Genomic DNA, 54185 nt, shown 5'->3' on the forward strand with positions numbered 1-54185 from the left:
CCCGATCCCTTCCCGAACTCGGACGTGAAACCAGTCTGCGCCGATGGTACTGTGGCTCAAGCCCCGGAAGAGTAGGGCGTCGCCAGGCATTACAGCTCGCGCTTCAATACCCATCCACAATATTTGCGGCCTCCGCAGCGATCTCTAGTGTCGCGGGATGGAGCAGCCCGGTAGCTCGTCAGGCTCATAACCTGAAGGTCGTAGGTTCAAATCCTACTCCCGCAACCAGAGGCCGCAATCTTCTTCGCAGTTGGATCGCCATTCCGGTCAAACCCTCGAAACCATTAATTTCGGTCGAGGTTGGACATGGCCCATTTTCATTGCTGCAAGCTATTCTCAAACCCATTCCATTGACGCTGGCTTGCCGCAGATAGCGTGTACGGCCGGCTACTTGCGTGCTTCTTCAAGCCCGTAACGCTATCATCGAAATCTGTCGGCCATAATGGGGTTCTCCGCGGTGGCATGCACGGCGATAGCTGTAAAAGCGTTCTGGCTGCCCATATGTATCCTCGTCCAGCAGCTCGACCTGGCCGACCCCCGCACCCGCCAGCCGGGCAGCGACATAGGCGGCGATGTCGAACTGACAATGCCCCTCGCGGCCAGCCGAGAAAAAGCGATCATTTTCCATATCTGCTGCCACGAAGCGTTCGGCGAAATCCAGCGTCACCTCATAGGACGAACGGCCGATGCATGGCCCTATCGCGCATGTGATCCGGTCACGCGCTGCACCCAGCGCCTCCATCGCATCGATCGTCCGATCCGTGACACCGCCCAGGGCGCCCTTCCAGCCCGCATGCGCCGCACCAACGATCCCTGCCGAGGCATCGGCAAACAGCACGGGAACGCAATCGGCGGTGAGAATCCCCAATATCAGGCCGGGTTGATCCGTCACCATCGCATCGGCCGACGGGCGTTCGTCAATGGCAAAGGGCGTGGTGACTGTGACCACATCGGGTGAGTGGACCTGGTGGACCGTTACCAGCGCACCCCCGGGCAGCAGGGCGTCGCGCGCAAGATCCCGGTTGCGCAGAACCGCGTCACGTTCGTCTTCCGAGCCAAGTCCGACATTCAGGCCAGCATGAACCCCGGTCGAAACGCCGCCGCGCCGCCCGGCGAAGCCATGCAGCGTATCGCTCAAACTCGCTGCTCGCAGCAATTCTACCACAATTCACTCCTTTGGGGTCATCAGGGGGAGGCGGGAGCGCTTTTGGACCATGTCCCGAATGCGCAACATACTTGCGCGCCGCAGATTAGGCGATAGTCTCCACTCCATCACAAAAGGAGAGCGGCCGCAACGGCCGTCTGGGCAAAAGACTTCAAAGATAAAGGGCTCCACAATGATTTTCGGGCGCATAAAGCCATTGGATGCCATATTGGCCACGGCTGAGAAGAAAGCTCTCGTCCGTACGCTGGGGCCGGTTCAACTGACGCTATTGGGTGTCGGCGCGGTTATCGGCACCGGTATTTTCGTTCTGACCGCCGCCGCCGCGCAAAAGGCCGGGCCAGGCATGATGTGGAGCTTCGTGATCGCGGGCGCTGTTTGTGCCTTCGCCGCGCTCTGCTATTCCGAAATCGCCTCAATGGTTCCCGTGTCGGGCTCGGCCTACACTTATACCTATGCCGTCGTCGGCGAATTGCTCGCCTGGATGGTGGGCTGGGCGCTCATCCTCGAATATGCGGTCGCCGCCAGCGCCGTTTCGGTGGGGTGGTCCGGCTATTTCATGGGGCTGCTCAAAAGCATCACGGGACTCGAATTGCCGCAGGCGCTCTCGGCGGGGCCGGTCTGGACGATGAATGGCCTGATCCCACATGCTGACTTCACCCACGGCGTGATCAACATTCCCGCCATAGTCGTCGCGCTGGCAGTCACGGCCCTGCTGATAATCGGCACCACCGAAAGCGCGCGCGTCAATGCCGTGCTCGTCGCCATCAAGGTGTCCGCGCTTACCGCCTTCATCATTCTGACGCTTCCCGTGCTCGACACCGGCAATTTCTCGCCCTTCGCACCCAATGGCTGGTTCGGTCCCGCTGGAACCAGCGGCATGGGCATAGTCGGCGCCGCAGCGTCCATCTTCTTCGCCTATGTGGGCTTCGACGCGGTGTCGACCGCGGCGGAGGAAACCAAGAACCCGCAACGCAACGTGCCCATCGGCCTGATCGGCAGCCTTGCGATCTGCACCATCTTCTATCTGCTCGTGGCTGCCGGCGCGATCGGCGCAATCGGGGCGCAGCCCGTGCTCGGCCCGGATGGATCGGTCGTCGCGCCCGGATCGCAGGGCTTTGCCGCCACCTGCGCCATGGCGGCCCATGCCAAGGATCTGGTCTGCTCCAACGAAGCGCTCGCCCATGTGCTGCGCGAGATCAACTGGACGGTGGTCGGCAATGCCCTGGGCCTTGCGGCCAATCTGGCATTGCCCTCAGTCATTCTGATGATGATGTTCGGTCAGACCCGCATCTTCTTCGTGATGGCGCGCGACGGTCTGCTGCCGGAAAAGCTTGCCAGCATCCATCCCCGGTTCAAGACGCCCCATATCGTCACCATGGTGACGGGCATCTTCGTCGCGATCGGCGCCGCGCTACTGCCGGTGGGTCAGCTGGCCGACATCTCCAACTCCGGCACGCTGTTCGCCTTTTTCATGGTGTGTCTCGCCGTGCTGGTGTTGCGCGTGAAGGAACCGGGCCGCGCTCGCCCCTTCCGCACGCCTTTGGTGTGGGTGATCGCGCCGACTGCGGCATTTGGCTGCGTCTTCCTGTTCTTCAACCTGCCGATCGATGCCCAGCTTGTCCTGCCGATCTGGGGCGGGATCGGCCTCGTGCTCTATTTCATCTATGGTTATCGCAAGAGCCACGTGGGGCGCGGCCTGGTTGAAACGCATGAGCAGGATAGCGGCATCCCGCCTCAACCCGTGCCGCCGCTGCCGGGCGCGCATACGCCGGGCGGCCGGGACGCCTGATCGATCAAAGGGGGCGGATCACACCGCCCCCTTTTTCAATGCAGCGGCTCGAATTCCGGATCGCGCAGACCGCCATGATGGGGGCGCGTGAACAACTTCCCTCGCTCCGCCCAGGCGACGATCAGGAAGGAGATAGAGCCGAACACCGCCAGCCCCAAGGTCAGCGGCAATGTCGTCCCGTTGAAGGCCTGGCCGATCAGGCTGCCCAGCGTGCTGGACACGGCGGTGGTCAGAAATGCCTGGAAGGAGGAGGCGACGCCGGCGCCTTTTGCGAAGGGTTCCATCGAGATCGCGCTGAAATTCGATGCGGTGAAGGCGACGGTCATCATCGTTGCTGACTGCAGGACCATGAAGCTGACGATGGTTTCGAATCCGGCCAGGATCACGGTCAGGTGTACGACATTGATGGACACCAGGCATAGCAGCGCTGTCTGGCTCAGCCGCCGCGCGCCGAAGCGCGAGACAAGGCGGCTGTTGAGCAGGCTGCCGATGCCCATGCTGCCGGCGATGGCCGCGAAGGCGAAGGGAAAAATCTTCTGCGCGGCGAATATGTCGAAGAATATCTGCTGCACCGACAGGATGAAACCGATCAGGCCGCTCATCACGACGCCGCTCGCCAACATGTAGCCGATTGACGCCCGCGTGCGGACGATCGTGCCGACCGTGCGGAAAATGGAGCCGGCGCTCATCCGCAGGCGATTTTCCGGCAGCAGCGTTTCGGGCAGCCGCATTCCCATCCACAGCAGGATCAGCGTCGCCAGGATCGCTAGCGCCCAGAAAATCCAGCGCCAGTGCGCAATCCAGAGGATAGCCTGGCCGAAAGTGGGCGCCATGACCGGGATCAGCATGAACACGGCGAAGATCAGCGACATCACGCGGGCCATCGCATCCCCCCTGAACCGATCACGGACGATGCCGACGGTGATAACCCGGCTGGCCCCGGCGAAAAAGCCGGCGGAGGCCCGTCCGACGAGCATGGCGGCAAAGCTGTGCGCGCCCGCGCAGGCGATCGAGGAAAGGATGAACAGCGCCATCGCGCTGCCGAGTACCCGCTTTCGCCCAAAACGGTCAGACAGCACGCCGAACAGCAGCGACCCAACCCCCAGGCCCATGAAATAGACGCTGATGATCAATTGGCGGTCGTTGGGGTGAGGGACCGAAAGATCTCGACCGATATCGGGCAAGGCCGGCAGCATGGGATCGATCGACAGCGCGTTCATCGCCATCAGGCAGGCGCAGAGCATCACGAATTCGCGAAACGCGATGTCCTTCTTCGGTTGCATCCGGCTGATGTCATGATGGTCTGTCATGCCGGTGGCTATGGGGACAATCCATTGACCGCGCCACCCTTTTCACGTCGCGGACGGACGCGGGATCGGTTCAACGGAGCCATCATCACATGGTATCCGGCGCGTTAACCATTTTTTATCCGCTGCCGGTGCAGCCTGCTGCTCGTCAAGAACCACAAGTCGAAATCCATGAGGGGGATTCGGTTATGGCCAATGGACTGAAGAGTGCGCAGTTTCTGATGCAAAGCCGGTTTGCCGGGGCAGAAGGCCAAACTGCGGAGGCCTGTTTCGATCTGGGCGTCGCCTATAGCTGCGGCACGGGCGGCATGCCGGTGGATCTGATCGAGGCGCATAAATGGTTCAATCTCGCTGCGCTCAAGGGCAGCGAGGAAGGGCAGGCGATGCGCGCCGAAGTGGCCGAGGAAATGTCGGCGCGCGAAATCGCCGAAGCGCAGCGGCAGGCGCGGGCGCTGATTGCCACGACGCAATTGCGCGCGGCCTGAAATCGGGGACGCGGCGGTCCGCCAGGCTCCTTGCAGCCAGGCTGATCTTTGTCGTCAGTCCGGCCGCGCCTCGCCCTTCCGAAAGGGTGTCCTTTCGGTCAGCCAGATCCGGTCGCGCTGCACGCCCTGCCGTTCCGCCTCCAGAAACTCGGCAACGGCCCTGCGGAAGCTGGCATTGGGAATGAAATGCGCTGAAAATGTCGGCTCCGGGGTGTAGCCGCGCGCCAGCTTGTGTCCGCCCTGCGCGCCTGCCTCCACCCGTTTCAGGCCGCGGGCGATGGCGATGTCGATCGCCTGATAATAGCATAGTTCGAAATGCAGATTGGGCACGTCTTCCGAACAGCCCCAATAGCGACCGTAGAGCGTATCCGCGCCGATCAGGTTGAGCGCACCGGCGATCGGTCGCCCTTGTCGCAGCGCCAGCACCAGCAATACCCGGTCGGCCATGCTCTCGCCCAGCATGGAGAAAAATGCCCGGGTCAGGTAGGGCCGCCCCCATTTGCGTGCTCCCGTGTCCTGGTAAAAGGTCCAGAACATGTCCCAATGCGCCTCCGTCAGCGCCGCTCCGGTCAGGTGGAGGATATCCAGCCCCTCGACCGCCCTTTCTCTTTCCTTGCGGATATTCTTGCGCTTGGCACTCGACAGATCGGCCAGGAAGTCGGTGAAATCGCCATAGCCGCGATTGGTCCAGTGGAACTGGCTATCCTCCCGGATCAGCCAGCCCGCCGCCTCGAACAGCGGCACCTGTTCGGGCGCTATGAAGGTCGCATGGGCGGAGGACAGTTGATTCTGCTGCACCACCGCCTCGATCCCGGCGATCAGCGCCGGCGCGAGGGCCCCATCACGCAGCAGCAGCCGGGGCCCCGGCACTGGCGAAAAGGGAGCCGCGATCTGAATCTTCGGATAATATTGCCCGCCGGCCCTTTCCCAGGCATCGGCCCAGCCGTGGTCGAACACATATTCGCCCTGGCTATGGCTCTTGCCATAAAGCGGCGCGGCAGCGGCGATCTGCCCGTCCGGACCATCGATCACCAGCGGCAGCGGTTGCCAGCCGCTGTTTCCGCCGACGCTGCCCGATCGTTCGAGCGCGGTCAGGAAATCCCAGCTCATGAAGGGATTTGCGTCGCCCGCGCAGGCGTTCCACTCGTCGCGCGGCAATTCCGCCACGCCCTGCGCCAGCCGGGCCACGCATTCAGTCATGGGACCGCTCGAAGATGATCTGGTCCGCATGCAGCGCGGCGCGGGCACGTTCCTCCTCTCCGCGCACCGTCCATGTCAGCACGGGAAGGCCCCTTCGGCGGGCATCATGGGCAGAAGAGGAAGGCAGGTCGCGGATATCACAGGCGATAAAATCGGGTTTCGCCACCCAAAGTGCAAGGGCCCGCCCGATTCTGCCGCGCCAACCGCGCCTGCCCTGGTCCGTGGTCACCAGGCCCCGCGCGACCAGGGGCCGGCGGCGCCTGAACCAGCCAATGGCGAGGGGGTTGAATGACATGACCGCCGCCAATGTCTTCGGTCGTCGCGCCAGATCGTCGGCAACCGCCGCGCAGATCGGGCCGACATGGCGCCCGTCCACCTTGATCTCGATGAGCAGGGGAATTTCGGTTCCGCAGAGGTCGAGCAGCGCGCGGAGGCGGGGAACGCCGCCGCCGTCGGGCAGCATCAGGCGATCTATCGACCCGGCATCATGGTCCGACACCGCGCCGCCTTCGCCCGTCATCCGTTCAAGGGACGAGTCGTGAAAGACGATGGCGACGCCGTCGCGGCTGAGGCGCACGTCGCATTCTATGCCGAAACCGCCGGCGATGGCGGCCGCGAAGGCCGCCATGCCGTTTTCGCTGATCCGACCGCCATGCAGCCCGCGATGGGCAAAGGGGCGCTCGGTCAGGAAGGGATAGGCGTCAGGCCGGGCGGACAAGGACGATCGCGTCGATCTCGACCACCGCGCCCAGCGGCAGCACCGGCACGCCGACGGCGCTGCGGGCGTGTTTGCCCGCTTCGCCGAATATCTCGACCATCAGTTCGGATGCCCCATTGGCGACCTTGGGCTGGTCGGTGAATTCGGGCGTGCTGCTGATGAAGGCGCCCAGCTTCACGATCCGTTCGACCCGGTCCAGGCTGCCGAGCGCCGCCTTCATCTGGGCGATCAGGTTGAGCCCGCAGGCGCGCGCCGCCTTGACGCCATAGTCGAGGTCGCGGTCCTCGCCCAGCCGGCCCGTCATCAACTGGCCCTCGGACAGCGATATCTGCCCGGAAATATGCAGCAGGCCGTTGGCTTCCACCGCCGCGACATAGGCGGCGACGGGTGCGGCGGCAGCGGGCAGGGCGATGCCCAATTCACTCAGCCGGGTTTCGATGCTCATGAGGATGCTCCCTGGACGGACGGAATATTCTGATATGACGGTGCTGCCGGCGCGGGCCCCTCGGCCAGCCGGGCGGCGATCCACGTTTCGGCGACGGCCCAGTCGTCAATTCGGGCATGCGCCATGGGCGCGACGGGGACGTTGGCGGCGATCTGCGGCTCCCCCACCATGTGCAGGCGCCAGACGCCGGGCGCATGATCGGCGACCGAGGCATGATGCTCCGCCAGATCGTCGATGAACAGGGCGACGCTGGGTTCGCGCTCCGCAAGGATGGCGGCCAGCGACTTCCCCTTGCCTCCCTGATTCCAGCGCACCGGAAGATCAAGGCCATGTGCCGCGAGCTGTTCGACGCGCTGGAGGTGATGCCGCTCCGTGATGTTGGTCAGGACCATGATGTCCGCAATCCGGCCGAGCCGCCCTATGGCTTCCACCGCCCCGGCAATGGGCGTCTGGCGGTGCATCTGCGTCTCGAAAAAGCCCAGCAGCAGTTCCCAGACCAGCGCGCGCTCCACCGGCTGGCCGCTGTCCTTGTGCCGCAGCGCCTCGCTGAAGCCGCGGTCATGCATGTCGAAATGGATATCATGCTGCTCGTCCAGCCACTCGCGAAAGGGGACGACCATGTGCAGCAGCACCTCGTCGCAGTCGGTGATGATCAACGGCCGGGTCATGCGGCAAGATGCTCCTTTGCTGCTATCAGCGCCCCCGGGCTGCTGTCGATGCTCTCTGCGCAGGCGATCAGATCCGGCTCATGGTCCGACAGGAAGCCCAGCACAGCGCCCAATATCGCCGGATCGGCCACGCCCGCCCTCAGCGTGTCGGCATCCAGCCCCGTCAGCGCCAGCAGCCGGTCGGCGCGCCGATCATCCGCCAGAGTCCAGGCCAGCGCCATCAGCGCCAGTACGGATGGCTCTCGCGTATCGCTTGGACTATGCTGCTTGCCATGGTTAATGTCGGGACGCATGATTGATCTCAACGAAGGGCGGGTTTAGGGGACGCGCTTCCATTATATTGGCGGATTTCTCCAAACGCGGGTGACTGGTGGCAAAGCGCGTGCTCGTTGTCGAGGACAACGAACTCAATCTCAAACTTTTTTGCGACCTGTTGCGCGCGCACGGGCATGAAGTGCTGCCGTTGCGGGACGGGCGCGACCTGTTGCCCCAGGCGCGGGAGTTCCATCCCGACCTCGTGATCACCGATATCCATCTGCCGCATGTCAGCGGCCTGGACCTCATCATCTCGCTGAAGCAGGACGCGCAATTATCGTCGGTGCCGGTCATGGCGGTCACCGCCTATGCCGGCCATGGTGATGAGGAGCGGATCCGGGAAGCGGGGGCGCAGGCCTATGTGTCGAAGCCGATCTCGGTGCTGCGCTTTGTGGAGCAGGTGAACGCATTGCTCTGACGCGCGCAAGGGCGGCTTGCGGATGGGGCCGATGCGCCGCCTCTACCCCCGCGTCAATATCTTCCGCGCCCGGGGCGCCAGGCGTTCCGCCGCGGCCGCGTGAATCCCCGGCGCCGCGCACAGCAAGCCGAAAGCAGTGGGTTGCGGCCGGTTGAAGGAAAAGGGATTGCCGAGCGCATCGGTGACGACAGCGCCGGACTCTTCCGCGATCAGCGCGGCAGCGGCCACGTCCCATTCATTGCCCCAACGCACCGTGGCGACCAGGTCGGCCTCGTCCGCCGCGACCATCGCCATGCGCAAAGCGATGCTGTTGGGCTTTTCGACGGTGACGAGATCGCGGTCATGGCGGGGAAGCTGGTCCGCCGGAACCCGCGAACCGGGCAGGACGGCGCGTGGCCCGGCGCGCAGGGACCGACCGTTCCGGGTCGCCCCCGCACCCGCCTGCGCGATCCACAATTCATTCCGGGCGGGCGCCGCGAGAATGCCGAAGCGCACGGCGCCATGTTCCACCAGCGCCACCGAAACCGCCCAGCCGGGCCGCCCGCGCAGATAGTCGCGCGTGCCGTCGATCGGATCGACTACCCACACGCGCGGCAGGTTCAGCCGGTGCACGGTGTCGGCCGTCTCCTCCGACAGCCAACCCGCCGCGGGATCGATGGCGTAGAGCCGTTCGCGCAGCATGGCGTCCAGTTCGATGTCAGCCTCGCACACCGGATGGCCGGGCACCTTTTCCCACTGGCGCACGCGGGTTTCCCCGCCCGCCCAGAGCGTCAGGGCCCGGTCGGCCGCGTCCGAAACGGCGGCCACGGCATCGCGCAAGGGAATGTCAGCCGCCTGCAACGGTCATCCCGTCGATACGAATGGTCGGCACGTTCATGCCATAGCGGAAGGTAAGGTCATTGGCCGGCACCAGTGCCCGGAACATGTCCTTCAGATTGCTGGCGATGGTGATTTCCGACACCGCCTGCCCAACGGCGCCATTTTCGATCAGGAAGCCCGCTGCCCCCCGGCTGTAGTCGCCCGTGACGCCATTGACCCCCATGCCGATCAGTTCGGTGACATAAAGGCCGCGTTTCACGTCCGCCATCAGTTCGCCGGGCGACAGCTTGCCCGGCTCCATATGCACATTGGTGACGCCCGCGCCCGGCGCGCCGCTGCCGCCCCGGCTGGCATGGCCCGTCGGTTGCAGGCCCAGTTGCCGTGCCGAGGCGCTGTCCAGCAGCCAGCCGGTCAGCACGCCCTTGTCGATCAGCGCCCGCCGCTCGACGGCAAGTCCCTCGCCGTCAAAGGGTCGCGAGCGCAAGCCGCGCGGCCGCAGCGGGTCGTCGATGATCGTCACGCCCGAATCGAACAGCGCTTCGCCCAGCGATTCCAGCAGGAAGCTCGATCGCCGCGCAATGGCGGGGCCCACCATTCCGCCGATCAGATGCCCCATCAGGCTGGACCCGATCCGGGGATCGAAGATCACGGGCATCACGCCGCTGCCGGTCTTCACCGGATGGAGCCGCGCCACTGCGCGATGCCCGGCGCGGTTGCCAACCGCCTCCGCATCGTCCAGATCCTCGATATGGCGGACGCTGTGGCTGGCATGGTCGCGCTGCATGTCGGCGCCGGAGCCGGCCAGCACGCTTGCCCAGGTCGAATGGCTGGTCCCCGCATAGGCCCCTGCAAAGCCATGGCTGGTGGCGAGCGCCATCTGGCTCCGCCCGGTCGCCGCGCCGCCGCCCTCGCTATTGGTGACGCCGGGCACGGCGCGTGCCGCCTCCTCCGCGATCAGGGCGCGTTCCCTGAGGTCCGCCGGTTCGGGTTCGACCGGATCGGTCAGGTCCAGCGCGGGCAGTTTCTTCCTGAGCAGCCGGTCTTCCGGGGCAAGGCCGGCATAGGGATCTTCCGGCGCCTGCCCCGCCATGGCGATGCACCGGTCGACCAGCGTGGCCAGCGTCGCGGGATTCATGTCCGACGCCGAAATGCTGGCGGAGCGGCGCCCGATGAAGACGCGCAGGCCGATCTCCTCGCCCTCCGACCGTTCCACATCCTCCAGCGCGCCCAGCCGTACCGACACGTTGGTCGACGCGTTGCAGGCATAGATGGCGTCGGCCGCATCCGCGCCCGCCCGGCGCGCTGCAGTCACCAGATCCTGCGCGCGGGACTGGGCTTCTTCTAGGCTGAGCATGGGATCGATCGTTTCCTGTAAGGGGACATGCAGGGCGAAGGGGCGGCCTTACGCGCTTGGGCCACGGTCGGCAACCTGCCCTTCCGATCCCCTCTCATCCAGCCAATGGCGCAACAGATGCCAGGCAATGGCCATCGGCGGCGGGGCGAGAAAGGGCGCACCGTCCTCCCCGGCCATTGCGGCGCGGACGCCCACCTCGTCGCACCAGAAGGCGTGTTCGATCTCATTTTCGTCGATCTTCAGAGCGTCGTCATCGGCCTGCGCCATGCAGGCGACCATCAGGGAAGAGGGGAAGGGCCAGGGCTGGCTGGCGACATAGCGCACGGAGCGGGTGACCACGCCCGCTTCCTCCCGGATTTCGCGAACCACGGCTTCCTCCAGCGTCTCGCCCGGCTCCACGAAGCCGGCCAGTGCGGAATAGCGCCCCGCAGGCCAGCCATGCTGCCGTCCGAGCAGCACGCGCCCGCGATGTTCGGCCAGCATGATGACCACCGGATCGACGCGGGGGAAATGTTCCGCCCGGCAGGATTCGCATTGCCGTGCCCAGCCCGCCTTGGCAGGTGCCGTGCGCTGTCCGCAGACCGAGCAGAAACGATGCCGCGCATGCCAGGCCAGCAGGCTGCGCGCGGCACCGTAGAGGGCGACCTCATGCCCCGGCACCTCATCCGCCAAGGCCCGGCTGCGCGGCGTGGCGAACAGGGTGTCCGGCGCATCTGCCAGCAGTTCGGCGAAGATCGGCTGTTGCCACTCATCCACGCCGAGCAGCGCATGATGTTCGATCAGGCCGTCGGTGGGCAGCGGTTCCATCACCAGATGGCCATCCACCACCACCGGTTCCAATCCGTCCAGCACGACGCGGCGCGCCTGCGCAGATGCAAAGGCTTCCGCCAGCAGGACAGGGTTGCTGCGGACATGGTCGACCCGGTCCAGTCGTCCGCCGCCAAAGGCGATGAGCCGCGATCCGGGGGCGTCAGAGCCGTGCATCTTTCCCTTTCTCCTTCATCGCCGTCTGGGCCGCCTGGGCCGCGCGGGCGAACAGCGTCGGCAGGCCCGCCTTCGCGATCCGGGCCACTGGCCACCATTCGCCCTCTCCGGGCGGCGTCACATCCTGCCCCACATGGGCATGATGCACCGTCAATGCGAGGGAGAAATGCGTAAAAACATGAGCGACTGGTTCCGCCACCTGGCGCCAGGCACCGGCGACCGGCGGCGTCGGATCGGGCGCGTCGTTCCATTCGGAGGAGGGCAGCGCGCGCATGCCGCCCAGCATCCCCTTTTCGGGCCGCCGCACCAGCCAGACATGCCCGTCGGGCCGTTCGATCCACCAGCCATGACCGCGGCGGTGCGGCTTGGCCTTCTTCGCCGCCTTGACCGGGAAAGCGGCAGGGTCTGCGGTACGGAAAGCCGCGCAATCCGCCCGCAACGGGCAAATGCCGCAGGCGGGATTGCGCGCCGTGCAGATAGTCGCGCCCAGATCCATCATCGCCTGCGCGAAATCCCCGGCGCGCAGGTCCGGCGTGATCGCGTCGGTCGCCGCGCGAATCCCGGGGCGTGCCGCCGGCAAAGGCGTCGATATGGCGAAGAGGCGCGAAACCACGCGTTCGACATTGGCGTCGACCACCACGGCCCGCCGCCCGAAGGCGATGGCGGCCACCGCCGCCGCCGTATAGGCGCCGACGCCCGGCAGGGCGCGGAGCCCCTCCTCCGTGTCGGGAAACACGCCGTCATGTTCGTCCGCGACCGCCCGTGCGCAGGCCAGCAGGTTGCGGGCGCGGGCATAATAGCCCAGCCCTGCCCAGGCGGCCATGACCTCGGCATCCTGTTCCGCCGCCAGCGCCGCGACATCGGGCCAGCGTTCGGTGAACCTGGCGAAATAGGGCGCGACCGCCGCGACAGTGGTCTGCTGCAACATCACCTCCGACAGCCAGACCCGATAGGGATTGGCGGCATTGGCCCCCGGCGGCGCGCGCCAGGGCAGGCGCCGCGCATGGACGTCATAATGGGCGAGCAGATCGGATGCTATTTTCTGGATGTTGCCCTCGACGCGCATGGCGCCCCTATGCCATTAAGAGAGCCATGACGGAACGCCCCCCGACACCCAAAATGAAAAGCCGCAAGTCGGATGCGGAAGACCGGCCGCGCGTCGGCGCGCCCCGCCGGATCGCCGACCTGATGCCCGCCATCGGCGCCGCCGCCTTCCGCAAGTTCGGCTTCGTGCAATCGAGCATCGTCACCCGCTGGGCGGAGATCGTGGGCCCGCATTATGCGACGATCAGCGAACCCGAATCGATCCGCTTTCCGGCGGGCAAGAAGGCGGGCGGCACATTGCAGCTCACCGTCATGAGCGGCCATGCGCCCATGATCCAGCATGTGCTGCCCGACATCATGGAGCGGGTGAACCGCTTCTTCGGCTATGCCGCCGTCGCCAAGATCGCGATGAAGCAAGGCATGGTCCAGCCCAGGGAACCGGAACGCCGCCCCCCGCCAGCCAATCTCAAGCCCATTCCGGTCGAGCTGGGGGATTCCCTGCGCGACATTGGCGACCCCGAATTGCGCGCCGTGCTGGAATCCCTGGCGCAGGGGCTTGCCAACAGCAGCGGTTTGCCCAAGATCAGTTGATCGGAAAATTACTCCATCACCACCTTCAGCCGCGACAGGGGCGGCGCATCACTGGACCATCGCATGATGAAATTCCGCCTGGCCTTCCTCGCCCTGCTCGCCATCCCGGCAAGCGCATCTCTGTCCGCATGGGCCGCTCCCGCCGCCAACTGGCTGACCCGGATAGCCTTGTCCCCCATGGGTGGCCATGTGCTCGGCAATCCTGCCGCGCCGACCAAGCTGGTCGAATATGTGAGCTACACCTGCTCCCACTGCGCGCATTTCGTGGGCGAAGCCAGCGAACCGCTGCGCGCCAATTATGTGAAGGGCGGCACACTCAGCGTCGAGGTGCGCAATGCGGTGCGCGACAAATATGACCTGGCCGCCGCGCTGCTTGCCCGCTGCGGCGGGCCGAAGCAATTTTTCGGCAATCATGAGGCGCTGTTCGCCAATCAGGAAGCCTGGATGGAGAAGATCCAGTCCTATGAGACGGACGCCGCCAAGCCGACGGATCAGAAGGCGGCCCTGCGCGACATCGGGCAGAAGACCGGCCTCTACGCGCTGATGGGCAAGCGCGGATTCAAGCCCGCGCAGCTTGACGCATGCATCAACGATCCCGCGTCGATGAAGCAGGTGCTCGCCATGACCGACGAAGCCTGGAACAAGCTGCAGATCGGCGGGACGCCCGCGTTCACGCTGAACGGCACGCTGGTCCATGGATCGGACTGGACGCGGTTGCAGGCTGCATTGCCCTGATCTAAACCACTGCACGACAACGCCCGACAACGGAGCCAAGAACAACGTGAAAGCCCTTTCCGGACTTGCCCTGATCGCCCTTAGCCTCACCGTCGCCGCCTGCGGCAAGAAGGATGAGGGCAGCGTCACCTCCGCCGAACCGATCGCCGCGGTCGCCGCGCCTGCCGGCACGAAATGGTCGGAAACCATCGCCGCCAGCCCCGACGGCTATTTCGTCATGGGCAATCCCAATGCGAAGGTGAAGCTGGTCGAATATGGTTCCTACACCTGCTCGCACTGCCGCGACTTCGCCGCCGAATCGTCCGAGGAGATCAGGCAGATCGTCGACAGCGGGAAGATGAGCTTCGAATTCCGCAATTATGTGCGCGACCCGATCGACATTTCGACGGCGCTGCTGGCCCGTTGCGGTGGCAAGGACATTTTCTATCCGCTCTCCGAACAGTTTTTCGCCAATCAGAGCGCGATGTTCGAAAAGGCGCAGGCGCTGGGCGATGAAAAATACAAGGCGCTGATGAGCGCGCCCCCGGCGCAGCGCTTCGGCCAACTGGCCTCCGCCGTCGGCCTGGTCGATTTCGCCAAGCAGCGCGGCATATCCGAAGATCAGGCGAAGCAGTGCCTGGCCGACACGGCTGCGGCCGAAAAACTGGCCAAGACGGTCGAGACCGCCAATCAGCAATATAAGATCGAAGGCACGCCGACCTTCATCCTGAACGGCGTGATGGTGGAAAATACCGCCGCCTGGCCGGCGCTGCGCACGAAGCTCAAGGAAGCGGGGATCTGATTGGACCAGGGGGGGCTGACATCGTCGGGCCGGCTTTCCGCCGATGGCGGCGCCGCCCGGCCCTGCCCTGACGTCGCGCAATGCAGATAAAGCGCCTCAAGCTCTCCGGCTTCAAGAGCTTCGTCGATCCGACCGAATTGCGCATCGAACCGGGCCTGACCGGCATTGTCGGGCCCAATGGCTGCGGCAAGTCCAACCTGCTGGAGGCGATCCGCTGGGTCATGGGCGAATCCAGCGCCAAGTCGATGCGCGGCGGCGGCATGGAGGATGTGATCTTCGCGGGCACCTCCACCCGTCCGCAGCGTGATTTCGCGGAAGTCTCGCTGCTCACCGTCCAGGAACAGGGCGAACTGTTCAACGCGGTGGAAGTGGCCGCCGACGGCGAACTGGAAGTGACCCGCCGGATCGAGCGGGGCGCCGGCAGTGCTTACCGCGCCAATGGCCGCGACGTCCGGGCCAAGGACGTGTCGCTGATCTTCGCGGATGCCGCCACGGGTCCGCACAGTCCCGCGCTGGTCAGCCAGGGCCGCATCGCCGCCGTCATCGCGGCCCGCCCCCAGGAGCGCCGCGCCATGCTGGAGGAAGCGGCGGGCATTTCCGGCCTGCACGTCCGCCGCAAGGATGCGGAGCAGAAGCTGCGGGCCGCCGAAGCCAATCTGATGCGGCTGGACGAAATCCTTTCCGACATGGACGCCCGCGCCAGCAGCCTGCGACGCCAGGCGAAGGCGGCGGAGCGCTATATCCGCCTCTCCGAACAGATCCGCATCGCCGAGGGACGCACGATCTTCGCCCGCTGGCGCGAGGCCGCCGCCAGCGCAGACGCCGCCCGTGCCGAGGCCAAACAGGCCGAAAGCGCCGTCGCCGCCGCGCAGGAGGCGCAGCAGGCCGCCGCCGTCCACGCCCATGCTGCCGTGGAGGCGCTTGCGCAGAAACGCGCCGCCGCCCAGGTCGCGCGCGATGCGGCGAGCGAAGCGGGACACAGGCTCGCCGCCCTGCGCACCGAACGGGACGGCGTGGTACGGCGTCTCCATGACCTTGCCCAGCAGGCCGCCCGGCTGGAGGAGGACCGCGAACGCGAAGGCACGCTCGCCAATGACGCGGCGGAGGCGATTGCCCGCCTCACCGATGAACTGGCGGCGCTCAAGGCGCGCATCACCGAGACCGAGGCGATGCGCCCCGATTTCGCCGGACGGATCGCCCGTGCCGAGGACGCCGCCCGCGACGCCGAACTCGATCTGGCCAAGGCCATGGCGAAGCAGGCGGGCGAGCAGGCCGAACTGCGCGTGGCTGACGCTGCGCTTGCCGCTGCGCGCGCCCGCCTGGACCGGGCGTCCCGTGAAACGCAACGCCTTGAATCGGAAGTCGCGGCCTTGCCCGACGCCGCGCCGCTGGAAGAAAAGCGGGCCGAAGCGATCGCCGCTCAGCAGCAGGCCAGCGCCGACCGCGATGCCGCCGAAGCCGCAATCCGCTCCGCCGAAGCCGACCGCGCCGAAGCAGCGGAGGCGCGTGCCGGCGCCGAGGCCGCCTTGTCCTCCGCCCGCGCGGCCCTCGCCGCGCTCGACAGCGAAGCCGCCGCGCTCCAGCGAGCCGTGGACAGCGGCACCGGCAGCCGCAGCCGCGCGCTGGATCGGCTCAAGGCCGCCCCCGGCTATGAACGCGCGCTCGCCGCTGCGCTGGGCGACGATCTGGAAGCGCCCATCGCTGCTGAGGGCAAACGCCGTTGGGCAGGCGCGACGCCGCTCGACAGCGATCCAGGCCTGCCCGCGGGGTGCACGGCGCTCTCCGCCCATGTCACGGCGCCGGCCGAACTGGAGCGCCGTCTCGCCCAGGTCGCGGTCGCGGACAGCGACGAAGGCCAGGCGCTCGCGGTTGGCCAGCGCCTCGTCACCAGGGATGGTCAGCTTCGCCGCTGGGACGGCTATGTCGCCGTGGAAGGCGGAGCCGCCGCCGCCGAACGGCTGATCCGCCTCAACCGTCTCGAAGCCATTGCCGCCGCCCGGCCCGCCGTCGAAGCCGATGTCGATGCTGCCCGCGCGGCGCAGGATGGAGCATTGGCGCGTGAAGGCGAGGCTGGCCGGACGCTGGCGTCCGGCCGTACCCAGCTTGCGAATGCGGATCAGCGCCTGCGTACCGCGCTGCGCGCCGCCGATGAGGCCGCCACCGCGCTCGAACGGCTGAGCGGCCGGCGCGAAGCGATGGAGGAGCGGTTGAACGAAGCCCGCGCCGACCTGCTCGGCGCGCAGGGCGAGCATGACAAGGCGCAGGCCAGCCGGGTCGCCATGCCCGATGGCGGGGAAACCCGCGCGCAGGTCGCCACGCTGCAACAGGCGAGCGAAAAGGCCCGGATCGCGGTCAGCCAGCTTCAGGCCGATCAGGCGCTGGCGGACCGCGCGCTGGCCAGCGACCGGGAGCGCATGGCCGCCGCCGATGCAGAGGCCAAGGGTTGGCGCGCCCGCGCCGGTGAAGCGGCCAAGCGCATCGCGGCGATGGTCGAACGCGGCGAGGCCATAGCGAAGGAACGCGCCGAAATCGCCGGCCAGCCTGACAGTCTGGCGGCGACCATCGCCGCACTCAGCGAACAGGGCGACACGCTGATGCAAGCGGCGGAGGCCGCGCGGCGCGAGGAAAGCGAAGCCGAAGCCGCGCTGCGCATGGCCGAACAGCGCGCGTCGCAGGCTGGCGAAACGCTCGCCAATGCCCGCGAAGCCCGCGCCACCGCCACCGCCCGCGCCGAGGCGGCGGATGAGAAGCGTGTCGAAACCAACCGCCTTTCCGGCGAGCGATTCGAATGCCCGCCGCCCGTCCTGCCCGAAAAACTGGGCTTCGCCAGCGCAGAGGTCCGCATCGCCCAGAGCGAACAGGGCGAGCATGACCGGCTCGTCACGGAGCGTGAGCGGATCGGCCCGGTCAACCTGGTCGCGGCGCAGGAACTGGAGGAACTGGAAGCCACCCAGGCCAGCAGCCGCGCCGAAAGCGAGGAACTGACCCAGGCGATCAACCGACTGCGCGGCTCGATCGGCAGCCTGAACCGGGAGGGGCGCCAGCGCCTGCTCGCCGCGTTCGAGGCGGTGGACGGCCATTTCCGCCGTCTTTTCACGACGCTGTTCAATGGGGGCCAGGCGCATCTGGAACTGATCGACAGCGACGATCCGCTTGAGGCAGGGCTGGAGATCATGGCCCAGCCGCCGGGCAAGAAGCTGGCCGCCCTGACCCTGCTCTCCGGCGGTGAACAGGCGTTGACGGCCGTCGCCCTGATCTTCGGATTGTTCCTGACCAACCCCGCGCCGATCTGCGTGCTGGACGAGGTCGACGCGCCGCTGGATGACGCCAATGTCGAGCGCTTCTGCGACCTGCTTGACGCGATGGTGGCGCAGACCGAAACGCGATACCTGATCGTCAGCCATAATGCGGTGACCATGGCCCGCATGCACCGGCTGTTCGGCGTGACCATGGTGGAACGCGGGGTGAGCCGCCTCGTGTCGGTGAACCTCGGCAGTGCGGAAGCGCTGCTCGCGGCGGAATGACTGTGTTTCGGGCCCGGAACGGATTTCGATCTGATTGAATCAGATCGCCGCTCTGGTTTCCTTGTTTTCCGCGATTTCTTAACCAGCGATCGGTTCCGATCGCTTGGAAATCGCTCTAATCCCGCTCCATCCACCCGCGCATCCGCCGGAACAATCCGCGCTCCGCCACGGGTTCCATCATCTCTCCCGGACCTTCCGGATCGAGTATCTCATTGTCCGCCAGCCATGCCTGCACGTCGTTCAGGTCAGGCGTCACATAGTGTCTCAGCGTTCGCCCCGGCTTGTCGCGCAGCTGCTCGACGGCGGCTACCAGCCCGCGCTCGGCGATCACCGCCGCCACACGCGCGATGGGCAGGTCGAGATGCTCGGCGATGAGATCGTCGCGAATCGCCCGTATCACATCCTCCCGCCCTGCATTGGCGGGCAGCGCGGCATCGATCGTCACGTCGCATTCGGTGTCCAGCCGCATGGACCGGTTGTTCATGTTGGACGATCCGACCCGCAGAACCCGGTCATCGACGATCAATATCTTGGCATGCACATAGATCGGCTCCCCCCGCGCGGTAAACGGATGGTAGAGCCGTAACCGGCCGTGGCGGTCCCGCGCCTTCAGCGCCTCGAACAGCCGGGCGCGGCCCGTGTCCATGGCCTGCTGTTCCAACCAGCCGTCGGCCTGTTCCGGATTGATGATGATGATCTGCGGTCCGTCCTCCTCGGCCAGCCGGGCTGCGATCGCCTCGGCAATGCGGCGGGAGGCGAAATATTGGCTCTCCGCATAGATATAGCGCTTCGCCGACGCGATCTGGTTCACATAAAGCCGCTCGATCTCGATCAGCGGCTCCTGATCCTCCATCTCCGGCGCGGAGCGGGATATGGCGACATCCACATCCTCGAACTGCACCGGCAATGCATCGGGCCAGCAATCCTGCTGACCCTCCACCGGCAGCAGTTCCTCCCCGCCTGCATCCTTCCACCGCGCCCGCGCATGCTGGCCCAGCGCCGCCGCGACGGGCCCCTGCAGGGCCGTCGTCGCATCGTGCCAGGGGCCATAGGGCGACCCGTCCGGATGCCGCCGCCCCGGTTCCTCATCGCGGTGATGCCGGGTGTCCCAGCGATCGCCGGTCATGTCGATGCCACCGCAAAAGGCAAAGCAATCGTCGATCACCACGATCTTCTGATGGTGGGACGCGGCGGTCGGATGATGGCTGTCCAGCTTCACCGTGATGCGTGAATTGGCCATCCAGCGGACGGTCGTGAACAGGTTGGACGGCCGCACCATGGACTTCATCGCGCCCACGTCCCAGCGCAGCAGGAAGATTTCCAGCTCCGGCGTCCGTTCCACCAGCCAGCTTATGAAATCCCCGATCACCGTTGGCGCGCCGTCGCCCGCCTCATCTTCGCGGATCAGCGTGATGGCGGCGTCAAAATCCCAGCCGATCAGCATGATCCGCTTCTTCGCCTTCATCATCGCGGCGCGGGCATGCCGGAAATAGGCGTCCGCATCGACGATCATGCTGGCCTTCAGCGCCCGCTCGATCCGCCAGCAATCCTCCCCCTCGCGCGGACCATTCATGCGCTGCCCACCACCAGGCAGCCCAGGAACATCAGCAGTCCCGCAAAGCGATTGGAACGGAATTTGGCCAGCGGATCGATGCCGTCCTCCTTCAGCGTCGCCACCTGCCAGCCCAGATGCACCGCCATGGGCAGCAACGCCGCCAGCGCCAGGCCCTGCGGCCTTGCCTGCCAGATGGCGCTGGCCCAAAGGCCCAGCGCCATCGCATAGCAGAACGCCACGCCGCCGCGCACATGCCTGCCCATGGACAGGGCGCTCGATCCGATGCCGATCAGCGCGTCATCCTCCCGATCCTGCAACGCATAGATGGTGTCATAGCCGACCACCCAGAAGATGCACCCTCCATAGAGCAGCAATCCCGTCAAATCGAGGCTTCCCGCCACCTCGCTCCACCCGACCAGCGCCGCCCAGGAAAAGACCAGCCCCAGCCATATTTGCGGCCAGCCGGTGATCCGCTTCATGAACGGATAGGCCGCGACCAGCGCCAGCGAGCCCAGGGCCACGACCTGGGCGTAGAGATGGAGCTGGAGCAGCACCACCAGTCCGACCAGGCAGAGGGACAGCAACCATATCCATGCGGTCTTGAGGGATATCGCCCCGCTCGCCAGCGGGCGGGACGCCGTGCGCGCTACCTGCCGGTCGAGGTCGCGGTCGACAATGTCGTTGAACACGCACCCCGCCCCGCGCATGGCGATGCTGCCCAGCAGCAGCCAGAGGATCAGCGGCCACTGCGCCCGCGCACCCCCCGCCAGCGCAACGGCCCAGGCGCCAGGCCAGAACAGCAGCCACCAGCCGATCGGCCGATCAAATCGCGCCAGCAGGGCCAGGGCGCGGGGGATATTCGGCAAGCGCGCGACCAGCCCGCGCGCCTCGCTATCGGGAACTATCGTCTGTTGGGCCATGATAGGTTTTTGGGACTCCGTTCGGGCCGAGCTTGTCGAAACCCTCCACTTCCCTAAAGAGAAGCATGCCCCTTCGACAAGCTCAGGGCGAACGGAAGAGACAAAATGACCGCGACCCCCGCCTGGCCGCCGCAAAGCGCGCCGCGCCTCCACGTCGAAACGCAGCTGGGCGAGGGTGTGGCCGTGCCTGTCGACGGCAACCCGGCCCATTATCTGATCAGCGTCATGCGGGTGAAACCGGACGACATCGTCCTGCTGTTCGACGGCAGGTCGGGCGAATGGGCGGCCAGGGCGCGCGACATCCGCAAGCGCGACCTGGTGCTGGAGGTGGTCAGCCAGACCAGACCGCCGGAGGATGTCCCCGATTTCTGGCTCTGCTGCGCGCCGATCAGGAAGGGGCGCATCGACCTGGTCGCAGAAAAGGCCTGCGAACTGGGGGTGGCCCGCCTGCAGCCCGTGCTCACCCGGCGCGCCGTGGTGGACCGGCTCAATTTCGATCGCCTGCATGCCCATCTGGTCGAAGCGGCCGAACAATGCGGCCGCACGGCCCTTCCCGAACTTGAGCCTATGGTGAAGCTCGACGCGTTGTTGCGGGATTGGCCGGAGGACCGCTGGCTTTTCTTTGCCGATGAGACCGGCGGGGAGGCGCTGGCCGCCACGCTCAGGGCGCATCCGGGCGCCGCCGCTTTCCTGATCGGTCCTGAAGGCGGCTTCGACCCCGCCGAGCGCGAAGCGATCCGCGCCCATCCCCGATCAGTCGCCGTCTCGCTCGGCCCCCGCATCCTGCGCGCGGAAACCGCCGCCATCGCCGCGACCACGGCCTGGATGACGATGAACGGCGATTGGGCTTAGCTTCCTGGCGCGTCATGCTTCCGCGGCCCGGCTGGCACCGCAGCATCTCGTGCCGAGCGCTCAAATATGGTTTTCTTCCGCAACCCGATTGAAGCCGCCATCAACGCAGCTTATCTGAGCGCCGAAGGTTGCGCCTTTGACGCAACCGGGGGAAAGATTAAGGCGGGGCATGAGCACCAGAACCGACTCAGGGGAAAATGATCCCATCATTGAAAGCCGCGAACAGTTGATCGCGGCCTTCGCCAAGGGCGCCAAGCCGAAGGATCGCTGGCGCATCGGCACCGAGCATGAGAAATTCGTCTATGCGAGGCGGGATTATCACGCCCCCAGCTACGACGAGCGGGGCGGCATTCACACGCTGCTGATCGGCCTTACCCGCTATGGCTGGAACCCGGTGTTCGAGGGGGAGAATATCATCGCCCTTTCCGGCGCCGACGGCACCATCAGCCTGGAACCGGCCGGCCAGCTCGAACTGTCGGGCGCGCCGCTGGAAAATCTCCACCAGACCTGCGCGGAAACCAGCCGACATCTGGAACAGGTGAAATATGTGGGCGACATGTTGGGCCTGGGTTTCCTGGGCCTTGGCATGTGGCCGGACAAGAGCCGCGAAGAACTGCCCATCATGCCCAAGGGCCGCTACGACATCATGCTGCGTCACATGCCGCGCGTGGGCAGCATGGGCCTGGACATGATGCTGCGCACCTGCACCATCCAGACCAACCTCGACTATGGCAGCGAGGCGGACATGGTGAAGAAGTTCCGCGTCTCCCTTGCGCTGCAGCCGCTGGCGACGGCGCTCTTCGCCAATTCGCCTTTCACGGAAGGCAAGCCCAACGGCTTCCTGTCCTATCGCAGCCATATCTGGTCGGACACCGACCCCGGCCGCACGGGCATGCTGCCCTTCGTGTTCGAGGACGGCTTCGGTTATGAGCGCTATGCCGACTATGCGCTCGATGTGCCGATGTATTTCGTCTATCGCGACGGCCGCTATATCGACGCGGCGGGCCAGAGCTTCCGCGATTTCCTGAAGGGCGAACTGCCCGCCCTGCCCGGCGAAAAGCCGACGGAGAAGGACTGGGAGGATCATCTGTCCACCGCCTTCCCGGAAGTGCGGATGAAGAGCTTCCTGGAAATGCGCGGCGCGGATGGCGGGCCTTGGAACCGCATCTGCGCGCTGCCGGCGCTGTGGGTCGGGCTGCTCTATGACGAAGGCGCGCTGGACGCGGCCTGGGATCTGGTCAAGGGCTGGAGCATGGAGGAACGGCAGGTCCTGCGCGATTCCGTGCCCAAACTGGCCTTGGACGCGCCCATTGCGGGCAACCGCAAGCTGCGCGACATTGCCGCCGAAGCGCTGGACATCGCCCGCGCCGGCCTTTCCGCCCGCGCCCGGCTCAATGCGTCGGGCGACAATGAAAGCGGCTTCCTCGCCCCGCTGGACGAGATCGTGGCGTCGGGCCAGACCCACGCCGAACGGCTGCTCGCCCGCTATCATGGCGAGTGGAAGGGCGACCTCACCCGGATCTACGCTGAGGAAAGCTTCTGACGCTTCCTTCCTTCTCCCTGCGGGAGAAGGAAGGGCTGCCCCTCCGACAGGGCCGGTCAGCTATTGTGGATGAGGTGGTCGGCCCTCATTCGGCGGGCTGGGCCAGCCCCATGGGCTTGCGCCCCACGATCCACGCGAAAAGGCGTGGCACGGCGCCGTTGCGCTCCATCCAGTCGCTATAGGCGCGATATTCCGGATCGGCGCCCAGATGCGCCTCCTCGGTCTTCGCCCGCCAATAATAGACCGCATTGGTCACGCCCAGCAGGGCACAATTGCGCACCACATCGGTCAGGTTGCCCGACAGGCTGAGGAAAGGCAGGGCGGAAAACCACCAGAAGAGGTTCTTCGCCAGATAGGCCGGATGGCGCGTCCAGCGATAGGGTCCGTGCGTCAGGATCCCGCGATGCGTCAGGTTGGAGAAGCGCAGTCCGAAGGCCACCGTCGCCCAGGCATAGATGGCGGTCAGCAGGACCAGCCACCCGCCCAACAGCCATTGCAGGGCCTCATGCCCGCGCGTCCAGACATCCCATTCGGCTCCGCCGGCGTGATAATCGAGCGGACCGCCATTGCCCATCAGCACAAAGGGCGGATAGCAGATCAGCGCCGCAACCCACCCTGCCAGCAGCGGATTGGCCGTCCGGATATGCGAATCCAGCGGCTTCATCGTCAGCATATAGCCCACCGTCGCCATGCAGACGTCAATCATGAACATGATGGCGATCAGGAAGCTCGCCAGGGCCACGGGATGGCTGAACGCATCCGCTGTCCGCCATTCGACCACGCTGGCGAAATTGCCCGGCACGATCGACAGCATGAAGGCGAGGAAAAAGCCCTTCACCGCCCAGGCGCGGGCATGATGGGCAACCTCCGCCCGGTCCGGCACGCCCGCGGCTCCGCCGATCACCCATTGGCCAAAGGCAAAGCTTGCGTCCCTCGGTTCGACTGTCCGCCGGTCCAGCCAGATCACATAGGGCACTGACGCCCCCAGCAGCCAGGGCGCCGCGCTCATCAGCAGGTTCATGGACATGCGATAATCGCCCGCCCAATACCAGCGCGCAATGCAATAGAATGATGCGATGACGAGCCAGGTCGCCCATAAACCGGCGATCTTGACGATGCTGACGTCCATCACCGCGCGCCAGGGCCGGGCGGGTGCGATCCAGTCGATCCCTGTCGATGCCCGGCGGTGGACCTTGTCGACCAGCAGCGACCACAGCACCATGGGAAGGCCGCATGCGACTACCGCGGCGAAGCCCGCATTCGGCCCATTCATCCCGTAATGGCGCGCCACCAATGTCCAGAGGCAGAGGCCGACCAGCCCGGCAATGCCCACGCCATGGCTGACGGCGGATTTCGGACAGGGATCGGCATTGTCGCTCATGCCGTGGCCCTAGCGAAAATAGGTAAACAACCCCCGAAGGCCGACCGGGCGAAGGGGGATTCGGCCGCCCCGATCAGCTCCCGCCCAACACATTGATGGTGAACGCCAATATGCCCAGGTTGAAGAGGAAGGCGGCCAGGCAATGGAACAGCGCCGTTTGCCTTATGCTTCCGCTTTTCACGGCGACGTCGGAAGTCTGGAATGTCATTCCCAATGTGAAGGCGAAATAGAGGAAATCCCAGTAGCTTGGTTCCTGCGTGTCCGGAAAATCAAGTCCGCCGCTGTCCCGACCCTTTCCATCGCCCAGGTAGAAGATATGCGCATAATGCATCGCATAGACGAGGTTGGAGAAGAGCCAGGCCAGCGCCAGCGTCGCCAGCACCAGCGCAATCGCCCCCGCACTTGGCCCGCCATGCTGGCTGACCGCGACGCCGACGGCGACCAGGATCACCATCGACACGATTCCGGTCAGCAACAGCATCAATTGCCGATTGACGTCATTGTCCGCCGCTTTGCGCCGCATCGCGTCGGGATCGGCGTCCAGCAGCGGCCAGACCGACAGGATGAAGGCCAGCGCCGCCAGGTCAAAGCCCGCCATCACCGCCTCATGCCAGGGCAGCAGGAGGCCAAAGGGCGCCATGCTGGCCAGCAGGGCCAGGAACATGCCATAACGCCACGGGAAAATCTGCGGTCGGCTCATGCCGTGCATCAAAGGCGTAATCCCCGCCGCGCACAAGATGCTTTTGATACCGCATTTTACGCGCTGCCGACCGCAAAGGGTCAAGTTGACAATGCGCTAGATCACGGCCGCCACCAAACCCAGCGCCTGGGCCTCATTCGCTTCGAGATACCAGTTTTCCGGCGCGCGCTTCAGCAGTTCTTCCATCGAAACCTGTGATCCCAGGATCAGGTTCGCGAAACCTTCATTCTGGATCGCGATCGACGCCTCGATCTCATGCAATGTCGCCTTGAGCGACGCGATGCAGGTCGACAGCGGCCCTTCCAGATGGATGTCCCGCGTGATGATGCGCTCGTGGATCATCACGCGCGTTCCCCGCGCGAGATAGCGATTTTCCGCCGCGAAGAAGCCCATGAAGGTGGCGCCCGCCGAATAGACCGCCGTCTTGCCCAGGAACACCAGTCGCCGGTCCGGGTAGAGATCGGAATGGAAGCGGACATCCTCCCCCATCATCCGTGCAATCTCGGGATCGCCGCCCAGGGTGGCGATCTCCACCACGACCAATCCCTGTTGCGGCGCGGACGACAGGCAGTTGCGGAAATGCAGGTACATGCCATGATCGACATAGCCTGACAGCATGATCGCGGGATATTCGAAATCCTTGGGGCCCAGCAACGGTGCCTGTATCGACATTAAAAACGGCTCCTTCTTCTGCCCTCGCCGGCTGCTCTACGCGCAGGCCGGCAAATGGTGCCCTGTTCCCCTCGGTTTTTAGCTGGCGCCCCGCTGGAGACGTCCCTAAAGAACAGATCATGACCAAAGGGCGGGGCGCATGATCGCTAAACTGAAAGGACGGCTGGACAGCACGGGCCTGGACCATGCCATCATCGACGTGGGCGGGGTCGGCTATCTGGTTGGCGCCTCGTCCCGTACGCTCTCCGCGCTGGGGCCTGTGGGCGAAGCGGTGACGATCCATACCGAAATGCTGGTGTCGGACGATGCCATCCGCCTGGTCGGTTTCGCCCGAGCCGAGGAACGCGACTGGTTCCGCCTGCTGACCGGCGTGCAGGGCGTGGGATCCCGCGTGGCGCTGGCCATATTGTCGGCCCTGGAACCGGCGGAGCTGCACCGCGCAGTGGCCACGGGCGACAAGGCGATGGTTGCACGCGCCAATGGCGTCGGCCCCAAGCTTGCCCAGCGCATCGTCAATGAGTTGAAGGACAAGATCGGCGCCGTACCCGCACCAGCCGGCGCGGCCGGTGGCGGCTTTGCGGCCCTGCCCACCGGCGGCCACGGCGCCGACGCGATTTCGGCGTTGCAGAATCTGGGTTTCAAACCCGCCGAAGCCAGCAGCGCCGTCGCCGCTGCCGAGGAGGAATTGGGTGAGGACGCGTCGCTGGATGCGCTGGTCCGCCTGGCGCTCCGGAAAGCGGCGAAATGAGCGAGGACCGCCTGATCTCCTCCACGCGCCGTGTCGAGGATGCGGATGCCGCGCTGCGCCCCAAGTCCTTGGGTGAATTCATCGGGCAGCAGGCGGCACGGGAAAATCTGCGCATCTTCATCGAAGCCGCCAGGGGACGGGGCGAAGCGCTGGACCATGTGCTCTTCTTCGGTCCCCCCGGCCTTGGCAAGACGACGCTGGCGCAGATCGTCGCCCGCGAGATGGGTGTGGGTTTCCGCGCGACATCAGGCCCGGTCATCGCCAAGTCAGGCGATCTCGCCGCGCTGCTCACCAATCTGGATGAGGGCGACGTCCTCTTCGTCGATGAGATTCACCGGCTCAACCCCGCGGTCGAGGAAGTGCTCTACCCCGCGATGGAGGACCGGGCGCTCGACCTGATGATCGGCGAGGGGCCGTCCGCCCGATCGGTGCGGATCGACCTGCCGCCCTTCACCCTGGTCGGTGCGACCACGCGGCAGGGCCTGTTGACGACACCCCTGCGCGACCGCTTCGGCATTCCGGTGCGGCTGCAATTCTATACAGTGGACGAACTGGAGCTGGTGGTGCGCCGCGCCGCGCGGCTGCTGGACCTGGCCATAACCCCGGACGGTGCGGTGGAGATCGCCCGGCGCTCGCGGGGCACGCCGCGCATCGCGGGGCGACTGCTGCGGCGGGTGCGCGACTTCGCGAATGTGGCGGCGGCGGCGGCCGTGGACGCCAAGGTGGCCGACGCCGCGCTGACGCGGCTGGAGGTCGACTATCTCGGTCTCGACCTGATGGACCGCCGTTACCTGACCATGATCGCGGACATTTATCGCGGCGGCCCGGTGGGGGTCGAAACGCTGGCGGCCGGTCTTTCCGAAGCGCGCGACACGATCGAGGAAGTGATCGAACCCTATCTCATCCAGCTTGGCCTGATTGCCCGTACGGCGCGGGGTCGCTGCCTCAATGGTCCGGGCTGGAAGCATCTGGGCCTCAATCCCCCCTCCCATCTTCAGGATGGGCTGTTCGATTGAAATCGGCCGACGGCCGGACCGACCGGCCGCCGATCGCCAAATGATCCATACGCATATTCGCGGGAGGGCAGGCCATTCATCGCGGCGGCCCGTGGTCGGCTCCCCATCGATCGGCAATGTCACCGCCCGGTCATGCCGCTTTCACCGATCCGTCTCCTTTTTGCAGCCAGGCCGTCATTTGCCTCTGTCATGCCCCGGTCGCCACCGGCGCGGCCTCCAGCCGACAGCCCGGATTATGCACAGGGGTATTCATCCATGTCTCATCTGACCGACGAGGCGCGCGCGGCCTTTCGCGATGCGCAGCCAAAGATCACCGCGGGCGAAGATAGCCTGGAATCGATCGTCGCCGCCAATCCGGCGCGCCGCACCGTGCTGAAGAACGGCCTGCTGGGCCTTTCCATGCTGCCGATGCTGGGCGCGCTGACGGCATGCGGCGACGACGAAGCCTCCGGCTCGCCCGCCCCCCTTCCCACGCCGACCCCGGCGCCCAGCTATGCCATCGCCTTCGCGTCGGTCGCGATCAACAGCAACGACACGGTCACCGTTCCTGCCGGCTACACTGTCGATGTGTTGCTGAAGGCGGGCGATTCGGTGGAGCCTGGCACCCCCTATGCCCCCGGCAGCATCCCCGGCAGCGCGAGCCAGACCAATTTGTGGGCGGGCGGCAATCATGACGGCATGGAGTTTTTCGACCTGTCGGGCGTCGATCCCAACAGCGGCGGCCTGCTGGCGATCAACCATGAACTGCCGGATTACAATATCCTCTTCGCCAGCGGCACCTATAACGCCGCGACCGCCACCGCGGACCAGAAGGCGCTCGCCCTGTCGGCCGTCGGCGTTTCGGTGGTGGAAATCGCCAAGGGCACGGACGGCAAGTTCGCCGTCAAGGCGGGATCGCGCTTCAACAAGCGTTATAGCGGCAACACCGATTATCGCGTTGGCGGACCGGCTGCGGGCCTGCTGTCCTCGACCATTCGCGGTACGCTCAACAACTGTTCCTCGGGCCGCACGCCCTGGGGCACCTATCTGACCTGCGAAGAGACGACCAATAATTATCTGGATCCCACGCAGCCCAGCAACAATTACGGCTGGGTCGTGGAGATCGATCCCTATCAGGAACTGGCCACGCCGACCAAGCGCACCGCCATGGGCCGATTCTCCCATGAGAATACCGCCTATCTGAATGACGCCAACAATCGCGTCGCCTTCTATATGGGCGACGATTCGACGCCGGGCTGCATCTACAAGTTCGTGCCCGATCGCGCCTACAGCACCAGCAATCGCGCATTGAACGTCGACCTGCTCGATTACGGCACGCTCTATGTGGCGCGCTTCAATGCGGACGGCACGGGGGAGTGGCGAGCGCTGGTGCAGGGCCAGAACGGCCTGGTCGCTAACGCCACCGATCCCGGCAACGTCAGCCAGTCGACCACGCCGCCCACCCCCACCACCGTCAGCTTCAACAGCACGGCCGATGTGCTCATCAACGCCCAGTCGGCCGCCCGCGTCGCCGGCGGTACGCTGATGGACCGGCCGGAATGGATCACGGTCGCGCCGAATCATCAGGCGATCTTCGTCACGCTGACCAACAACAGCGGTCGCCGCGTCACCGACAATCCCAATCCGCGCGTGACCAACCTGCACGGCCACATCCTGAAGTTCCGCGAAAATGGCGATTCACCGCTCGCAACCGGCTTCACCTGGGAAATTTTCCTGCTGGCGGGCAATCCCAACCTTGCCGAAGCGAATCTGAAGGGGAACATCAACGGCGATTATTTCTCCAGTCCCGATGGCCTTCGCATCGATCCGCAGGGCCGCCTTTGGGTTCAGACCGACCACAACCTCACGGGCAATGCCGGTACGTTGAACGGCACGGCGGTGAACATGACGCAGGCCTTTGGCAACAATTCGATGTACCATGTCGACCAGACCAGCAAGGCGTCCAAGCGCTTCCTGGTCGGTCCCACGGGCTGCGAGATCACCGGCATCGCCTATACGCCGGACCTTCGGAACTTCTTCATCAATATCCAGCATCCCACGGGCAACTGGCCGGTGTCGGGGCAGCCGCCGCGTTCCTCGACGATCGTGGTGCGCCGTACGGACGGTCAGCCGGTCGGAAACTGAACATTGGCGCCGGCCCGGCCCTGTTCGCCGGCAAGGGACGGCTTCCTGCGCTCGGGCGCCAGAAAGTCGTCCTTGCCGACCCCTCCCGGCCCTGCGGAGGATGGCAAGCCGACCTCGCCTTGAGCACGGCTGGGAAACAAGGAAAGGCCCGTTCCCTTGGGAACGGGCCTCTTCGTTCGGGCTATATACGCCGCGAATCCGAATGGCGTCAGGCGGCGTCAGCCACCTGCGCGATCACTTGATCTTGGCTTCCTTGAACTCGACATGCTTGCGCACGACGGGGTCATATTTCCGGAAGCTCAGCTTCTCGGTCTTGGTGCGCGGATTCTTCTTGGTCACGTAGAAGAATCCGGTGTCAGCCGAGCTGACGAGGCGAATCTTGACGGTTGCTGGCTTGGCCATGGCCTTAGTCCCTGGTCGTGAATATCGTGAAAAAGAAGAGCGGCCCCAAATCTCTTGCGAGCAAGGGACCGCCCCGTTTCAGCGGTGCCCCATGAGGCAGATTCGGATCGGTGTCAAGGCTCGTGGCCGAAATGCGGCGGCCATGCTACACTTTACGCGGCCTTAACCGGCTCGGGTCTATCGGTGGAGTCGGAGTTACAGGACGGGGGAGTCTTCTCCATGCGACATGATCCGATGCTGGCCATTCTTGCCGATCTGCTGCGGCGGGTGGACGCGCTCGCGGGCGAACGGGGGCATATCTCCTTGGCGCGCCTGCGGGACGAGATTGACCGGATACGCCATATTGCCCGCGCCTTCCACCTCGACAATGTCGAAGGCCTGGCCGGCACATTGCAGTCGGCGCTGTCGCTGCAGGGCGCGGGGCCTGTCGTCATGTCCTATCTCGACCTGATGCGCGACGCGATCGCGGCTGAAATGCCCGATGCGGAGGTGATAGCGATGCCTGTCGCCGCCAGGCCGGCGGCGGGGCCTGGCACGCGGCTGACCGTCTGACCGGCTGAATGGATGCATTGCTGATCGCGCTGCTCGGCTGTCTGTTGGCCGAAACCGGCGACAAGGGGCAGTTGCTGGCCCTGGCCCTGGCCGAACGGTTCCAGCGCGATGGAGCGGTGATCGCGGGGATCGTGGCGGCGGCTTTCGCCAATGCGGCGATCGGCGCTGCGGCGGGCGCCTTTATCGCGCCGATGCTGGGGACGGACGGGCGGTTGCTGTTCCTGGCGCTGGCCCTGATCTTCCTGGCGGTCGGGATGTTCTGGCCGACGAAGCGGCCTGACCCCCTGGCGAACTGGCGGCTTGGGCCCTTTCTCACCAGCGCGCTTGGTCTCTTCATCCTCGGCTTCGGGGACGGCGCGCAATTCCTGATCCTGGGAATCGCCGTGCGCACCGCCGATCCGGTGCTTGCCGCAACGGGCGGGGCGATCGGCATCATCGCCGCGACTGTTCCCGTCCTCCTGCTGCGCGGCGCGGCGTTCGACGTGCTGCCGCTTCGCGCCATTCGGCTTGGCGGCGCCGTGCTGGTGCTGCTCGCGGGGATGGCGGCGGCGGTGTCGGCTCTGCACCTCGCCTGATCGACGGAATGCATCAGACTGAACGGCTTTTTTGGCGGAGTTCCCTGTTTTGTCATGGCACCATATCGGGCACAGATCATTATATGTCCGAAACCAAGTCCCTTAGCAGGAGCCAAGCATGACAGCCCCCGATCTCAAGACTCCGACAGATTTGCGCAGCAATGCCACGAAAACGGTCGCAGAGGCGCTGAACGGCGTGCTCGCGGACAGCTATGCGCTGTATTTCAAGACCAAGAATTTCCACTGGCACGTGTCCGGTCCCCATTTCCGCGACTATCACCTGATGTTCGACGAGCAGGCGACGCAGATCCTGGCCACCACCGATCTGATCGCCGAACGCGTGCGCAAGACCGGGAACACGACGCTGCGTTCCATCGGCGACATTTCGCGTCACCAGTCCCTTGCCGACAATGACGCCGATTATGTCAGCCCCGGCGACATGCTGAACGAGCTGCGGGAGGACAATCTGAAGCTGGTGGAGGCCCTGCGCGCCGCCAAGGCCGCAGCCACGGAAGCGGGCGACAATGCGACGGAAGGCATTATCGACGATTGGACGGACGAGGCGGAGGAACGCGCCTGGTTCCTGTTCGAGGCCGGCCGCAACGCCTGATGGAACAAAGCCCTCCAGCCGCGACTGGAGGGCTTTTTCGTTGGGATCAATCCTCGATGATCGGCTCTATCGCCAGAATGGTGAGCGCAGCCGTCCTTCCACCGAAATCCACGCTCTCGCCATCCTCCGCATCCATCATCGCGCGGGCGAGCGGCGCGGAAAAGGCGATGCGCCCTTCGGCGGGATCCGCCTCATCATCGCCGACGATGCAGATCTGCCTTTCCTTGCCGTTCAAGCTGTAGGTCACGCGGCTGCCAAAGGCGACCGCCTCCCCGTCCGGGATCGGCCGCACCTCCGCGGTGGCAAGCCGGGTCCGCCAGTATCGCAACTCGCGCTTCAGTTTCTTGGCCTCGTCTTCGGCCATGCCATCCATTTCCACCGCCTCCAGCGCTTCCACCTTCTCCCGCGTCAGCCGCAGGCCGCGCGCCGTCACCCAATTGGGACCGGGCGGCAGCGGAAGTTCGAAAGTGGGCTCCAGATGCTCCTCGTCACTCTCGCGACGAAAGGCGACACTCATTGCACTCTCCTGTCAAAACGCCTGTCCGCGCCATGACGAGGTCGAAACCGGCGCTCTTCTTTTCAAGGGGAAGGTCCGGGTTGCGACAGCGCCAAAGCCCGGACAAGCAGGGCTTCTAATCGTCGAACAGCGCCGCGAGCTGTTCCACCATGGTGCCGCCAAGCTGTTCGGCATCCATGATGGTCACTGCGCGGCGATAATAGCGGGTCACGTCATGGCCGATGCCGATCGCCACGAGCTGAACGGGCGAGCGGTTCTCGATCCATTCGATCACCTGCCGCAAATGGCGTTCCAGATAGGTGCCGCTGTTCACCGACAGGGTGGAATCATCGACAGGCGCGCCGTCGGAGATCACCATCAATATGCGGCGTTCCTCGTTCCGCGCCAGCAGCCGGCCATGCGCCCAGAGCAGCGCCTCGCCGTCGATATTCTCCTTGAGCAACCCCTCCCGCATCATCAGGCCGAGATTCTTGCGCGCCCGGCGCCAGGGTTCGTCCGCCTTCTTGTAGATGATGTGGCGCAGGTCGTTCAAACGCCCCGGCATCGGGGGACGCCCGGCCGCCAGCCAGTCCTCCCGGCTCTGCCCGCCCTTCCAGGCGCGGGTGGTGAAGCCCAGTATCTCCGTCTTCACGCCGCAGCGTTCCAGCGTGCGCGCCATGATATCGGCGCTGATCGCGGCGATGGAAATCGGCCGGCCGCGCATGGACCCGGAATTGTCGATCAGCAGCGTGACGACGGTATCGCGGAACTCGATATCCCGCTCGATCTTGTAGGACAGCGATCGTGTCGGATCGATCACGATCCGCGCCAGCCGCGCCGCGTCGAGCAGCCCCTCTTCCTGGTCGAAGTCCCAGCTCCGCGACTGCTGCGCCATCAGCCGCCGCTGCAGCCGATTGGCCAGTTTCGTCACCGCGCCCTGCAGGCTGACGAGCTGCTGGTCCAGGAAGCCGCGCAGGCGCAGCAATTCATCTTCGTCACACAGGTCGGTGGCGGTCACCACCTCGTCATGCAGCAGTGTATAAGCCTTGTAGTCGAAGCCCGGGGGCAGGTCGCCCATCGGCCGGTTCGGGCGAACAGGCATCATGCCATCCTCGCCCATATCCTCCGCGCCATCCTCGCTGCCGGGATCGAACTGATCGCTATATTCGGTTTCGCCGTTCTGGCTTTCCCCGCCCTGATCCTCGGCGCGCGTCTCGGCAAAGGCGTCGCTGTCGCCGGCCTCGTCCTCGCCGCTGTCGCTCTCGTCCTGTTGCTGCTCCTCGTCCTCGCCCTCATCCGGCGTCTCGGAATCATCAGTCTCGGGCGGCATGTCTTCGTCGACAAGCGCGAGATGCTCCAGCATGGCGGCGGTCAGCTTCTGGAAGGCGCGCTGGTCGTCAATGGCCATGGCCAAAGCGTCGAGATCGGCGCCCGCCTTTTCCTCGATCCACTGGTCGATCATCGCCAGGCCCGCCTGCACGTCCCTGGGCGCGGCCTGCCCGGTCAGCCGCTCGCGGACCTTGAGCGCCAGCGCCGTCGACAGGGGTACTTCCTCGGACGAACGCGCCCGCCGGATCGGGTCGGATTTCAGGCGCAGGTCCAGCGCATGGTTCAGGTTCGCCCGAACCCCTTCCATCGCCCGCGAACCGATCGCCTCGACCCGCGCCTGCTCCACCGCATCATAGACGGCCCGCGCGGTCGCGTCGGCGGGCGCGGCCGCGTTGTGGATCCGGGCATTGTGATGCCGCAGCCGCAGCGCATTGGCGTCGGCAAAGCCCCGCGCCAGCGCCACCTGATCAGCGGGAAGGTTGCGTCCAGGCGTCGGCACCTTGATCGCCTTGCCCGCCATATGCGGCGTGTCGGCGGTGAAGCTGACCTCCACCTCCGCGTCACGCGCAATCGATCGCGCTGCGCCGGACAGCACATCCTTGAAGGCGTCGAGGAGCGAACGGTCGGTCATGTGTCCGGCAGCATCCCGCCCGACGCAGGGTGAAGGCAACCGTTCAGGCAGCGACGCCCTTCATCCCGCGGGGCACGGAGCGCGTTCGTACAGGCGGCGCCGGTCATGGCCGCTCGCCCTCTCCGACATAGGGCACCGCGATGGTCTCGATCTCAGTCTCCACCTCGCTCATCAGCTTGTGCAAAGGGCATTTCGCGGCCACGGCGATCAGCCTGTCATGCTGGTCGGCGGTGAGCGGACCGGACAGGGCGATGCGTGTGGTCAGCCTGTAGACGCCCTCCCGTTCCCGGCTTGCGTCGCGCACCACGCCGACGTGGATGTCCTCCACCGGAATGCCGTTGCGTTGCGCATACCAGAGCATGGTCATCGCCTTGCAGGCGCCCAGCGCCGAATCATACAGGTCATGCGGGTCGGGTCCGGCGTCATGGCCGTCGGGCGCCGACATGTCCGCGATCAGCTCATGGCCGCGGATGCTGATCCGGTGGGCGGTGCCGCCCGATGGATCGATCCGTTCGACGACGATCATGGCTCGTTCCTCCCTGCGCGCTCAGGCCGCCCGGTGGGCGACGCTTTCGGGCAGGTCCTTGCCGAAGACGCGCTGATAATATTCGGCCACCAGCGGCCGCTCCGCCTCATCGCATTTGTTGAGGAAGGACAGGCGGAAGGCGAAGCCGATATTCTTGAAGATCAGGGCGTTCTGCGCCCAGCTTATCACGGTGCGCGGCGACATGACGGTCGAGATGTCGCCGTTGATGAAGCCCTGGCGGGTCAGCTCCGCCACCTTGATCATGTTCTCGACTTCCTTGCGGCCGCCCTCATGGTCATATTCGCCGGACTTGGCCAGCACCACCTGCGCCTCGGTCGCGGCGGGCAGGTAGTTGAGCGCCACGACCAGGTTCCAACGGTCCATCTGGCCCTGGTTGATCTGCTGCGTGCCGTGATAAAGGCCGGTCGTGTCGCCCAGGCCCACGGTATTGGCGGTCGCGAACAGGCGGAACCAGGGATTGGGCCGGATGACGCGATTCTGGTCGAGCAGCGTCATCTTGCCGTCGGTTTCCAGCACGCGCTGGATCACGAACATCACGTCCGGACGGCCGGCGTCATATTCGTCGAACACCAGCGCGACCGGCCGTTGCAGGGCCCAGGGGAGCAGCCCTTCGCGAAATTCGGTGACTTGCTGCCCTTCCTTCAGGACGATGGCGTCGCGCCCGACCAGGTCGATGCGGCTGATATGCGCGTCCAGATTGATGCGGATGCACGGCCAGCGCAGCCGCGCCGCGACCTGCTCGATATGGCTGGACTTGCCGGTGCCGTGATAGCCCTGCACCATCACGCGACGGTTATAGGCAAAGCCGGCCAGGATCGCGAGCGTGGTATCCGGATCGAACACATAGGCGGGGTCGAGATCGGGCACCCGCTCATCGGCTTCCGAAAAGGCGGGTATCTTCATGTCGACATCGATGCCGAACACTTCGCGCGCATCCACTTCGCGGTCGGGCGATGCCAACAGCGTTTCGGCGCGGGTATCGGGTTGGACGTTCGGGATGTCGGTCATCTTCTAATCTCTTTGAACGGTCTGGTCGGCACTGCCCTAGCCATAGGGGACGGGCATGTCGATAGAGTGGGGCTTTAGCAGGCCGGGATCAAGCAGCCCATTCGGCCAAATTGGCCCCCTGCCCGACCAGCGCCGGCGGGGGGAGGGGACGATGGGCTGTGCGACGCGGCTCAGGCAAAGGCTTCCGCCTTGCGCAGGAGCTGATAGGCCTCGATCACCCCCTGCAGCGATGCCTCATGGCTGCGGTCGCCGCCATTATGGTCGGGATGAAAGCGCCGCAGCAATTCGGTATAGCGCTGCCGCAGCGCCCTGCGGTCGGCATCGATGGGCAGCCCCATCACCTCCAGCGCCTTGCGGTCGTCCCGCGACAGGAACTTGCCGTCCTGCCGCATCTGGCTGTCGGCCCGGGCCTTCGCCACCCGCTCCCTGAACTTGGCGCCGATGGCGTCCAGCGGATCCTGGAAGTCCGACCATCGGGGCGGCGGGCTGGCAGCGTTGGAGGAAAAGGCCCGGGTTTCCCTTTCCCATCCCGCATAGGGGCGCTGGGCGGCGGCGATCTCCTCCGGGCTCATGCCGGTGAAGAAATTATAGCCCTGGTTGAATTCCCGCACATGGTCGAGGCACAGCCAGCGCCAGCGCGGGCCTTCCTCGTGCGACCCGCCTCCCTCCACGGGGGGCGCGCGAAATTCCCCCGGTTCCTCGCAACCGGGCGCCGCGCAGGGGCGGTCGCTTTCCACGCGGCCGTGGAAGCGGTTGAAACGTCGGGTCGAGAAGGAATCGCCAGCCAAGATTGTCCTGATGCAACGGGGAGCAAAGGGCCTATATAGGGGCGATGACCGAGATTCTGAAAGACCCCTCCACGCCGCAAGGACCAGTGGCCACCGAAATCGAAGCCCGGCTGCAGGCCGCCCTCAATCCCGAACGGCTCGCCGTGATCGACGACAGCGAGAAGCATCGCGGGCATGCCGGGCATGATGGATCGGGGGAGAGCCACTTCACCGTGGAGATCGTTTCCGACCGCTTCACTGGCCAGAACCGCGTGGCTCGCCAGCGGCTGGTCAATGCCGCGCTGGCCGATCTGCTGCGCGAAAAGGTTCATGCCCTGGCGATCAAGGCGCGCGCGCCGGGCGAATGACACCATGGCGCCTCTCGCGCGTTGTGCGGCCGTTCCCAAAGCGATTTCCGGCCGGATGAACCTCTGACCGCCGGCATTTCGTGAGAGCAAGGGGCTGGAGGTGCGACGTATGGCCTATGATTTCTGGTACTGGTCCACCATAGCGGGCCGCGGCGAGTTCGTGCGGCTGACGCTGGAGGCGTGCGGCATTGCCTATCGCGACTGCGCCCGCATCGATGGGGACGGCGCGATGATGGCCGATATGGAACGCCATGACGCCGGTCCGGCCTTCGCCCCGCCCTATCTGGTCGCAGATGGCCGCACCGTGGCGCAAACCGCCAACATCCTCTTTTACCTGGCCGAGCGGCATGAATGCGGCCCCGAAGGTCTCAGGCCCCGCTATTGGCTGGCGCAGGTGCAGCTTACCGTCATGGACATGGTGGCGGAGGCGCATGACGTGCACCATCCGCTCGGCCCCGGCCTCTATTATGAGGAACAGAAGGCCGAAGCGCTTCGCGCCGCCCATGGCTTTCGCGCCAGCCGCATCCCCAAATTCCTCACCTATTTCGAACATGCACTGAGCGCCGAGCCCGGTGACTGGCTGGCTGCCCGACGCTGGAGCTATGCCGATCTGTCGCTGTTCCATCTGGTCGCCGGGCTGCGCCATGCCTTTCCGTTGCGCATGGCGACGCTGATGCCGTCCTTTCCGCGCCTTGCCGATCTGCATGATCGGGTTGCGGCGCTGCCCGAATTGCAGGACTATCTGGCGAGCGAACGGCGCCTGCCCTTCACCAACGAAGATATCTTCCGCCATTATCCCGAACTGGACGCAGCATGATCCCGACCGATCCGATCATACAGACGATCACGCCCACCACCCATAATCTGGGCGATTTCCGCGTCCATCGCTCCCTGCCGGTCAAGGATCGCACCATGGTCGGCCCCTTCATCTTCTTCGATCAGGCCGGACCGGCCCGGATAGAGGCGGGACAGGGCGTGGATGTTCGTCCACACCCGCACATCAACCTGGCTACCGTCACCTACATGTATGAGGGCAGCTTCCTCCATCGCGATTCCCTGGGCACGGAGCAGCTGATCGAGCCGGGCGCGGTCAACCTGATGACGGCGGGCAAGGGCATCGTCCACAGCGAGCGGTCGCCGGACGAGGATCGCGCGAAGCTGTCGAAACTGTCCGCCATCCAGACCTGGCTGGCGCTTCCCGACCGTTATGAGGAAATGGACCCGGCCTTCGAACATGTCGGCGAAGGCGGCCTGCCCGTCATCGATGGCGCCGGGGCGCGGGCGCGCGTGATCATGGGCAGCCTGTGGGGCGCCACCTCGCCCGTGACCACCTATGCCAGCACCATCTATGCCGATATCCAGCTCTCTCCTGGCGGTTCGGTCCCGATCGACGCCGCTGCGGAGGAGCGGGCCATCTATGTTTCGGGCGGCGATGCGGCGCTGGACGGAGTCATGCTCCAGCCGCAGATGCTCTACGTCCTGCGGCCTGGCATCCGCGCGACATTGATGAGCGTCGACGGCGGCCGGGTGGTGCTGTGCGGCGGCGAGGCGTTCCGGACGCCGCGCCATGTCTGGTGGAATTTCGTGGCATCCTCGACCGATCGCCTGATGCAGGCGCGGGAGGATTGGGAAGCCATGCGCTTCCCGCTGATCCCCGGCGACGATCAGGAATTCATCCCGATTCCGCAGGGAAGGCCGAAGACGGTGAGCTATCCCTGAACGGCGGCTTGGCCCGATAATGCGCGGCTTGCTTCTACCATGGCAGGAGCAAGCCGTGCCTGGATAGCGGCTTTTCTGCCCGTTACTGGACGAAAGTCAGCGACAGATTTTCGGCATTTTTCGGAATGTCGATCCGGCTTTCGTTGATCGACGCTTCTTCGCCCGGTTTCAGCCGGGTCCGGTCCGCCTTGGTGGTCCAACTGAACACCAGCCGGTTCTGCCGGTCGCGCAATTGCACCAGCACGGGCGGCACCGGCAGAACCTGCTTGCCGCTGTTCACGATCCGGGCGCCAAAGGCGAAATATTCCTCTCCGGTGGGCAGCTTGCGCCGCTCGGCGGGCTTGGAGAGATAGAAGAGCAGGTCCGGATCGCCTTCCTCCGGCACCAGGCCCAGATTGACCGCCCAGCCAGGCGTGCCGAAATACCACAGCGCGCCGCCCGCCGCGCCGACGGCCAGGCAGAAGGCGATCGCCGCATAGGTCCAGATCTTCAGCCGGTTGCGCCGCGGCTTCGTGGCGGCGGGCACTGGTTCGGCCCAGTCGTCATGCGCTTCCGCCTGGGCGCGGCCATAGACATCGTCAAACCGGTAATCCGGCCTGGCTTCCTCCGGCCTGGTTTCCTCTGGTGCGGCGGCGAGCGGCTCGGGCTCCTCGGCCGCTGCGACGGCCTCGACCGCTGGAACTGCGGCTTCCTCGACAGGTGGAGGTGGCGGAGGAGGTGCTGGCGGGGGCGGCGGAGGAGGTGGTGCGGGACGAGGAGGCGGCGCAGCTTCCGCTACGCCTGCCGTCGCCATCGCTTCTTCCCGTGGAGCGAGCGCGGCGCCTTCCTGGAACCAGCTATGCTTGCAGGCGGCGCAGCGAACCTGGCGGCCGTTCGGGCCGACGGCGCTGTCCGGCACGATATAGCGCGTGGCGCAATTGGGACACACCAGGATCATGTTGCTTCATAGGCACGAGTTGGATTCGAGGGCAAGCGGCTTCAAACATGCCGTCTCCATCGTGCGCGACTCGCGGGAACAGGCTGGCTCGCCTTCCGGATGGGCTTTACGGCCGCCCGTCCACTGTGCCATGGCTATATGCTCGGGGAAGCAGGGAGCGCGCGGGCGCCGAAATTGACGCATGTCGGCCATTGTCCAGTTCGAAAATGTCGGCCTGCGCTATGGTCTGGATAGCGAGACGCTGTCCGACGTCAGCTTCTCCCTGGCCGGCGGCGGTTTCTACTTCCTGACCGGCGCGTCGGGCGCGGGCAAGACATCGCTGCTGAAGCTCCTCTACCTTGCCCAGCGGCCCAGCCGTGGCGTCATCCGCCTGTTCGGCGAGGATGTGGTGACGCTGCCCCGCAAGCGCCTGCCGGGGTTCCGCCGCCGCATCGGCGTGGTGTTCCAGGATTTCCGGCTGGTCCCGCATCTGTCCGTATACGACAATATCGCCCTGCCGCTGCGCGTTGCCGGCATGGAAGAGAGCGAGATCGACCTGCCCGTCAGCGAAATGCTGAACTGGGTGGGCCTGGGCGATCGCGGCCAGGCGCGCCCCGCCACCCTCTCAGGCGGGGAGCAGCAGCGCGTCGCCATCGCCCGCGCGGTGATCGGCCGCCCGGAGATATTGGTGGCGGATGAGCCGACCGGCAACGTCGACGCCGACATGGCCCGCCGCCTCATGACCCTGTTCGAAGCGCTCAACCGGCTCGGCACCACCATCGTCGTCGCCACGCACGACCTGCCGCTCATCGCTCAGGTGGGAAGCGCGCAGATGATGAAGCTGGACAAGGGCCGCCTGTCCGACCCGACCGGATCGCTGCGTTACCCGCCCCGGCCGCAGGTGGCCGGCTGATGGCGTCCACCGGCACTCTGGGCAATCATCGGGCTGCCGCCGCCGCGCGCCATCGGCTGCTGCCGGAGGGGCGGGTGGCTGGCCCCATGCCCTGGATCATCGCCATCATGATGTTCCTGACGGTGCTGTCGGCGGCCGCCGGTCTTGGCCTGGGCGCGGCGGTGAAGGCGATGGGCGCCGACCTCGCTGGCCGCGCCACGGTGCAGATCGTGGAAGCCAATGCCGAACAGCGCGAACGCCTCAGTGCGGGCATCGCCGCCGCACTGCGCAAGGACGCGACCGTCCGCGCCGTCCGTCCGGTCCCGCCCGCCGCGCTGGCAGAGCAGATTCGCCCCTGGCTGGGGCAGGATGCGGCAAGCGGCGACCTGCCGATACCGGCGCTGATCGACATCGAACTCACGCCGGGCCAGGCGGACGCGAAGGTGGGGCGCCTTCGCCGCCAACTCCACAACCTGTCGCCCAAGGCCCGCATCGAACCCCATGCCGCTTTCCTCGCGCCGCTCGCGGGCCTGCTTTCCGCGTTGGGCTGGCTGGCGGCGGGCATCGTCGTGCTGATGACGCTGGCGACCGGCGCTGTGGTCGTCCTTGCCGCGCGCGCCGCGCATGACAGTCATCGCGGCACCATCGACGTCCTGCACCTCATGGGCGCGACCGATGTGCAGATCGCCCGGCTGTTTCAGCGCCGTATCGGACTGGACGCGCTGTTCGGCGGCGCGCTCGGCTTTACATGCGCATTGCTGGTGATCCTGCTGCTCGGCGCGCGGCTGCTGGCTACCGGATCGGAACTGTTGAGCGCCGTCCAGCTACCCTGGACCAGCTGGGCCGTGCTGGCCGCTATACCCATGGGATGCGTGCTGCTTGCGCGGATCGCGGCGCGCTGGACAGTGCTGCGGTCGTTGGGGCGGCTGCTGTGATCGTCCGCTTCATCGCCGTCACCCTGCTGGGGTGGATGCTGGGCTTTGCCTGGTTCGCGATCTTCCTGCCGCAGCCGCTGGACGGTCGCCAGACCGATGCGATCGTCGTGCTCACCGGCGGGGCCGGGCGCATCAATCGCGGCCTTTCGCTGCTTCAGGACGGCGCGGCCAAGCGAATGCTGATCTCCGGCGTCGATCGCTCGGTCCGCCCGGTGGAACTGGCAGCGCAATATAAGGTGCCTGAACGCCTCTTTTCCTGTTGCATCACGCTTGGCCGCGAAGCCATCGACACGCGTTCCAATGCCATAGAGACCGCGCACTGGCTGGAGCGGCGGGATTTCAAGACGGTGCGCCTCATCACCACCGACTGGCACATGCGACGTTCCGCGCTTGAACTGCGGCAGGCGTTGCCGGAACGGGTCACGCTCGTCTACGACGCCGTGCCCAGCCGCCCCAGCCTCACCATGCTGGCGCGGGAATATAATAAATATCTGCTTCGCCGGGCGGCGGCGCTCATCGGTATCTGAATGGCTTACCCGGAATGCTGACCGCGCTGCGCTCCCTTGCCTTCATGCTGATCTTCTATCCGGGATCGCTGCTGTTCGTCCTCGCGGCGATGGCGTCCAACCTGGTCGCTCCGCGCTCGATTCCCCGGGTCGCGACTGCGTGGAGCCGCTTTCATCGCCGTTGCGCATACTGGCTGCTCGGGCAGAAGGTGCGGGTCGAAGGAAGGCTGGAGAACGGTCCCTATCTCTATATCGTCAAGCATGAATCGATGTTCGAGACGATCGACCTGCTTTGCCTGCTGGATCGTCCCGCCATCGCTGCGAAGCGCGAACTGTTCGACATTCCGCTCTGGGGCGGCATCGCCCGGCGCTACGGCCTGATCCCCATCGAACGCACCGCGGGGGCCAGCGCGCTGCGCGCCCTGCGCGCCGCGGCCAGGGCTGCCACGGCGGAGGGCCGGGCCGTCTGTCTCTTTCCGGAGGGCACCCGCGTGCCTCATGGCGAAAGCCCGCCCCTGCGCGCCGGTTTTGCCGGGCTCTATGCGCTGCTCGGCCTGCCGGTGGTACCCGTCGCGGTGGACAGCGGCCGCGTCTCGCCGCGCGGCAAGTTCATGAAGCGCGCAGGGACCATAACCTACAGGGTGGGCGAGATCGTTCCCCCCGGCCTCGACCGGCGCGAGGCGGAAGCCCTGGTACATGCGGCGATCAATGCGTTGAACAGGCCGTCATAACCTGCCGTGCCCCTGCGAAGGCAGGAGCCAAGTTCACAGGTTGCGCGGAACACGCTGCTGCATTTAGAGCGATTTCCAAGCGATCGGAACCGATCGCTGGTTAAGAAATCCCGGAAAACAAGGAATCCAGAGCGGCGATCTGATTTAATCAGATCGAAACCCGCTCTAATGACGCCGCCCGAAATCGGGTTTGGGATCGTCCTGCCCCTGCTCGATGATCGACCGCCGGATTGCGCGCGTGCGGGTGAACAGGTTGAACAGCGCATCCCCGTCATTCCAGCGGATCGCCCGCTGCAAGGCCGACAAATCCTCCGAAAAACGCTGGAGCATTTCCAGCACCGCATCCTTGTTCGCCAGGAACACGTCGCGCCACATGGTCGGATCCGATGCGGCGATGCGCGTGAAGTCGCGAAAACCGCCAGCGGAATATTTGATGACCTCCGACTGGGTCACGTCCTCCAGATCGCTGGCCGTGCCGACGATGGTATAGGCGATGAGGTGCGGCAAATGGCTGGTCACCGCCAGCACCAGATCATGATGCGCCGGGTCCATCGTCTCCACGTCGGCACCGACGCGCCGCCACAGTTCGGACACCCGCTCCACCGCCACTGGATCGGCGTCGGCAGGTGGCGTCACGATGCACCAGCGGCCCTGGAACAGCGAGGCAAAGCCCGCCTCTGGCCCGCTATTCTCGGTCCCCGCCACGGGATGCGCGGGGACCACCCTGCGCCCGGGCAGCGCCGCATTCAACTGCGCCAGCACGTCGGCCTTGCAGGAACCGACATCGCTGATGATCGCATCGGCAGGCAGGTCTTCGGCAATTTCCGCCGCCGCCGCGCCCATGGCCCGGACTGGCACGCACAGCACGACCAGATCGGCGTCAGTCACCGAAGCGCCGGCGGTATCGGTGACATCGTCGGCCAGGTCGATGGCCCGCGCAATCTCCCGCACGCCTGCATCGGCATCATAGCCGGTCACGCGCACGGTCGGCATGGTTTCGCGGATCGCCCGCGCCAGCGAGGAGCCGATCAGCCCCAGCCCGATGATCGTGACCCGCGCGAAGGGCAGCATCAGGCGGTTTCCGCCATGGCGCGCAGCCTGGCCGCAACCCTGCGCATCTGATCCTCGGAGCCGATGGTGATGCGCAGGCCGTTGGGCAGCCCCTGTCCAGGCAGCCAGCGCGTGGCGAAGCCTTCGTCCCAAAGCCCCTTCATCGCCGCCTCGGCCGTCAGCCGTCCATCGAACAGGATCAGCAGGAAATTCGCCTTGCTGGGCACGGCACGCAGCCCATGGTTGGACAGCGAGGCCACTTCCGCCGCCAGCCATTCGCGCCATTTCCGGTTGTGCACCCGGCTCGCCTCGATCCAGGCCGTGTCCTGGATCGCCGCCACCGCCGCGGCCTGCCCCGCCGTCGTCACGTTGAACGGCGCCCGGATGCGATGCAGCACGTCGATCACCTCGGCGCTGGCATAGCCCCAGCCGATGCGTTCGGCCGCCAGGCCATGAATTTTCGAGAAGGTGCGCGTCACGAACACATTGGATGCGGTCCTGGCCAGTTCCAGCCCGCCATCATCCTCCTCGGCATCCAGATATTCGGCATAGGCCTGATCCAGCACGAACAATATGTCGGGCCGCAGGCTGGCGTGCAGTCGCGCAATCTCCTCCCGCGACGTCATGGTCCCGGTGGGATTGTTGGGATTGGCGAGGAAGACGACCTTGGTCTTTTCCGTCACCGCCGCGAGCAGCGCGTCCACGTCGGTCGCATAGTCGGCATCCGCTGCGATGACGGGCGTCGCCCCGACGCGCCGCGCGGCGATGTCGTACACCGAAAAACCATAGCGGACGTACAGGATCTCATCCCCCGGCCCGGCATAGGCGCTGGCCGCGATGTGCAGCAGCTCGTCCGATCCGGTGCCGTAAATCACGCGCACGGGGTCCAGTCCATGCGCCGCCGCGATCGCCTCGCGCAGCCCGGTCGCGGCCGGATCGGGATAGGTCGCCAGATCCGCCGTCGCCGCGACCATCGCGGCTCGCGCCGCTTCCCCGGTGCCCAAGGGATTCTCATTGGCCGACAGCTTCGCCAGCGGGCGTCCGTCATCGGCGGCCGACTTGCCGGGGACATAGGGCGAAATGCCAAGGATCCAGTCTTTGGGGGCGGGCTTTGTCATGCGCCGCGCTTTAGCGTCATCGAGGCGAAACGCAAAGCGCTTGGATGTCCCTTCCGCGCCGCTTTATACGACCGGGGTCAGCAGGGGCTCGCCGGCCGCCCAGGCGTCCAGATTGGCCAACACCAGGTCGGCCATCGCCTTGCGCGTCTCGACCGTCGCGCTGCCCTGATGCGGTTGCAGCACCACATGATCCATGGCGAACAGGGCCTCCGGCACATGCGGCTCGTCCGCGAACACGTCGAGACCCGCACCCGCGATCCGCCTTTCCGCCAGCGCCGCCACCAGCGCGCCCTCATCGATCACGCTGCCCCGGCTGATATTGACTATCACGCCCTCCGGTCCCAGCGCGTCCAGCATAGCCGCGCCTACCAGCCCTTGCGCCTCCGGCCCGCCCGATGTCGCGACGATGATCACGTCGCTCTGCCGCGCAAGGTCGAGCGGATCGGCCACATAGCGATAGCGGCTGTCCGCTGCCGCCCGCCGATTGTGATACAGGATTTCCCCGGCCACCGGCTCCAGCCGCCGGGCGATGGCCCGCCCGATCCGGCCCAGCCCGAGAATTCCGATCCTCCGCCCCGTCAACCGCCCGGCAAGCGGAGGCCTGTTGCCCCGCGCCCAATCCCCGGCCCGCACCATCCGGTCGTTGGCCGCGATGTTGCGCACCGTCGCGTAGAGCAGGCCCACCGCCAGGTCGGCCACGTCATCGGTCAGCACGTCCGGCGTATTCGTGACGCGGATGCCCCCGGCCCGCGCATGATCGATATCGACCTTGTCATAGCCCACCGAAAACAGCCCGATCATCTCCAGCTTCGGCAGCGCGTCCATGATCGCGGCGGAGGCGCCGACCGATCCGAAGGATACCAGCGCCCGCGCCTCCCGCACCTGCGGGGGCAACGCGGCGGGATCGGCATTCGCGGGAAGGGCGTGGACCGCGAAACGTCGCGCCAGCGCGTCGTCCAGATAGGGATAGAGCGGGCCATAGGTGACGATGGGGATGGCGGGACGGTCGGTCATTCCGTTCATCTAGGCGAAGGAAGGGCCGATTGACAGAGCCCGGCCCCGGTCCTAGCCCGAACGGATATGGCCAGCGCGTCCCTTCCCGATGACAACCGTTTCGGCCTGCGGCGGCAGGCGCGCCTGCCCGGCCCGCTGCGGCTGGACAGCGGCGCGGCGCTGGGCCCGGTGGACATCGCCTATGAAACCTATGGGCGGATGAATGCGGACCGGTCCAACGTCATCCTCATCTGCCACGCGCTGACCGGCGACCAATATGTCGCGTCGGAACATCCCGTCACGGGCAAGCCCGGCTGGTGGTGGCGGCTGGTGGGGGAGGGGAAGCCCGTCGATCCCGCCCGTCATTTCATCGTCTGCGCCAATGTGATCGGCAGTTGCATGGGGTCCAGCGGGCCGGCCAGCCTGGATCCCGTCACCGGCGATCCCTATGCGATGCGCTTTCCGGTGATCACCATAGCGGACATGGTCCGCGCCCAGGCGATGTTGCTCGATCATCTGGGCGTCGACCGGCTCCATGCCGTCATTGGCGGCTCGATGGGCGGCATGCAGGCGCTGAGCTGGCCCACCCTCTGTCCGGACCGCGTCGAAAGCTGCATCGTCATCGCCTCCACGGCGCGGCACAGCGCCCAGAACATCGCCTTTCACGAGGTCGGTCGGCAGGCGATCATGGCCGACCCCCACTGGCGCGGCGGCGATTATTATGCGGGCGGTTCGATCCCCAGCGCAGGGCTGGCGGTGGCCCGCATGGCGGCGCACATCACCTATCTTTCCGAAGCAGGCCTTACCGAGAAATTCGGACGGCGTTTGCAGGGGCGCCCGGAAAACCCGAACGGGGCCAAGACCTTCGGCTTCGACGCCGATTTCCAGGTGGAATCCTATCTCCGGCATCAGGGATTGAGCTTCGTCGAGCGGTTCGACGCCAACAGCTATCTCTACATCACCCGGGCCATGGACTATTATGACATAGCGGAGGATCATGGCGGCAGCCTCGCCAGGGCCTTTGCCCAATCCAGGGCGCGTTTCTGCCTGGTCAGCTTCGATACGGACTGGCTCTATCCCACGGCGGAATCCCGCCTGATCGTCCACGCCCTCAACGCCGGCGGCGCGCAGGCCAGCTTCGTCGAACTCTCCAGTCCCTTCGGCCATGACGCCTTCCTGCTGGAATGCCCGGAACTGAACCGTGTGGTGGACGGCTTCCTGAAGGGCGGCCGCGCATGAGCCTGCGCCCCGACCTTGCCCTGATCGCCCGCACTGTCACCCCTGGCGCCAGGGTACTGGACGTGGGCTGTGGCGACGGCGCGCTGATGGCGGCGCTGCGCGACACCAAGCAGGTCGATGCCCGGGGCCTGGAAATCGACCCGCACAATGTCGCCGCGGCCGTCGGCCGGGGCCTGTCGGTCGTTCAGGGGGACGCCGACACCGACCTTGCCTATTATCCCGAAGCGAGCTTCGACTATGCGATCCTCAGCCAGACGCTGCAGACCACCCGCCGCCCCGACCGGGTGGTGGAGGAACTGTTGCGCATCGGCAGGCAGGCCTTTGTTTCCTTCCCCAATTTCGCCCATTGGCGCGGCCGGCTGTCGCTGTTCTGGGGCGGCCGCATGCCGGTGACGCGCCTGCTGCCCGACACATGGTATGACACGCTCAACATCCACCATGTCACGGTCGATGATTTCCGCGCCCTGGTAAAGGATCGCGGCTGGTCGATAGACGGCCAATGGTTTTTGAAAGGGGATCGTGAGACCACCCATGCCAATGCCAATCTGTTGGCGGAGCATGCCGTGTTCCTGCTGAGGCGTTGAGGGCGCGAAAATCCTCGCGCAGCGACAGGGCTGCGGCCGCTGCCCACCCGCAATGGCTGACGATCCACCGCCACAAGCGCGGCGAAAAAACGCCATGCCACGGCGGCGTAAATCAAGGATATGCGGGAAAAATGGTGCTGCCGGTGAGGATTGAACTCACGACCTCAGCCTTACCAAGGATGCGCTCTACCACTGAGCTACGGCAGCACTATTTCGGTTCCATCCGGCTTATAGCGCCAGCGGAGCCGGGCCTATGGCTCCCTCCTTGCGCCATGTCAAGGCGGCTTGCGGCAGAAGATGCAATTTGATTATGGGCGGGCCATGACAAACGGTCAGGACCAACGGAAAGAGCGATTGGCGCAGGCGTTGCGGGACAATCTGCGTCGCCGCAAGGCCCAGTCCCGCGAATCGCGCGACACGCCAGCCCCCGCGCGCCCGGACGACGCGGGGGAGTAGATCGGCACTGCTACAGCGGTGCACAGGCCGCCTTCAGCCAATCGAGCGCCGCGCCGTCCAGTTGCGGCCCGACGACCTCCCGTACCTGGGCGTGATAGCCGTCCAGCCAGGCGCGCTCCTCGCCGGTCAGCAGTTCGGTTGCGATCGCGTTCCGGTCGATCGGCGCGAAGGTCAGCGTCTCGAACCCCAGCATCTCCCGCTCCGCGCCCGGCACGTCACGGGGTTCGACCAGCACCAGATTTTCGATGCGGATGCCATATTCGCCGGTCTTGTAATAACCCGGCTCGTTGGAAAGAATCATCCCCGCCTGAAGCGCCTCGTCACCGCCGCCGAATGTCGCGATCCGCTGCGGCCCTTCATGCACCGACAGGAAGCTGCCCACGCCATGGCCGGTGCCATGGGCATAATCCAGCCCTTCCGCCCAGAGGAACTGACGCGCCAGCACGTCGAGCTGGCCGCCGCGCGTCCCCTTCGGGAACTGCGCGCGGGCCAGGGCGATATGCCCCTTCAGCACCAGCGTGAAGCGCCGCTTCATTTCCTGCGTCGGCGTGCCGATGGCGATGGTGCGGGTCACGTCGGTCGTGCCGTCGCGATATTGCCCGCCGGAATCGACCAGGTAGAAACTGCCGCTCTCGATCGGCCGGTTCGTCTTTTCCTCCACGCGGTAATGCACCACCGCGCCATTCGGCCCGGCGCCGGAAATGGTGTCGAAGGACAGGTCCTCCAGCAGCCCGGTCTCCTTGCGGAACGCCTCCAGCCGGGCCGCCGCGCCCAGTTCGTCGACACCGCCCCCCGGCGCCTCGGCCGCGATCCAGTGCAGGAAGCGCGACAAGGCCGCCCCGTCCCGCGCCTGCGCCGCCTTGTGGCCCGCGATCTCGATGGGGTTCTTGACCGCCTTGGGCAGCACCGCCGGATCGCGCAGTGCCAAAATATGCGCGCCGCCGGCCTCCAGCGCCTCGAATATGGCGGCGACCGCGCGTTCGGGATCGGCAGCGACCGTCTTGCCGGCAAAGCCCGCCAGCGCATCGGCGAAGGCCGAGCGATCATGCACGCGCACCGCATTGCCCAGATGCTTCGCCACCGCTTCGTCCATCTTCTCCGGCGCAACATACAGGTCCGCCGTCGCATCCGCATGGACGATGGCATAGGCGAGCGCGACCGGCGTCCGTTCCACATCCTTGCCGCGAATGTTGAACGTCCAGGCGAGGGAATCGAGTGCGGACAGAACCACGGCGTCGGCATGCCGGGTGACGAGCCAGTCGGCCATGGCCTGTCGTTTTTCCGCCGCCGACTGCCCGGCATGGCGGTCCTCGTGCACCACCAGCCTGGCGTCGCTGGGGGCAGGGCGATCGGGCCAGACGGCGTCTACGGGGTTGGTGTCCACCGCCACCAGCTCCGCGCCGCGCTCCGCCAGCGCCTCGCCCGCCGCCTTCACCCAGGCGCGGGTGTGCAGCCACGGATCGTAACCGATCCGCCCGCCGACCGGGGCATGATCGCCCAGCCACGCCGCGACGGAGGTTTGCGGCACGCTCTCATATTGCCAATGCGCGCCGTCCACCTGCTCGCGCACCTGCAAGGTGTAGCGGCCGTCCACGAAGATCGCGGCTTCCTCCGGCAACACCACGGCGCTTCCGGCAGAACCCTGAAAGCCCGTCAGCCACGCCAGCCGCTGCGCATAGGCGCCCACATATTCGCTCATATGCTCGTCAGTCAGCGGCACGACAAAGCCGTCCAGCGCCACGCGCACCAGTTGGGCGCGCAAGGCTTTCAGGCGATCTTCATAAGTGGACATCAAATTTCCCTTGGACTTGTCGGCCCTCTTGCGCAGGGCCTATGGCCGCCAACATAAGCAGACCAGCACAGTTTCGCCAGATCAGGACATTGAATGACCGCTCCCTCCGCAGTTCCTTCCGCCGACCGCCGCCCGCACAGCTTCACCCGTCACGGCATCACGGTGGAGGATCCCTATGCCTGGCTGCGCGACCCCGGCTATCCGGAAGTGACGGACAGGGATGTGCTGTCCTATCTGGAGGAGGAGAATGCGTTTTTCGAAGCGGCCATGCAGCCGCGCAAGGCGCTGACCGATCGCCTGTTCGAGGAGATGAAGGGCCGCATCAAGGAGGATGACAGCTCCGTCCCGCAGAAGGACGGCGACTATATCTACTGGCGCGCGTTCGAGGTCGGCGCGCAATATCGCAAATGGTATCGCAAGCCGGTGGCTGCCGGGGATGACAGCGCGCTGGATCAGCTCATCCTGGACGAACCCGCGTTGGCGCAGGGGCATGATTATTTCCGCCTGGGCGCCCTGTCGGTCAGCCCGGACGGCCGCTATCTCGCCTATGCCATCGACAATGATGGCTCCGAACGGTTCGAGGCGCGGATCAAGGATCTCTTCACCGGCGAAATCCTGCCGGAGGTGATCCCCGATACCCTGTCCTCGCTGGTGTGGACCGGCGACAGCAAGGGCTTGCTCTACGGCATCGCTAATGAACAATGGCGCACCGACAATACCCGCCTCCACTGGCTGGGCCAGCCGGTGGAAAGCGATGTAGAGCTGTTCCATGAGGATGATGAGGGGTTCCGCGTCTCGGTCGGCCTCACCTCATCGGAAAAATGGATCGTGATCGCGACCGGCGACCATGTCACCAGCGAGGTCTGGCTGCTTCCCGCGGACAATCCCACGGCACCCCCGCTGCTCGTCGCGCCGCGCCAGCCCGGCCGCGAATATGAAGTCGATGAGCATGAAGGGACGCTCTACATCCGCACCAACGACGTTCATCCCAATTTCCGGCTGGTGAAGGCGTCGCTCGAAACGCCCGGCCAATGGGAAGAGATCATCGGTGCCGACCCGCATTTCTACCTGACCGATTTCACGTTGTTCAAGGGCTTCTACGTCACCGAGGGGCGGCAGGACGGCCTCGACCAGATCGAGCTGCGCGACTATGCCACGCATTCGCCCCGGCGCATTCCCTTTCCGGAAGCCAGCTATTCGGCGAGCCTCGACGACAATCCCGAATATGACGTGACCAGGCTGCGCATCGGCTATGAATCGATGGTCACGCCCGACACGATCTATGATTATCACCTCGCCACCGGCGAGCTTGAAGTGCTGAAGGTGCAGGAAATTCCGTCGGGCTATGACGCGACCCGCTACGCGACGGAGCGGCTGATGGTCCCGGCCTGCGACGGCACGCCGATCCCGGTATCCATCGTCTATCCGAAAGACCTTCCGCGCGACGGCAGCGCGCCGCTCCACCTCTATGGCTATGGCGCCTACGGCATTGCGATGGAGCCGGGCTTCTCCACCAGCCGGCTTTCCCTGCTGGACCGGGGCTTTGCCTTCGCGCTCGCCCATATCCGGGGCGGCGATGATCTTGGCCAGCAATGGTATCTCGATGGAAAGCTGGAAAAGCGGACCAACACGTTCACCGATTTCGTGGATGTGGCGAAGGGACTGATCGAGCGCGGCTATACCTCGAAGGGCAGGATCAGCATCTCCGGCGGTTCCGCGGGCGGCGAACTGATGGGGGCGGTGATCAACAGCGATCCCGCGCTATGGGGCGCCGTGGTGGCGCATGTCCCCTTCGTCGACGTGCTCAACACCATGCTGGACGAGACATTGCCGCTGACGCCTGGAGAGTGGCCCGAATGGGGCAATCCGATCGAGGACAAGGCGGCGTTCGAGACCATCCTGTCCTATGATCCCTACAGCAATGTCAGCGCCCAGGCGTATCCGCCGTTGATGGTGACGGCCGGCCTCAACGACCCTCGCGTCACCTATTGGGAACCCGCCAAATGGGTGGCGAAGCTGCGCGCCACCAAAAGCGATGACAATATCCTTATCCTCAAGACCAATATGGGCGCGGGCCATGGCGGCAAGTCGGGCCGCTTCGAAAGCCTCCGCGAAACGGCGGAGGAATTCGCCTTCATTCTCTGGCAATTGGGTGTGGCGGACTGATGCCCTCCACCTACGCCACTCAATTCACCGCTGGCCCCGAACATATCGACATATTGGGCCATGTGAACAATGCCGTCTGGGTCCAGTGGATGGAGCAGGTCGCCACCGAACATTGGACGCGCGACGCCGCGCCCGAACATCTGGATGCCTATGTCTGGGTCGTCACCCGGCATGAGATCGATTATCGCGGCAATGTGCAGCAGGGTGAAACGGTCAGCGTCCGCACCTGGATTCCAGAAGGCCCGCGCGGCGCGCGCTTCGACCGGCACATGGAATTCACGGGCCCTGACGGCAAGGTGAAGGTGTCGGCCCGGTCGACCTGGGCGATCATCGACCGGCAGACGGGCCGCATCCTCCGGGTTCCTCCCGAAGTCGCGGCCCGCTTTACCGAAGCCTAGTTTTCCGCGATTTCCCAACCAGCGACCGGTTCCGATCGCTTGGACATCGCTCTATGCTTTTGATGCCCTAGGCGATCCGCCGCGCCTCTTCCCGCGTCTTCCACAGCGACCAGCCGACGCCCGCGCCGATCAGCGCAAAGGTCACGCCCAGGCTGACGACGGGCGGAAACTTGTCGCCCCCCAGCAGGAAGTCCGCCACGAAGATCTTGGCGCCGATGAAGACGAGGATCGCGGCCAGCGCATATTTCAGATAGTGGAAGCGATGCACCATCGCCGCCAGGGCAAAATACAGCGCCCGCAGGCCCAATATCGCCATCACGTTGGATGTGTAGACGATGAAGGTGTCGGTCGTGATCGCGAAGATCGCCGGCACGCTGTCGACGGCGAACACCAGGTCGGCGAAGTTGATCACCACCAGCGCCAGCAGCAGCGGCGTCGCCGCCGTCACCATGCGGCCCGTCTTCGGATCGGCCATGCGCGCCAGGAAATGCTCGCCATGCAGGTCCGGCGTCACCCGCATATGCTTCGAAATGAAGCGGATCAGCGGGTTCCTGCCCACGTCCATCGGTTCATCTCCGCCGAACATCATCTTGATGCCGGTGAAGATCAGGAAGGCGGCGAACAGGTACAATATCCAATAGGCCTGATGCAGCAGCATCGCCCCGCCCGCGATCATCAGGCCGCGCAGTACGATCACGCCGATGATGCCCCACAGCAGCGCGCGATACTGGTACCGGGCCGGAATGGCGAAATAGGTGAAGATCAGGCTGATGACGAAGACATTGTCGATCGACAGCGCCTTTTCGATGAAGAAGCCGGTGAAATATTGCATCCCCGGCTCAGCCCCGCGCACGAACCAGACCCAGAGGCCGAACGCGCAGGCGATACTGATGTAGAAAAGGGAGAGCTTCAGGCTTTCCCTGATGCCGATTTCCTTGTTTTCCCGGTGCAGGAAACCCAGGTCGAAGGCGGTCAGCGCGACGACGATGGCGAAAAAGGCCAGCCAGAACCAGGCCGGTGTTCCCAGCCAGTCCGCGAAGAGAAATTCCATGGCATATGCTCCTCTCGTTCAACGACAAGGTTGATCGGAGCGTCCGCTGCGAATGGGGGGTGGTCTGAACCAGACCGTCAGTCGCACCGGAAACTCCGATGCGGTCCGACATCACGCGCTGGAATCAGCACGCCAGAGGGGCCCGGTCCGCGATGGGGAAAATAAGGGCCGACAGCAGCAAAATCAACCGGGGCGCCAGGGCGGAAATAGAGTCTCACAGCCGGAACGATATATTGAGATAAACGTCTCTGACGGCGGAAACGGAAGCCGCTGACGGTGATTATCGTTGGCGCGGTAGCCGAGGAGACACCAACGCGGGGCGGACAACTGGTCCGGAAAGAATTTATAAACCTCGCCAGCCCAAAGTGATTGGAAGGAGGCGGTGCATGTTTGTGTTTCGAATCGACGAGAAAAACAAACTTGTGCACGTCGAGATTGCCGGCATCATGTCAGTCTCGGAGGTCGAAAGATTTAACGAGGAGCTTCTGGCTAACGCCTCCG

The 54185-nt window shown here is 65.5% G+C and carries 56 protein-coding genes, 2 tRNA genes and 1 rRNA gene (1 of these 59 running past the window's edge); 30 read left to right on the forward strand and 29 right to left on the reverse strand.

Annotated elements, in window-relative coordinates; all coding sequences use genetic code 11:
- Positions 1–88 (forward strand): 5S ribosomal RNA (gene rrf / locus MRBLMA1_RS06375); the annotation flags it as partial.
- Between the two features lie 63 nt (positions 89–151).
- Positions 152–228 (forward strand) — tRNA-Met (locus tag MRBLMA1_RS06380).
- Positions 229–403: 175 nt separating this feature from the next.
- On the opposite strand, the gene pgeF is transcribed toward MRBLMA1_RS06380, so the two are convergent.
- Positions 404–1165 (reverse strand): peptidoglycan editing factor PgeF, encoded by a 762-nt coding sequence (gene pgeF, locus MRBLMA1_RS06385; protein WP_363735700.1) that lies wholly within the window; start codon positions 1163–1165, stop codon positions 404–406.
- Positions 1166–1337: 172 nt separating this feature from the next.
- Between pgeF and MRBLMA1_RS06390 the strand changes: the two genes are divergently transcribed.
- Positions 1338–2954, forward strand: coding sequence for an amino acid permease (locus MRBLMA1_RS06390; RefSeq protein ID WP_363735701.1), 1617 nt, complete (start codon positions 1338–1340; stop codon positions 2952–2954).
- A gap of 35 nt (positions 2955–2989) precedes the next feature.
- Here MRBLMA1_RS06390 and MRBLMA1_RS06395 read toward each other — a convergent pair whose 3' ends face one another.
- On the reverse strand, positions 2990–4264 hold the full coding sequence (locus tag MRBLMA1_RS06395; protein ID WP_363735702.1) for a multidrug effflux MFS transporter: 1275 nt from the start codon (positions 4262–4264) through the stop codon (positions 2990–2992).
- A gap of 185 nt (positions 4265–4449) precedes the next feature.
- Between MRBLMA1_RS06395 and MRBLMA1_RS06400 the strand changes: the two genes are divergently transcribed.
- Positions 4450–4746, forward strand: coding sequence for an SEL1-like repeat protein (locus tag MRBLMA1_RS06400; RefSeq protein WP_363735703.1), 297 nt, complete (start codon positions 4450–4452; stop codon positions 4744–4746).
- Between the two features lie 54 nt (positions 4747–4800).
- On the opposite strand, the gene MRBLMA1_RS06405 is transcribed toward MRBLMA1_RS06400, so the two are convergent.
- From MRBLMA1_RS06405 to MRBLMA1_RS06425, 5 genes are read right to left on the reverse strand one after another with little or no spacing between them, the layout of a single operon-like run.
- A complete protein-coding gene (locus MRBLMA1_RS06405; RefSeq protein WP_363735704.1) occupies positions 4801–5946 on the reverse strand; it encodes a GNAT family N-acetyltransferase in 1146 nt (381 codons plus the stop codon).
- Complete coding sequence (locus tag MRBLMA1_RS06410) at positions 5939–6664, reverse strand: glycerophosphodiester phosphodiesterase family protein (RefSeq protein WP_363735705.1); 726 nt, start codon at positions 6662–6664, stop codon at positions 5939–5941. Before MRBLMA1_RS06410 ends, MRBLMA1_RS06405 begins: the two co-directional genes overlap by 8 nt.
- Positions 6648–7109 carry a RidA family protein gene (locus MRBLMA1_RS06415; protein WP_133653046.1) on the reverse strand — a complete coding sequence of 154 codons (462 nt, stop codon included), beginning with the start codon at positions 7107–7109 and terminating at the stop codon, positions 6648–6650. Before MRBLMA1_RS06415 ends, MRBLMA1_RS06410 begins: the two co-directional genes overlap by 17 nt.
- Positions 7106–7777 carry an HAD family hydrolase gene (locus MRBLMA1_RS06420; protein WP_133653047.1) on the reverse strand — a complete coding sequence of 224 codons (672 nt, stop codon included), beginning with the start codon at positions 7775–7777 and terminating at the stop codon, positions 7106–7108. Before MRBLMA1_RS06420 ends, MRBLMA1_RS06415 begins: the two co-directional genes overlap by 4 nt.
- Positions 7774–8070 carry a DUF3572 domain-containing protein gene (locus MRBLMA1_RS06425; RefSeq protein WP_133653048.1) on the reverse strand — a complete coding sequence of 99 codons (297 nt, stop codon included), beginning with the start codon at positions 8068–8070 and terminating at the stop codon, positions 7774–7776. The genes MRBLMA1_RS06420 and MRBLMA1_RS06425 overlap by 4 nt, the downstream gene beginning before the upstream one ends.
- A gap of 77 nt (positions 8071–8147) precedes the next feature.
- On the opposite strand from MRBLMA1_RS06425, the gene MRBLMA1_RS06430 reads away from it, so the two are divergent.
- Positions 8148–8510 carry a response regulator gene (locus MRBLMA1_RS06430; protein ID WP_363735706.1) on the forward strand — a complete coding sequence of 121 codons (363 nt, stop codon included), beginning with the start codon at positions 8148–8150 and terminating at the stop codon, positions 8508–8510.
- 42 nt (positions 8511–8552) lie between these two features.
- On the opposite strand, the gene MRBLMA1_RS06435 is transcribed toward MRBLMA1_RS06430, so the two are convergent.
- Genes MRBLMA1_RS06435 through MRBLMA1_RS06450 form a run of 4 tightly spaced genes read right to left on the reverse strand, consistent with a single transcriptional unit; the run spans position 8553 to position 12733 of the window.
- The gene (locus MRBLMA1_RS06435; protein ID WP_363735707.1) at positions 8553–9350 is read right to left on the reverse strand and encodes a 3'(2'),5'-bisphosphate nucleotidase CysQ; all 798 of its coding nucleotides are present in this window, start codon (positions 9348–9350) and stop codon (positions 8553–8555) included.
- On the reverse strand, positions 9337–10683 hold the full coding sequence (locus MRBLMA1_RS06440) for a TldD/PmbA family protein (protein ID WP_363735708.1): 1347 nt from the start codon (positions 10681–10683) through the stop codon (positions 9337–9339). Before MRBLMA1_RS06440 ends, MRBLMA1_RS06435 begins: the two co-directional genes overlap by 14 nt.
- A 48-nt stretch (positions 10684–10731) precedes the next feature.
- Positions 10732–11667: an NAD(+) diphosphatase gene (gene nudC / locus MRBLMA1_RS06445; protein ID WP_363735709.1), complete on the reverse strand. Its 936-nt coding sequence runs from the start codon at positions 11665–11667 to the stop codon at positions 10732–10734.
- Positions 11654–12733, reverse strand: coding sequence for an A/G-specific adenine glycosylase (locus tag MRBLMA1_RS06450; RefSeq protein ID WP_363735710.1), 1080 nt, complete (start codon positions 12731–12733; stop codon positions 11654–11656). The genes nudC and MRBLMA1_RS06450 overlap by 14 nt, the downstream gene beginning before the upstream one ends.
- Positions 12734–12759: 26 nt before the next feature.
- Between MRBLMA1_RS06450 and MRBLMA1_RS06455 the strand changes: the two genes are divergently transcribed.
- From MRBLMA1_RS06455 to smc, 4 genes are all read left to right on the forward strand, one after another.
- Positions 12760–13302 carry a DUF721 domain-containing protein gene (locus MRBLMA1_RS06455; protein WP_363735711.1) on the forward strand — a complete coding sequence of 181 codons (543 nt, stop codon included), beginning with the start codon at positions 12760–12762 and terminating at the stop codon, positions 13300–13302.
- 63 nt (positions 13303–13365) lie between these two features.
- Positions 13366–14037, forward strand: coding sequence for a thioredoxin domain-containing protein (locus tag MRBLMA1_RS06460; protein WP_363735712.1), 672 nt, complete (start codon positions 13366–13368; stop codon positions 14035–14037).
- 46 nt (positions 14038–14083) lie between these two features.
- Positions 14084–14818 carry a thioredoxin domain-containing protein gene (locus MRBLMA1_RS06465; protein WP_363735713.1) on the forward strand — a complete coding sequence of 245 codons (735 nt, stop codon included), beginning with the start codon at positions 14084–14086 and terminating at the stop codon, positions 14816–14818.
- A gap of 80 nt (positions 14819–14898) precedes the next feature.
- Positions 14899–18342, forward strand: coding sequence for a chromosome segregation protein SMC (gene smc, locus MRBLMA1_RS06470; protein WP_363735714.1), 3444 nt, complete (start codon positions 14899–14901; stop codon positions 18340–18342).
- Positions 18343–18457: 115 nt separating this feature from the next.
- Here smc and MRBLMA1_RS06475 read toward each other — a convergent pair whose 3' ends face one another.
- Both MRBLMA1_RS06475 and ubiA read right to left on the reverse strand, forming a co-directional pair.
- A complete protein-coding gene (locus MRBLMA1_RS06475) occupies positions 18458–19915 on the reverse strand; it encodes a phospholipase D-like domain-containing protein (RefSeq protein ID WP_363735715.1) in 1458 nt (485 codons plus the stop codon).
- Entirely contained in the window at positions 19912–20817 is a 906-nt protein-coding gene (gene ubiA / locus MRBLMA1_RS06480) for a 4-hydroxybenzoate octaprenyltransferase (protein WP_363735716.1), read from the reverse strand. The genes MRBLMA1_RS06475 and ubiA overlap by 4 nt, the downstream gene beginning before the upstream one ends.
- A 105-nt stretch (positions 20818–20922) precedes the next feature.
- On the opposite strand from ubiA, the gene MRBLMA1_RS06485 reads away from it, so the two are divergent.
- Positions 20923–21669 carry a 16S rRNA (uracil(1498)-N(3))-methyltransferase gene (locus MRBLMA1_RS06485; RefSeq protein WP_363735717.1) on the forward strand — a complete coding sequence of 249 codons (747 nt, stop codon included), beginning with the start codon at positions 20923–20925 and terminating at the stop codon, positions 21667–21669.
- Positions 21670–21838: 169 nt separating this feature from the next.
- Complete coding sequence (locus MRBLMA1_RS06490; RefSeq protein ID WP_363735718.1) at positions 21839–23212, forward strand: glutamate--cysteine ligase; 1374 nt, start codon at positions 21839–21841, stop codon at positions 23210–23212.
- A gap of 85 nt (positions 23213–23297) precedes the next feature.
- Here MRBLMA1_RS06490 and MRBLMA1_RS06495 read toward each other — a convergent pair whose 3' ends face one another.
- From MRBLMA1_RS06495 to MRBLMA1_RS06505, 3 genes are all read right to left on the reverse strand, one after another.
- Positions 23298–24593: a methyltransferase family protein gene (locus MRBLMA1_RS06495; RefSeq protein ID WP_133653061.1), complete on the reverse strand. Its 1296-nt coding sequence runs from the start codon at positions 24591–24593 to the stop codon at positions 23298–23300.
- 73 nt (positions 24594–24666) lie between these two features.
- Positions 24667–25293 carry a DUF1345 domain-containing protein gene (locus MRBLMA1_RS06500; RefSeq protein ID WP_363735719.1) on the reverse strand — a complete coding sequence of 209 codons (627 nt, stop codon included), beginning with the start codon at positions 25291–25293 and terminating at the stop codon, positions 24667–24669.
- A 96-nt stretch (positions 25294–25389) separates the two neighbouring features.
- The gene (locus MRBLMA1_RS06505) at positions 25390–25965 is read right to left on the reverse strand and encodes a peptidase S14 (protein ID WP_133653063.1); all 576 of its coding nucleotides are present in this window, start codon (positions 25963–25965) and stop codon (positions 25390–25392) included.
- A 139-nt stretch (positions 25966–26104) separates the two neighbouring features.
- Here MRBLMA1_RS06505 and ruvA point away from each other — a divergent pair, with 139 nt between their 5' ends.
- From ruvA to MRBLMA1_RS06520, 3 genes are all read left to right on the forward strand, one after another.
- Positions 26105–26713, forward strand: a complete 609-nt coding sequence (gene ruvA / locus MRBLMA1_RS06510; RefSeq protein ID WP_363735720.1) for a Holliday junction branch migration protein RuvA — start codon at positions 26105–26107, stop codon at positions 26711–26713.
- Positions 26710–27729 carry a Holliday junction branch migration DNA helicase RuvB gene (gene ruvB / locus MRBLMA1_RS06515; RefSeq protein ID WP_133653065.1) on the forward strand — a complete coding sequence of 340 codons (1020 nt, stop codon included), beginning with the start codon at positions 26710–26712 and terminating at the stop codon, positions 27727–27729. Before ruvA ends, ruvB begins: the two co-directional genes overlap by 4 nt.
- A gap of 255 nt (positions 27730–27984) precedes the next feature.
- Positions 27985–29853 (forward strand): PhoX family protein, encoded by a 1869-nt coding sequence (locus tag MRBLMA1_RS06520; RefSeq protein WP_363735721.1) that lies wholly within the window; start codon positions 27985–27987, stop codon positions 29851–29853.
- Positions 29854–30087: 234 nt separating this feature from the next.
- Here MRBLMA1_RS06520 and rpmG read toward each other — a convergent pair whose 3' ends face one another.
- A complete protein-coding gene (rpmG, locus tag MRBLMA1_RS06525) occupies positions 30088–30255 on the reverse strand; it encodes a 50S ribosomal protein L33 (RefSeq protein WP_007687342.1) in 168 nt (55 codons plus the stop codon).
- 219 nt (positions 30256–30474) lie between these two features.
- On the opposite strand from rpmG, the gene MRBLMA1_RS06530 reads away from it, so the two are divergent.
- From MRBLMA1_RS06530 to MRBLMA1_RS06540, 3 genes are all read left to right on the forward strand, one after another.
- Positions 30475–30807, forward strand: coding sequence for a hypothetical protein (locus MRBLMA1_RS06530; RefSeq protein WP_133653067.1), 333 nt, complete (start codon positions 30475–30477; stop codon positions 30805–30807).
- Positions 30808–30815: 8 nt separating this feature from the next.
- Positions 30816–31382 (forward strand): TMEM165/GDT1 family protein, encoded by a 567-nt coding sequence (locus tag MRBLMA1_RS06535; protein ID WP_363735722.1) that lies wholly within the window; start codon positions 30816–30818, stop codon positions 31380–31382.
- Between the two features lie 118 nt (positions 31383–31500).
- Positions 31501–31992, forward strand: a complete 492-nt coding sequence (locus MRBLMA1_RS06540; RefSeq protein ID WP_133653069.1) for a Dps family protein — start codon at positions 31501–31503, stop codon at positions 31990–31992.
- Between the two features lie 46 nt (positions 31993–32038).
- Here the strand turns inward: MRBLMA1_RS06540 and MRBLMA1_RS06545 are convergent, their stop codons facing one another.
- The 5 genes from MRBLMA1_RS06545 to MRBLMA1_RS06565 form a co-directional block, all read right to left on the reverse strand.
- Positions 32039–32509 carry a GreA/GreB family elongation factor gene (locus MRBLMA1_RS06545; RefSeq protein WP_133653070.1) on the reverse strand — a complete coding sequence of 157 codons (471 nt, stop codon included), beginning with the start codon at positions 32507–32509 and terminating at the stop codon, positions 32039–32041.
- Positions 32510–32624: 115 nt separating this feature from the next.
- On the reverse strand, positions 32625–34448 hold the full coding sequence (gene cobT / locus MRBLMA1_RS06550; RefSeq protein WP_363735723.1) for a cobaltochelatase subunit CobT: 1824 nt from the start codon (positions 34446–34448) through the stop codon (positions 32625–32627).
- A gap of 103 nt (positions 34449–34551) precedes the next feature.
- On the reverse strand, positions 34552–34974 hold the full coding sequence (locus MRBLMA1_RS06555; RefSeq protein WP_133653072.1) for an OsmC family protein: 423 nt from the start codon (positions 34972–34974) through the stop codon (positions 34552–34554).
- A gap of 21 nt (positions 34975–34995) precedes the next feature.
- Positions 34996–36003: a cobaltochelatase subunit CobS gene (gene cobS / locus MRBLMA1_RS06560; protein WP_133653073.1), complete on the reverse strand. Its 1008-nt coding sequence runs from the start codon at positions 36001–36003 to the stop codon at positions 34996–34998.
- A 170-nt stretch (positions 36004–36173) separates the two neighbouring features.
- Positions 36174–36791: a J domain-containing protein gene (locus tag MRBLMA1_RS06565; protein ID WP_363735724.1), complete on the reverse strand. Its 618-nt coding sequence runs from the start codon at positions 36789–36791 to the stop codon at positions 36174–36176.
- A gap of 44 nt (positions 36792–36835) precedes the next feature.
- Here MRBLMA1_RS06565 and MRBLMA1_RS06570 point away from each other — a divergent pair, with 44 nt between their 5' ends.
- The 3 genes from MRBLMA1_RS06570 to MRBLMA1_RS06580 all read left to right on the forward strand — a co-directional run bounded on the left by MRBLMA1_RS06570 (position 36836) and on the right by MRBLMA1_RS06580 (position 38857).
- Complete coding sequence (locus MRBLMA1_RS06570; protein ID WP_133653075.1) at positions 36836–37138, forward strand: BolA family protein; 303 nt, start codon at positions 36836–36838, stop codon at positions 37136–37138.
- Between the two features lie 109 nt (positions 37139–37247).
- Positions 37248–37955, forward strand: a complete 708-nt coding sequence (locus MRBLMA1_RS06575; protein WP_363735751.1) for a glutathione S-transferase — start codon at positions 37248–37250, stop codon at positions 37953–37955.
- The gene (locus MRBLMA1_RS06580) at positions 37952–38857 is read left to right on the forward strand and encodes a pirin family protein (RefSeq protein ID WP_363735725.1); all 906 of its coding nucleotides are present in this window, start codon (positions 37952–37954) and stop codon (positions 38855–38857) included. The genes MRBLMA1_RS06575 and MRBLMA1_RS06580 overlap by 4 nt, the downstream gene beginning before the upstream one ends.
- Positions 38858–38939: 82 nt before the next feature.
- Here MRBLMA1_RS06580 and MRBLMA1_RS06585 read toward each other — a convergent pair whose 3' ends face one another.
- Positions 38940–39794 (reverse strand): MJ0042-type zinc finger domain-containing protein, encoded by an 855-nt coding sequence (locus MRBLMA1_RS06585; RefSeq protein ID WP_363735726.1) that lies wholly within the window; start codon positions 39792–39794, stop codon positions 38940–38942.
- A gap of 181 nt (positions 39795–39975) precedes the next feature.
- On the opposite strand from MRBLMA1_RS06585, the gene ftsE reads away from it, so the two are divergent.
- From ftsE to MRBLMA1_RS06605, 4 genes are read left to right on the forward strand one after another with little or no spacing between them, the layout of a single operon-like run.
- Entirely contained in the window at positions 39976–40686 is a 711-nt protein-coding gene (gene ftsE / locus MRBLMA1_RS06590; protein ID WP_363735727.1) for a cell division ATP-binding protein FtsE, read from the forward strand.
- Entirely contained in the window at positions 40686–41600 is a 915-nt protein-coding gene (locus MRBLMA1_RS06595) for a cell division protein FtsX (RefSeq protein ID WP_363735728.1), read from the forward strand. Before ftsE ends, MRBLMA1_RS06595 begins: the two co-directional genes overlap by 1 nt.
- A complete protein-coding gene (locus tag MRBLMA1_RS06600) occupies positions 41597–42127 on the forward strand; it encodes a YdcF family protein (protein ID WP_363735730.1) in 531 nt (176 codons plus the stop codon). Before MRBLMA1_RS06595 ends, MRBLMA1_RS06600 begins: the two co-directional genes overlap by 4 nt.
- Before the next feature lie 14 nt (positions 42128–42141).
- Entirely contained in the window at positions 42142–42837 is a 696-nt protein-coding gene (locus tag MRBLMA1_RS06605) for a lysophospholipid acyltransferase family protein (protein WP_363735731.1), read from the forward strand.
- A 165-nt stretch (positions 42838–43002) separates the two neighbouring features.
- On the opposite strand, the gene MRBLMA1_RS06610 is transcribed toward MRBLMA1_RS06605, so the two are convergent.
- The 3 genes from MRBLMA1_RS06610 to MRBLMA1_RS06620 all read right to left on the reverse strand — a co-directional run bounded on the left by MRBLMA1_RS06610 (position 43003) and on the right by MRBLMA1_RS06620 (position 46028).
- A complete protein-coding gene (locus tag MRBLMA1_RS06610) occupies positions 43003–43908 on the reverse strand; it encodes a prephenate/arogenate dehydrogenase family protein (RefSeq protein ID WP_363735732.1) in 906 nt (301 codons plus the stop codon).
- Positions 43908–45005 (reverse strand): histidinol-phosphate transaminase, encoded by a 1098-nt coding sequence (gene hisC / locus MRBLMA1_RS06615; RefSeq protein WP_363735733.1) that lies wholly within the window; start codon positions 45003–45005, stop codon positions 43908–43910. Before hisC ends, MRBLMA1_RS06610 begins: the two co-directional genes overlap by 1 nt.
- A 63-nt stretch (positions 45006–45068) precedes the next feature.
- Positions 45069–46028, reverse strand: coding sequence for a 2-hydroxyacid dehydrogenase (locus tag MRBLMA1_RS06620; RefSeq protein WP_363735734.1), 960 nt, complete (start codon positions 46026–46028; stop codon positions 45069–45071).
- Positions 46029–46085: 57 nt separating this feature from the next.
- Between MRBLMA1_RS06620 and metX the strand changes: the two genes are divergently transcribed.
- Positions 46086–47237 carry a homoserine O-acetyltransferase MetX gene (gene metX, locus MRBLMA1_RS06625; RefSeq protein ID WP_363735735.1) on the forward strand — a complete coding sequence of 384 codons (1152 nt, stop codon included), beginning with the start codon at positions 46086–46088 and terminating at the stop codon, positions 47235–47237.
- Positions 47234–47821 carry a methionine biosynthesis protein MetW gene (metW, locus tag MRBLMA1_RS06630; RefSeq protein ID WP_133653087.1) on the forward strand — a complete coding sequence of 196 codons (588 nt, stop codon included), beginning with the start codon at positions 47234–47236 and terminating at the stop codon, positions 47819–47821. Before metX ends, metW begins: the two co-directional genes overlap by 4 nt.
- 132 nt (positions 47822–47953) lie before the next feature.
- Here metW and MRBLMA1_RS06635 read toward each other — a convergent pair.
- Positions 47954–48028: transfer RNA gene (locus MRBLMA1_RS06635), tRNA-Thr, on the reverse strand.
- Between the two features lie 114 nt (positions 48029–48142).
- On the opposite strand from MRBLMA1_RS06635, the gene MRBLMA1_RS06640 reads away from it, so the two are divergent.
- Positions 48143–48277: a hypothetical protein gene (locus MRBLMA1_RS06640; RefSeq protein WP_363735755.1), complete on the forward strand. Its 135-nt coding sequence runs from the start codon at positions 48143–48145 to the stop codon at positions 48275–48277.
- A 10-nt stretch (positions 48278–48287) separates the two neighbouring features.
- Here MRBLMA1_RS06640 and MRBLMA1_RS06645 read toward each other — a convergent pair whose 3' ends face one another.
- Positions 48288–50069: an aminopeptidase P family protein gene (locus tag MRBLMA1_RS06645; RefSeq protein ID WP_363735736.1), complete on the reverse strand. Its 1782-nt coding sequence runs from the start codon at positions 50067–50069 to the stop codon at positions 48288–48290.
- Between the two features lie 93 nt (positions 50070–50162).
- Between MRBLMA1_RS06645 and MRBLMA1_RS06650 the strand changes: the two genes are divergently transcribed.
- Positions 50163–52235: a S9 family peptidase gene (locus MRBLMA1_RS06650; protein WP_363735737.1), complete on the forward strand. Its 2073-nt coding sequence runs from the start codon at positions 50163–50165 to the stop codon at positions 52233–52235.
- The gene (locus MRBLMA1_RS06655) at positions 52235–52633 is read left to right on the forward strand and encodes an acyl-CoA thioesterase (RefSeq protein WP_363735738.1); all 399 of its coding nucleotides are present in this window, start codon (positions 52235–52237) and stop codon (positions 52631–52633) included. Before MRBLMA1_RS06650 ends, MRBLMA1_RS06655 begins: the two co-directional genes overlap by 1 nt.
- Before the next feature lie 67 nt (positions 52634–52700).
- Here MRBLMA1_RS06655 and MRBLMA1_RS06660 read toward each other — a convergent pair whose 3' ends face one another.
- A complete protein-coding gene (locus tag MRBLMA1_RS06660) occupies positions 52701–53684 on the reverse strand; it encodes a TerC family protein (RefSeq protein WP_363735739.1) in 984 nt (327 codons plus the stop codon).
- A gap of 386 nt (positions 53685–54070) precedes the next feature.
- On the opposite strand from MRBLMA1_RS06660, the gene MRBLMA1_RS06665 reads away from it, so the two are divergent.
- Positions 54071–54185 carry the start of a hypothetical protein gene (locus MRBLMA1_RS06665; protein ID WP_363735740.1) on the forward strand. 293 nt of this gene lie beyond the right edge of the window, so 115 of the gene's 408 nt are visible here — the first part of the coding sequence; the start codon lies at positions 54071–54073; its stop codon lies beyond the right edge, outside the window.

The sequence above is a fragment of the Sphingobium sp. LMA1-1-1.1 genome (assembly GCF_040676365.1).
In the GTDB taxonomy this organism is placed as follows: Bacteria; Pseudomonadota; Alphaproteobacteria; order Sphingomonadales; family Sphingomonadaceae; genus Sphingobium.

Excerpts from the sequence above, each read along its gene's own strand:
- MRBLMA1_RS06485 (WP_363735717.1), top strand. The coding sequence starts at position 20,923 with ATGACCGCGACCCCCGCCTGGCCGCCGCAAAGCGCGCCGCGCCTCCAC.
- ubiA (WP_363735716.1), bottom strand. The coding sequence starts at position 20,817 with ATGGCCCAACAGACGATAGTTCCCGATAGCGAGGCGCGCGGGCTGGTC.
- metW (WP_133653087.1), top strand. The coding sequence starts at position 47,234 with ATGAGCCTGCGCCCCGACCTTGCCCTGATCGCCCGCACTGTCACCCCT.
- MRBLMA1_RS06530 (WP_133653067.1), top strand. The coding sequence starts at position 30,475 with ATGCGACATGATCCGATGCTGGCCATTCTTGCCGATCTGCTGCGGCGG.
- MRBLMA1_RS06500 (WP_363735719.1), bottom strand. The coding sequence starts at position 25,293 with ATGAGCCGACCGCAGATTTTCCCGTGGCGTTATGGCATGTTCCTGGCC.
- MRBLMA1_RS06460 (WP_363735712.1), top strand. The coding sequence starts at position 13,366 with ATGATGAAATTCCGCCTGGCCTTCCTCGCCCTGCTCGCCATCCCGGCA.
- MRBLMA1_RS06505 (WP_133653063.1), bottom strand. The coding sequence starts at position 25,965 with ATGTCGATACAGGCACCGTTGCTGGGCCCCAAGGATTTCGAATATCCC.
- MRBLMA1_RS06450 (WP_363735710.1), bottom strand. The coding sequence starts at position 12,733 with ATGCGCGTCGAGGGCAACATCCAGAAAATAGCATCCGATCTGCTCGCC.
- MRBLMA1_RS06415 (WP_133653046.1), bottom strand. The coding sequence starts at position 7,109 with ATGAGCATCGAAACCCGGCTGAGTGAATTGGGCATCGCCCTGCCCGCT.
- MRBLMA1_RS06420 (WP_133653047.1), bottom strand. The coding sequence starts at position 7,777 with ATGACCCGGCCGTTGATCATCACCGACTGCGACGAGGTGCTGCTGCAC.
- MRBLMA1_RS06585 (WP_363735726.1), bottom strand. The coding sequence starts at position 39,794 with ATGATCCTGGTGTGTCCCAATTGCGCCACGCGCTATATCGTGCCGGAC.
- MRBLMA1_RS06620 (WP_363735734.1), bottom strand. The coding sequence starts at position 46,028 with ATGAACGGAATGACCGACCGTCCCGCCATCCCCATCGTCACCTATGGC.
- MRBLMA1_RS06475 (WP_363735715.1), bottom strand. The coding sequence starts at position 19,915 with ATGAATGGTCCGCGCGAGGGGGAGGATTGCTGGCGGATCGAGCGGGCG.
- nudC (WP_363735709.1), bottom strand. The coding sequence starts at position 11,667 with ATGCACGGCTCTGACGCCCCCGGATCGCGGCTCATCGCCTTTGGCGGC.
- ruvA (WP_363735720.1), top strand. The coding sequence starts at position 26,105 with ATGATCGCTAAACTGAAAGGACGGCTGGACAGCACGGGCCTGGACCAT.
- MRBLMA1_RS06400 (WP_363735703.1), top strand. The coding sequence starts at position 4,450 with ATGGCCAATGGACTGAAGAGTGCGCAGTTTCTGATGCAAAGCCGGTTT.
- MRBLMA1_RS06440 (WP_363735708.1), bottom strand. The coding sequence starts at position 10,683 with ATGCTCAGCCTAGAAGAAGCCCAGTCCCGCGCGCAGGATCTGGTGACT.
- MRBLMA1_RS06575 (WP_363735751.1), top strand. The coding sequence starts at position 37,248 with ATGGCCTATGATTTCTGGTACTGGTCCACCATAGCGGGCCGCGGCGAG.
- MRBLMA1_RS06645 (WP_363735736.1), bottom strand. The coding sequence starts at position 50,069 with ATGTCCACTTATGAAGATCGCCTGAAAGCCTTGCGCGCCCAACTGGTG.
- smc (WP_363735714.1), top strand. The coding sequence starts at position 14,899 with ATGCAGATAAAGCGCCTCAAGCTCTCCGGCTTCAAGAGCTTCGTCGAT.
- MRBLMA1_RS06610 (WP_363735732.1), bottom strand. The coding sequence starts at position 43,908 with ATGCTGCCCTTCGCGCGGGTCACGATCATCGGGCTGGGGCTGATCGGC.
- MRBLMA1_RS06650 (WP_363735737.1), top strand. The coding sequence starts at position 50,163 with ATGACCGCTCCCTCCGCAGTTCCTTCCGCCGACCGCCGCCCGCACAGC.
- MRBLMA1_RS06520 (WP_363735721.1), top strand. The coding sequence starts at position 27,985 with ATGTCTCATCTGACCGACGAGGCGCGCGCGGCCTTTCGCGATGCGCAG.
- MRBLMA1_RS06540 (WP_133653069.1), top strand. The coding sequence starts at position 31,501 with ATGACAGCCCCCGATCTCAAGACTCCGACAGATTTGCGCAGCAATGCC.
- MRBLMA1_RS06570 (WP_133653075.1), top strand. The coding sequence starts at position 36,836 with ATGACCGAGATTCTGAAAGACCCCTCCACGCCGCAAGGACCAGTGGCC.
- MRBLMA1_RS06405 (WP_363735704.1), bottom strand. The coding sequence starts at position 5,946 with ATGACTGAATGCGTGGCCCGGCTGGCGCAGGGCGTGGCGGAATTGCCG.
- MRBLMA1_RS06640 (WP_363735755.1), top strand. The coding sequence starts at position 48,143 with ATGACAAACGGTCAGGACCAACGGAAAGAGCGATTGGCGCAGGCGTTG.
- ruvB (WP_133653065.1), top strand. The coding sequence starts at position 26,710 with ATGAGCGAGGACCGCCTGATCTCCTCCACGCGCCGTGTCGAGGATGCG.
- hisC (WP_363735733.1), bottom strand. The coding sequence starts at position 45,005 with ATGACAAAGCCCGCCCCCAAAGACTGGATCCTTGGCATTTCGCCCTAT.
- metX (WP_363735735.1), top strand. The coding sequence starts at position 46,086 with ATGGCCAGCGCGTCCCTTCCCGATGACAACCGTTTCGGCCTGCGGCGG.
- cobS (WP_133653073.1), bottom strand. The coding sequence starts at position 36,003 with ATGACCGACATCCCGAACGTCCAACCCGATACCCGCGCCGAAACGCTG.
- MRBLMA1_RS06555 (WP_133653072.1), bottom strand. The coding sequence starts at position 34,974 with ATGATCGTCGTCGAACGGATCGATCCATCGGGCGGCACCGCCCACCGG.
- MRBLMA1_RS06580 (WP_363735725.1), top strand. The coding sequence starts at position 37,952 with ATGATCCCGACCGATCCGATCATACAGACGATCACGCCCACCACCCAT.
- MRBLMA1_RS06425 (WP_133653048.1), bottom strand. The coding sequence starts at position 8,070 with ATGCGTCCCGACATTAACCATGGCAAGCAGCATAGTCCAAGCGATACG.
- MRBLMA1_RS06545 (WP_133653070.1), bottom strand. The coding sequence starts at position 32,509 with ATGAGTGTCGCCTTTCGTCGCGAGAGTGACGAGGAGCATCTGGAGCCC.
- MRBLMA1_RS06605 (WP_363735731.1), top strand. The coding sequence starts at position 42,142 with ATGCTGACCGCGCTGCGCTCCCTTGCCTTCATGCTGATCTTCTATCCG.
- cobT (WP_363735723.1), bottom strand. The coding sequence starts at position 34,448 with ATGACCGACCGTTCGCTCCTCGACGCCTTCAAGGATGTGCTGTCCGGC.
- MRBLMA1_RS06655 (WP_363735738.1), top strand. The coding sequence starts at position 52,235 with ATGCCCTCCACCTACGCCACTCAATTCACCGCTGGCCCCGAACATATC.
- MRBLMA1_RS06495 (WP_133653061.1), bottom strand. The coding sequence starts at position 24,593 with ATGAGCGACAATGCCGATCCCTGTCCGAAATCCGCCGTCAGCCATGGC.
- MRBLMA1_RS06595 (WP_363735728.1), top strand. The coding sequence starts at position 40,686 with ATGGCGTCCACCGGCACTCTGGGCAATCATCGGGCTGCCGCCGCCGCG.
- MRBLMA1_RS06390 (WP_363735701.1), top strand. The coding sequence starts at position 1,338 with ATGATTTTCGGGCGCATAAAGCCATTGGATGCCATATTGGCCACGGCT.
- MRBLMA1_RS06455 (WP_363735711.1), top strand. The coding sequence starts at position 12,760 with ATGACGGAACGCCCCCCGACACCCAAAATGAAAAGCCGCAAGTCGGAT.
- MRBLMA1_RS06535 (WP_363735722.1), top strand. The coding sequence starts at position 30,816 with ATGGATGCATTGCTGATCGCGCTGCTCGGCTGTCTGTTGGCCGAAACC.
- rpmG (WP_007687342.1), bottom strand. The coding sequence starts at position 30,255 with ATGGCCAAGCCAGCAACCGTCAAGATTCGCCTCGTCAGCTCGGCTGAC.
- ftsE (WP_363735727.1), top strand. The coding sequence starts at position 39,976 with ATGTCGGCCATTGTCCAGTTCGAAAATGTCGGCCTGCGCTATGGTCTG.
- MRBLMA1_RS06660 (WP_363735739.1), bottom strand. The coding sequence starts at position 53,684 with ATGGAATTTCTCTTCGCGGACTGGCTGGGAACACCGGCCTGGTTCTGG.
- MRBLMA1_RS06395 (WP_363735702.1), bottom strand. The coding sequence starts at position 4,264 with ATGACAGACCATCATGACATCAGCCGGATGCAACCGAAGAAGGACATC.
- MRBLMA1_RS06490 (WP_363735718.1), top strand. The coding sequence starts at position 21,839 with ATGAGCACCAGAACCGACTCAGGGGAAAATGATCCCATCATTGAAAGC.